At 72.3% G+C, this 57,671-nt stretch carries 44 protein-coding genes (2 of these 44 cut by a window edge); 18 read left to right on the forward strand and 26 right to left on the reverse strand.

Annotation, left to right across the window (positions count from 1 at the left end):
* Positions 1-626, reverse strand: partial view of an SGNH/GDSL hydrolase family protein gene (locus tag D458_RS0126345; protein WP_193374660.1) — the 5' portion only. It extends 316 nt beyond the left edge of the window; 626 of the gene's 942 nt are visible here — the first part of the coding sequence; it begins with the start codon at positions 624-626; the stop codon falls past the left edge of the window.
* Between the two features lie 694 nt (positions 627-1,320).
* On the opposite strand from D458_RS0126345, the gene D458_RS0126350 reads away from it, so the two are divergent.
* Together D458_RS0126350 and D458_RS0126355 are read left to right on the forward strand one after the other, a co-directional pair.
* Positions 1,321-3,627, forward strand: coding sequence for a hypothetical protein (locus D458_RS0126350; protein ID WP_017589709.1), 2,307 nt, complete (start codon positions 1,321-1,323; stop codon positions 3,625-3,627).
* Between the two features lie 156 nt (positions 3,628-3,783).
* Positions 3,784-4,542 carry a DUF2470 domain-containing protein gene (locus D458_RS0126355; protein WP_017589710.1) on the forward strand — a complete coding sequence of 253 codons (759 nt, stop codon included), beginning with the start codon at positions 3,784-3,786 and terminating at the stop codon, positions 4,540-4,542.
* Positions 4,543-4,683: 141 nt separating this feature from the next.
* Here the strand turns inward: D458_RS0126355 and D458_RS0126360 are convergent, their stop codons facing one another.
* The 8 genes from D458_RS0126360 to D458_RS0126395 are packed head-to-tail and all read right to left on the reverse strand — an operon-like array spanning position 4,684 to position 11,316.
* The gene (locus D458_RS0126360) at positions 4,684-5,061 is read right to left on the reverse strand and encodes a metal-sulfur cluster assembly factor (protein WP_017589711.1); all 378 of its coding nucleotides are present in this window, start codon (positions 5,059-5,061) and stop codon (positions 4,684-4,686) included.
* Complete coding sequence (sufU, locus tag D458_RS0126365; protein WP_017589712.1) at positions 5,062-5,535, reverse strand: Fe-S cluster assembly sulfur transfer protein SufU; 474 nt, start codon at positions 5,533-5,535, stop codon at positions 5,062-5,064.
* Between the two features lie 20 nt (positions 5,536-5,555).
* Positions 5,556-6,854 carry a cysteine desulfurase gene (locus D458_RS0126370; protein ID WP_017589713.1) on the reverse strand — a complete coding sequence of 433 codons (1,299 nt, stop codon included), beginning with the start codon at positions 6,852-6,854 and terminating at the stop codon, positions 5,556-5,558.
* A 2-nt stretch (positions 6,855-6,856) separates the two neighbouring features.
* Positions 6,857-7,618 carry a Fe-S cluster assembly ATPase SufC gene (gene sufC / locus D458_RS0126375; RefSeq protein ID WP_017589714.1) on the reverse strand — a complete coding sequence of 254 codons (762 nt, stop codon included), beginning with the start codon at positions 7,616-7,618 and terminating at the stop codon, positions 6,857-6,859.
* 8 nt (positions 7,619-7,626) lie between these two features.
* Positions 7,627-7,962, reverse strand: a complete 336-nt coding sequence (locus D458_RS0126380; protein WP_017589715.1) for a non-heme iron oxygenase ferredoxin subunit — start codon at positions 7,960-7,962, stop codon at positions 7,627-7,629.
* A complete protein-coding gene (gene sufD, locus D458_RS0126385) occupies positions 7,955-9,115 on the reverse strand; it encodes a Fe-S cluster assembly protein SufD (RefSeq protein ID WP_017589716.1) in 1,161 nt (386 codons plus the stop codon). The genes D458_RS0126380 and sufD overlap by 8 nt, the downstream gene beginning before the upstream one ends.
* A gap of 1 nt (position 9,116) precedes the next feature.
* Complete coding sequence (gene sufB, locus D458_RS0126390; RefSeq protein ID WP_017589717.1) at positions 9,117-10,529, reverse strand: Fe-S cluster assembly protein SufB; 1,413 nt, start codon at positions 10,527-10,529, stop codon at positions 9,117-9,119.
* Positions 10,530-10,548: 19 nt separating this feature from the next.
* Positions 10,549-11,316, reverse strand: coding sequence for a helix-turn-helix transcriptional regulator (locus D458_RS0126395; RefSeq protein ID WP_017589718.1), 768 nt, complete (start codon positions 11,314-11,316; stop codon positions 10,549-10,551).
* A gap of 457 nt (positions 11,317-11,773) precedes the next feature.
* Here D458_RS0126395 and D458_RS0126400 point away from each other — a divergent pair, with 457 nt between their 5' ends.
* The 3 genes from D458_RS0126400 to D458_RS0126410 all read left to right on the forward strand — a co-directional run bounded on the left by D458_RS0126400 (position 11,774) and on the right by D458_RS0126410 (position 14,418).
* Positions 11,774-12,715 (forward strand): ABC transporter ATP-binding protein, encoded by a 942-nt coding sequence (locus D458_RS0126400; protein WP_017589719.1) that lies wholly within the window; start codon positions 11,774-11,776, stop codon positions 12,713-12,715.
* Positions 12,712-13,548, forward strand: coding sequence for an ABC transporter permease (locus D458_RS0126405; RefSeq protein ID WP_017589720.1), 837 nt, complete (start codon positions 12,712-12,714; stop codon positions 13,546-13,548). Before D458_RS0126400 ends, D458_RS0126405 begins: the two co-directional genes overlap by 4 nt.
* A 66-nt stretch (positions 13,549-13,614) precedes the next feature.
* A complete protein-coding gene (locus tag D458_RS0126410) occupies positions 13,615-14,418 on the forward strand; it encodes an inositol monophosphatase family protein (RefSeq protein WP_017589721.1) in 804 nt (267 codons plus the stop codon).
* Here D458_RS0126410 and D458_RS0126415 read toward each other — a convergent pair.
* Together D458_RS0126415 and D458_RS0126420 are read right to left on the reverse strand one after the other, a co-directional pair.
* The gene (locus D458_RS0126415) at positions 14,360-15,709 is read right to left on the reverse strand and encodes an MFS transporter (protein ID WP_017589722.1); all 1,350 of its coding nucleotides are present in this window, start codon (positions 15,707-15,709) and stop codon (positions 14,360-14,362) included. The genes D458_RS0126410 and D458_RS0126415 overlap by 59 nt on opposite strands.
* A 207-nt stretch (positions 15,710-15,916) precedes the next feature.
* Entirely contained in the window at positions 15,917-16,621 is a 705-nt protein-coding gene (locus tag D458_RS0126420; protein ID WP_026119700.1) for an RICIN domain-containing protein, read from the reverse strand.
* 168 nt (positions 16,622-16,789) lie between these two features.
* Here D458_RS0126420 and D458_RS0126425 point away from each other — a divergent pair, with 168 nt between their 5' ends.
* From D458_RS0126425 to D458_RS0126440, 4 genes are all read left to right on the forward strand, one after another.
* On the forward strand, positions 16,790-17,167 hold the full coding sequence (locus tag D458_RS0126425) for a hypothetical protein (RefSeq protein ID WP_017589724.1): 378 nt from the start codon (positions 16,790-16,792) through the stop codon (positions 17,165-17,167).
* A 6-nt stretch (positions 17,168-17,173) separates the two neighbouring features.
* Complete coding sequence (locus D458_RS0126430; RefSeq protein ID WP_017589725.1) at positions 17,174-18,097, forward strand: EamA family transporter; 924 nt, start codon at positions 17,174-17,176, stop codon at positions 18,095-18,097.
* A gap of 287 nt (positions 18,098-18,384) precedes the next feature.
* Positions 18,385-18,570: a hypothetical protein gene (locus D458_RS0126435; protein ID WP_017589726.1), complete on the forward strand. Its 186-nt coding sequence runs from the start codon at positions 18,385-18,387 to the stop codon at positions 18,568-18,570.
* A gap of 156 nt (positions 18,571-18,726) precedes the next feature.
* Positions 18,727-19,827 carry a COX15/CtaA family protein gene (locus D458_RS0126440; protein ID WP_017589727.1) on the forward strand — a complete coding sequence of 367 codons (1,101 nt, stop codon included), beginning with the start codon at positions 18,727-18,729 and terminating at the stop codon, positions 19,825-19,827.
* Here the strand turns inward: D458_RS0126440 and D458_RS0126445 are convergent.
* Positions 19,784-21,097: a PrsW family intramembrane metalloprotease gene (locus D458_RS0126445; RefSeq protein WP_017589728.1), complete on the reverse strand. Its 1,314-nt coding sequence runs from the start codon at positions 21,095-21,097 to the stop codon at positions 19,784-19,786. The two genes, D458_RS0126440 and D458_RS0126445, sit on opposite strands and share 44 nt — an antisense overlap.
* 149 nt (positions 21,098-21,246) lie before the next feature.
* Between D458_RS0126445 and D458_RS0126450 the strand changes: the two genes are divergently transcribed.
* Positions 21,247-21,666, forward strand: a complete 420-nt coding sequence (locus tag D458_RS0126450) for a hypothetical protein (protein WP_017589729.1) — start codon at positions 21,247-21,249, stop codon at positions 21,664-21,666.
* 39 nt (positions 21,667-21,705) lie between these two features.
* On the opposite strand, the gene D458_RS38020 is transcribed toward D458_RS0126450, so the two are convergent.
* From D458_RS38020 to D458_RS0126480, 6 genes are all read right to left on the reverse strand, one after another.
* A complete protein-coding gene (locus D458_RS38020; protein ID WP_017589730.1) occupies positions 21,706-23,637 on the reverse strand; it encodes a hypothetical protein in 1,932 nt (643 codons plus the stop codon).
* Positions 23,634-27,359 (reverse strand): DUF5682 family protein, encoded by a 3,726-nt coding sequence (locus tag D458_RS0126460; protein ID WP_239648071.1) that lies wholly within the window; start codon positions 27,357-27,359, stop codon positions 23,634-23,636. The genes D458_RS38020 and D458_RS0126460 overlap by 4 nt, the downstream gene beginning before the upstream one ends.
* Before the next feature lie 5 nt (positions 27,360-27,364).
* Positions 27,365-28,507 (reverse strand): ATP-binding protein, encoded by a 1,143-nt coding sequence (locus D458_RS0126465; protein ID WP_017589732.1) that lies wholly within the window; start codon positions 28,505-28,507, stop codon positions 27,365-27,367.
* 338 nt (positions 28,508-28,845) lie between these two features.
* Positions 28,846-33,924 (reverse strand): hypothetical protein, encoded by a 5,079-nt coding sequence (locus D458_RS0126470; protein WP_017589733.1) that lies wholly within the window; start codon positions 33,922-33,924, stop codon positions 28,846-28,848.
* The gene (locus D458_RS0126475) at positions 33,921-34,817 is read right to left on the reverse strand and encodes a DUF4132 domain-containing protein (protein ID WP_017589734.1); all 897 of its coding nucleotides are present in this window, start codon (positions 34,815-34,817) and stop codon (positions 33,921-33,923) included. Before D458_RS0126475 ends, D458_RS0126470 begins: the two co-directional genes overlap by 4 nt.
* A gap of 115 nt (positions 34,818-34,932) precedes the next feature.
* Positions 34,933-35,901 carry a heme o synthase gene (locus D458_RS0126480; protein ID WP_017589735.1) on the reverse strand — a complete coding sequence of 323 codons (969 nt, stop codon included), beginning with the start codon at positions 35,899-35,901 and terminating at the stop codon, positions 34,933-34,935.
* Positions 35,902-36,630: 729 nt separating this feature from the next.
* Between D458_RS0126480 and tkt the strand changes: the two genes are divergently transcribed.
* From tkt to pgl, 5 genes are all read left to right on the forward strand, one after another.
* Complete coding sequence (tkt, locus tag D458_RS0126485; RefSeq protein ID WP_026119702.1) at positions 36,631-38,724, forward strand: transketolase; 2,094 nt, start codon at positions 36,631-36,633, stop codon at positions 38,722-38,724.
* A 99-nt stretch (positions 38,725-38,823) separates the two neighbouring features.
* Positions 38,824-39,930 carry a transaldolase gene (gene tal / locus D458_RS0126490; protein ID WP_017589737.1) on the forward strand — a complete coding sequence of 369 codons (1,107 nt, stop codon included), beginning with the start codon at positions 38,824-38,826 and terminating at the stop codon, positions 39,928-39,930.
* A gap of 159 nt (positions 39,931-40,089) precedes the next feature.
* Complete coding sequence (gene zwf / locus D458_RS0126495; protein WP_017589738.1) at positions 40,090-41,640, forward strand: glucose-6-phosphate dehydrogenase; 1,551 nt, start codon at positions 40,090-40,092, stop codon at positions 41,638-41,640.
* 28 nt (positions 41,641-41,668) lie between these two features.
* Positions 41,669-42,595 (forward strand): glucose-6-phosphate dehydrogenase assembly protein OpcA, encoded by a 927-nt coding sequence (locus tag D458_RS0126500; RefSeq protein WP_017589739.1) that lies wholly within the window; start codon positions 41,669-41,671, stop codon positions 42,593-42,595.
* Positions 42,592-43,338, forward strand: coding sequence for a 6-phosphogluconolactonase (gene pgl / locus D458_RS0126505; protein WP_017589740.1), 747 nt, complete (start codon positions 42,592-42,594; stop codon positions 43,336-43,338). The genes D458_RS0126500 and pgl overlap by 4 nt, the downstream gene beginning before the upstream one ends.
* Positions 43,339-43,587: 249 nt before the next feature.
* Here pgl and D458_RS0126510 read toward each other — a convergent pair whose 3' ends face one another.
* Together D458_RS0126510 and D458_RS0126515 are read right to left on the reverse strand one after the other, a co-directional pair.
* Complete coding sequence (locus D458_RS0126510) at positions 43,588-45,129, reverse strand: UDP-N-acetylmuramoyl-L-alanyl-D-glutamate--2,6-diaminopimelate ligase (RefSeq protein ID WP_017589741.1); 1,542 nt, start codon at positions 45,127-45,129, stop codon at positions 43,588-43,590.
* Positions 45,130-45,166: 37 nt separating this feature from the next.
* Entirely contained in the window at positions 45,167-45,595 is a 429-nt protein-coding gene (locus tag D458_RS0126515) for a DUF6069 family protein (protein ID WP_017589742.1), read from the reverse strand.
* Between the two features lie 138 nt (positions 45,596-45,733).
* On the opposite strand from D458_RS0126515, the gene D458_RS0126520 reads away from it, so the two are divergent.
* Positions 45,734-46,813, forward strand: coding sequence for an AraC family transcriptional regulator (locus D458_RS0126520; RefSeq protein WP_017589743.1), 1,080 nt, complete (start codon positions 45,734-45,736; stop codon positions 46,811-46,813).
* On the opposite strand, the gene D458_RS36820 is transcribed toward D458_RS0126520, so the two are convergent.
* The 5 genes from D458_RS36820 to D458_RS0126545 form a co-directional block, all read right to left on the reverse strand.
* On the reverse strand, positions 46,710-47,237 hold the full coding sequence (locus tag D458_RS36820) for a hypothetical protein (RefSeq protein WP_204366930.1): 528 nt from the start codon (positions 47,235-47,237) through the stop codon (positions 46,710-46,712). The two genes, D458_RS0126520 and D458_RS36820, sit on opposite strands and share 104 nt — an antisense overlap.
* A gap of 167 nt (positions 47,238-47,404) precedes the next feature.
* Positions 47,405-48,916, reverse strand: a complete 1,512-nt coding sequence (locus D458_RS0126525) for an alpha/beta hydrolase (RefSeq protein WP_051049796.1) — start codon at positions 48,914-48,916, stop codon at positions 47,405-47,407.
* Positions 48,917-49,137: 221 nt separating this feature from the next.
* Entirely contained in the window at positions 49,138-50,811 is a 1,674-nt protein-coding gene (locus tag D458_RS0126535; protein WP_152521252.1) for an alpha/beta hydrolase, read from the reverse strand.
* 127 nt (positions 50,812-50,938) lie between these two features.
* Entirely contained in the window at positions 50,939-53,101 is a 2,163-nt protein-coding gene (locus tag D458_RS0126540) for a hypothetical protein (protein WP_017589746.1), read from the reverse strand.
* A 103-nt stretch (positions 53,102-53,204) separates the two neighbouring features.
* Positions 53,205-53,573 carry a hypothetical protein gene (locus D458_RS0126545; RefSeq protein WP_017589747.1) on the reverse strand — a complete coding sequence of 123 codons (369 nt, stop codon included), beginning with the start codon at positions 53,571-53,573 and terminating at the stop codon, positions 53,205-53,207.
* A 373-nt stretch (positions 53,574-53,946) separates the two neighbouring features.
* Between D458_RS0126545 and D458_RS0126550 the strand changes: the two genes are divergently transcribed.
* Positions 53,947-55,170: a hypothetical protein gene (locus D458_RS0126550; protein ID WP_017589748.1), complete on the forward strand. Its 1,224-nt coding sequence runs from the start codon at positions 53,947-53,949 to the stop codon at positions 55,168-55,170.
* A gap of 67 nt (positions 55,171-55,237) precedes the next feature.
* Here D458_RS0126550 and D458_RS0126555 read toward each other — a convergent pair whose 3' ends face one another.
* A complete protein-coding gene (locus D458_RS0126555; protein WP_040702826.1) occupies positions 55,238-56,122 on the reverse strand; it encodes a helix-turn-helix transcriptional regulator in 885 nt (294 codons plus the stop codon).
* A gap of 104 nt (positions 56,123-56,226) precedes the next feature.
* Here D458_RS0126555 and D458_RS0126560 point away from each other — a divergent pair, with 104 nt between their 5' ends.
* Positions 56,227-57,671, forward strand: partial view of an MFS transporter gene (locus tag D458_RS0126560; protein ID WP_083936440.1) — the 5' portion only. Its footprint extends 79 nt past the window's final position; the window shows 1,445 of its 1,524 coding nt (coding positions 1-1,445); its start codon is at positions 56,227-56,229; the stop codon falls past the right edge of the window.

The following is a 57,671-nucleotide window of genomic DNA, read 5'->3' on the forward strand; positions in this document are numbered from 1 at the left end:
GGCGGGCCCATCGGGTGGCCGAGCAGGTCGGCGACGCGGGCCGCGATGATCTGGTGGCCGGCGCCGTTGGGGTGCAGCCGGTCGTCGCTCCAGGCCCGGGGGTCGTTGAGGGCGTTGAGCGCCCACAGGTCGACGATCTCGGTGCCGGTGCGCTCGGCCACGGCGCGCATGTGCATGCTGAACACCGCGATGCGGCCCCGGTACAGGCGCAGCACCGGGATCCACCCGGTGTCGTGCCCGGCGAGGATGACGACCCGGATACCGGCGTCGCGGAGCTGCCGCACGCCCCACTCGAACGTCTCGGCCAGCTCGTCCAGGTCGCCCCCCGGGCGCAGGACGTCGTTGCCGCCGCCGAGGACGGTGACCAGGTCCGGCTTCCAGTCCAGGGTCTGTTCGAGCTGTTCGCCGAAGATGTGCTTCATCCGGCGGCCACGCACACCGAGGTTGGCGTAGCGGAAGTCCGGGGAGAGGGTGCCCAGGTGTTCCGCGAGGCGGTCCGCGAACCCCCGGTACTCGCCGCCGGGGCCGCTGTCGTCCTCCATGCCCTCTGTGATGCTGTCACCGATCGCCACGTAGGACCGGATCAGCTCCGGTCTGTCAGCGGGCGCAGCAGCCGGGGGATTCATCTCAAGGTCTGTCACGTCAACCAATCATCCGGATCGACCGTCCCACGCCTGCCAAGCGCCGGGGTGCGCGGGAACGGAAGTCTTGGCGGGTCGCGGTGTGCCGCTGGCCCGAATGTCCGAGCACCGTCGGCCCCGGGGTCGGCCGCGCTGCGGCCACCCGGCCGAAGGGCGCTCGGGCGAGGACAGTGCCCGTCCAGCATACCCGCGCCCGACGTCAGCGCGCCGGGCTCGTGTGTGCCGGAGCTCTCCGGTTCGTCCTCCTCCACCGGACCCCCGGCCACGGGACCGCGTCCCCAACGGAACGACACGTCGCGCGGGAGGCACCGTGGGAACAACGCCCGAAGGACGCGGGAAGAGCCAAAAGTCCGATATGAGGTAGATCACAATCTTTCGAAGATTTTTGACGTTAATCTCCTCTATCACGGTGATCACACGCTGTGGTCACCCTCCGGTATCGGCCCACCGGGTCGGCCTGGGACTACCCATGGGGGCCCGGGGCACGTACGATCTCGGAGAAGTGCTCACGGCACCCCTGTCCCTCGGCCGGCCGTGCCCCTCACACGAAACAGCCGAGTAGGTTCAAGACCCGTCCTCCTCCGGGTCAAGGGCGCGTACTGTGGTGCATCGAACCGAAGGCCCGTGCGGTTCCTCCCCAATTCACGTGCAGACACCAGGAGGTCGAGGTCCCCAGCGGATGAACGCCGTCTCTCCGATCTGCCTCGTCGACCTCGCACCCGCCCTGCGGTGGTCGAGGTCGCCGGACGTGGCACCCCTGCTCCACCATGACCGTCTGATCGACGGCTGGTGGCACTCGCTGCCCGTCGCCCGTGTCCTGGACATCGCCGGACCTCCCTGGCTCGCGAACGGACTGGCCCGCCTCGCGGTGGAACAGTGGGGACACGTCGCCCTCTCCGAGTTCCTGCCGAGCCTGCGCACCCAGCCCGTGGACTGCTCCGACCTGGCCGAACCCGTCCGCGGCGCGGTGGTCACCGCCGCCGGGAACTGGGACCGCCTCATCTCGACCAGCCCTCAGGCGATGCACGAGTGGCACCTCCAGGGCTGCGGCGTCCTCGACATCGTCAGCACCGTCGCCTGGCGCGCCCTCCAGCCCTGCTGTGAACTGCCCAGCGGCCCCACCCCCTCCCCCGCTCTCATGACGGAGGCCGTGCGCACCATCGCGCACTGGCTCCCCGATTCAGCACCCGAACACGTGCGCAACGCGCTCGACTACCTCAACGCCGCGACGGGCACGAGCGGGGCGCCCGACCTCGCCGAGAGCACCGGAGACGGCTCCGTGCCGCCGCAGACACCGGCCACCCGTGCGATCCGGACCCTGAGGGCCCTGCGCGCCCAGCAGGACCAGCCTCCGGGCGAGCACCAGCCCTCCCCCGAGGCCGAGGCCCCCGCCGCGGTCGGCGGCATGGTCAGCTCCGCGGCGATGCTCCCCGGGGCGGCGATCGGCGCCGAGACGGTGGACGTGGACGCCCGGATCGCGGCGTCCAACGGCGTGGGCGACCTGCGTTCGCAGTTCCGGAGCTCGCTCCTGGGCCCCGGCCGCACCCTGCGCCGCCCCAGCTTCAGCCGGACCAAGGCGCCCCGCCCCGAGCAGGCGGAGGAGCGTCCCGCCCCGCACGTCCTGGGCCGGCACCCCCTGGTGGACCAGGTCGAGGAGATGTTCCGCTCCTGGCCCGACCTCGAACGCACGGTGGCCGCCGAACGGCTCTTCGCCACGGACCCGATCAGCATCCGCGTGCTCTCCGAGCAGATAGCGGTGGACGTGACCGAGATCCGCGGAGCGCAGCGCAAGGTCGAGGAACGACTGCTGCGCTGGCTCGGTTCCCCCGAGGGCAGCACCATAACCAAACACCTCCGGGAGCTGTCCGAACAGCTCGGTTCGGCGACCACCATCGACCGGCTCATCAACGCGCACCCGGACCACCCGGTGGAGGTGCCCACGCTGCACACTCCCCTGTGGCGCGTGATCATCACCCTGTTCACCGACCGCCGCATGCACAACGGCTGGCTCATCGCCGACGACCCGAACCGGTTGCGCTGGCAGACCCGTGAGCTGCTGGGCGGCACCCCCAACCTGACCGAGGCGGGGATCCGGCTGGGCCGGATCGGCATCCGCCAGCAGGAGCTGCGCGCCTGGCTGCTGAGCACCCCCGGGGTGAGCCTGCGTGACGGACACGTGCACGTGGACACCTCGGTGCCCATGGAGGCTCCCAGCGGCGGTCACTCGCCCGAGGAATCCGGCGCCACGACCGAGAACGGGCTGCCCATCCGGCGCCGGCCCGACGGCCAACCCGCTCCCGCCGAGCCCGCCCTGTCCGGAGCCGACCAGGGCTACCAGCAAAGACCCGGCCCCGACCAGGGTGGTTACCAGCCCGGTCACGCCCCCGTCCCCATGTCGGTGCCCCCTTCCCCGGTCGTGGTCCACGCACCCCAGACCCGCCCCGGAGCCAGCGACCCGGCCACCTCGGCCCGCTGCTTCCGTGCCCCGGACGGGCGCTGGTGGCACCGCATCGACATCACCGCCGACCACCTCAACGGCGCCCCGGTGGCCGTCCCCACCGGCTACGCCACCCACCTGGGCCTGCAGCCCGGCCGGTTGCTGTGCCTGACCGCCCCCGGCGCGGACCTGCTGGTGCTGGTCTGGCGTGACCAGCCGGCCTTCGACTCCCTGCGCCCGCTTCTGCGCCGCCAGGCCGCCCAGCCGGGCGACCGCATGTTCATCACGGTCTCCGGCGACCGTCTGGACGCGCGCAAGCTGCCCGCCAACGATCTCAGCGGGCACCCGCCGGCCGCCCGTGCCCTGCACCTGATCGGTTACACCGCACCGGCCTCCACCGACGAGGCGCTCAGGATCCTGTCCCGCCGGATCACCGACCACGGGGACGAGTCCCTGGCGGACCCCCAGGCGCTGCTGGACGCGCTGTCCCTGCGCGGGGACGACGACATCGCCGGTGAACTGCGCGCGGGGATGTTCGCCGCGCACTGACCCTCTGAAGACACGAGAGAACCCCCGGACGGCCGCCGTCCGGGGGTTCTCTCGTGTCCGGGGGAGGATTCCGGGCCGGCCCGGGCCCGGACGGGGCCGCGGGGGTACCACCCGGCAGCAGAAAGATATAGGTTAGCCTTACCTAATAGATTTGAGGTGGTCCTCCTGCTGCCGTACCCGAACTCCCTCACGCCCTCCCCCGCCGAGCGGGCGCGCTCCGTCCTCTCCCGACCCAACCCGGCCACGGTCACCGGCGCCGACGTCTCCCTGCACCTGACCGGAGCCGTCTGCCACACCACGTCCGAAGGCGAGGTCACGCTTCTGGTCCCCGACCAGCACCGCGTCCTGGCCGAGATCGGCGGGGACACCCTGGAGGCCACCGTCGAGTTCACCGACACCGCCCCGGTGGACCTGCGCGACCCGACCCGCTCCCTGCTGTGGGTCAGCGGCGGCCTGAGCGTCCCCTCCCTCTCCGACGCCCGCGACCGCGCGCTCTCCGTCCTGGCCGACGACCCCGACGAGCGCCTGCTCGACCTCGGGCACGGCCGCACCATGGTCGTCATCGACCCCCACCTGGTCGTCCACTCCGACCACGACGGCTGCCACCTGCTGCGCCCGGAGGAGTTCACGGACGCCGCCGCGGACCCCCTCGGCCGCTGGGAGGGTCCCTGGCTGCGCCACCTGGAGGACGACCACCCCGACGTCCTCCGGGCCCTGGTCACCCGGTGCGCCACCCCGCTCCCCCAGGGCCGGCCGCGCCCGCTCGGTGTGGACCGCCACGGGCTCCGGCTGCGCCTGGAGGGCCCCGACGGCGACCACGACGTCCGGATCCCGTTCCGCAGGCCCGCCCGCACCCCGCACGACGTCGCCCACGAGGTCCAGGAGATGGCCGGTCTCGACCAGCACCGGTGCTGAGCGGGCGCCCGGAGGCGGCGGCGACCACGCAGGGCACCACCGGACGCCCGGACACGCGAGCCCCGCCACCGGAACCGGCGGCGGACAGCACGACGGGCCGGGCCCCCTACAGGTCCCGGCCCGTGCTCCGACAGAATCGGATCAGACGTTGAAGCCCAGCATGCGCAGCTGGTCCCGACCGTCGTCGGTGATCTTGTCCGGACCCCACGGCGGCATCCAGACCCAGTTGATCTTGACCTCGCGCTCGAACTCTTCCAGGGCGCTGTTGGCCTGGTCCTCGATCACGTCGGTCAGCGGGCAGGCCGCGCTGGTCAGGGTCATGTCCAGGGTGATCGACGTGTCGTCGTGGTTCACCCCGTAGACCAGACCCAGGTCGACGATGTTCACGCCGAGCTCGGGGTCGATCACGTCCTTGAGAGCCTCACCGATCTCCTCGGCCAGCGCCTCCTGTTCAGGGGAGAGCGGAGCGGCCTCGGGCTTCTCGGCGGTCTCGGTCGTCGTGGTCTCGTTGTCACTCATTCAGGCGCCTTCCTTCTCCAAGGACTGCGACACCGCGTCCTTCCAGGCCATCCACCCCAGCAGGGCGCACTTGATCCGAGCCGGGTACTTGGACACACCGACGAACGCCACGGCGTCCTCCAGCACGTCCTCGTCCGGCTCACCCTTGCCCTTGGACTGCATCAACTCGGTGAACGCGTCCAGGGTCGTCATGCCCTCGGCCACCGTCCTGCCGATGAGCAGGTCGGTGAGCACCGAGGTGCTGGCCTGGCTGATCGAACAGCCCATCCCCTCGTAGGAGACGTCGCTGACGACGGCCTTCTCGTCCAGCTCCGAACCGGGGGCGGGGGTCAGCGCCACCCGGAGCGTCACCTCGTCCCCGCAGGTGGGGTTGATGTGGTGCGCCTCGGCGTTGTGCGGATCCCGCAGCCCCTTGTGGTGCGGGTTCCGGTAGTGGTCCAGGATGATTTCCTGGTACATCGCGTCCAACTGCATGGTCAGGCAGAATCCTCGTACTAGGCCCTGGTCCCGAAGAACCTCTGGGCGGCCCGGATGGCCTCCACGAGCGCGTCCACGTCCTCCAACGTGTTGTAGAGGTAGAAGGACGCACGCGTGGACGCGACGATACCGAGCTTGCGGTGCAGCGGCCAGGCACAGTGGTGTCCCACCCGAACCTCGACGCCCTTGTCGTCCAGGACCTGGCCCAGGTCGTGCGGGTGGATGTCGTCCACCACGAACGACACCGCGCCGCCGCGGTCCACGGCCTCGGTCGGGCCCACGATCCGCACGCCCTCGATCGCTCCCACGTGCTTGAGGGCGTACTCGGTGAGCGTGTGCTCGTGCGCGGCGACCCGGTCCATGCCCACCTTCGACAGGTAGTCACAGGCCGCGGCCAGACCGACGGCCTGCGGGGCCATCGGCACACCGGCCTCGAAGCGCTGCGGCGGGTCCGCCCAGGTGGAGTGGCTCATGTGCACCACGCCGATCATCGAACCGCCGCTGATGAACGGCGGCATGGCCGCGAGCAGCTCCCGGCGCCCCCAGAGCACGCCGATCCCGTTGGGACCGAGCATCTTGTGCCCCGAGAAGGCCAGGAAGTCCACGTCCAGCGCGCTGACGTCCACCGGCATGTGCGGAACCGACTGGCAGGCGTCCAGCAGCACCATCGCGCCGACCTCGCGGGCCCGGGCGGTAACGGTACCGACCGGGTTCACGGTGCCGAGCACGTTGGACTGGTGCGCGAAGGCCACCAGCTTGGTGCGCTCGTTGACCAGCTCGTCGAGGTCCGACAGGTCCAGGCGACCTTCCTCGGTCACCGGGAACCAGCGGAGCGTCGCGCCGGTGCGCTGGCAGAGCTGCTGCCAGGGCACCAGGTTGGCGTGGTGCTCCATCTCGGTCACGACGATCTCGTCGCCGGGGCCGACCTGGAAGCCGCGCAGGCCATCGTCGGCCGTGGCGGCGTTGCTCATCGCGTACGCGACCAGGTTCACCGCCTCGGTGGCGTTCTTGGTGAACACCACCTCGTCGGCGTCGGCACCGATGAAACGGGCGATCGTCTCCCGGGCGGACTCGTAGGCGTCGGTGGCCTCCTCCGCGAGCTGGTGCGCCCCACGGTGCACCGCAGCGTTGTGGCGCTCGTAGAACCCGCGCTCGGCGTCCAGCACCTGGCGCGGTTTCTGCGAGGTCGCCCCGGAGTCGAGGTACACCAACGGGCGCTCGTCACGGACGGTCCGGGAGAGGATCGGAAAGTCCTCCCGGATCGCCTGCGTGTCGAGCAGACCGGTGTCGGGCCGACCGGGCTCGCGGAGGGTCATGGTTACGCGCCCGCCTTCACGAACCGCTCGTAGCCGCCGGCCTCGAGGGCGTCGGCCAGCTCGGGGCCACCGGACTCGGCGATGCGACCGTCGGAGAAGACGTGCACGAAGTCCGGCTTCACGTAGTTGAGGATCCGGGTGTAGTGCGTGATGAGCATGACGCCGAGGTCGCTGTTGGCCTGGGCGCGGTTGATGCCCTCGGAGACGACCTTGAGCGCGTCGACGTCCAGGCCGGAGTCGGTCTCGTCCAGGATCGCGACCTTCGGCTTGAGCAGCTCGAGCTGGAGGATCTCGTGGCGCTTCTTCTCACCGCCGGAGAAACCCTCGTTGACGCCGCGGGCGGCGAAGGCCGAGTCGATGGACAGGTCCTTCATCGCGCCCTGGAGCTCCTTGGAGAACTGGCGGAGCTTGGGCGCCTCCCCGCGGACCGCGGTGACGGAGCTGCGGAGGAAGTTGGACATGGAGACGCCGGGAACCTCGACCGGGTACTGCATGGCGAGGAAGACGCCGGCGCGGGCGCGCTCGTCCACCTCCATGTCGAGGATGTTCTCACCGTCGAGGAGGACCTCGCCCTCGGTGATCTCGTAGCGCGGGTGGCCCGCGATCGCGTAGGCGAGGGTGGACTTGCCGGAGCCGTTGGGGCCCATGATGGCGTGGGTCTCACCGGAGTTGATGGTGATGTCAACGCCCTTGAGGATCTCCTGCCGCTCGTCCTCGTTGATGAGGACGTCGGCGCGCAGACCGCGGATTTCGAACTTCGTCATTTCAGGCCTCAGGAATTCTTCTCATCCAGCGACACGAGCACGTCGTCGCCGTCGATCTTCACGTCATAGGTGGGGACCGGCTGGGTCGCGGGCGGGTTGATCGACGCCCCCGAGCGCAGGTCGAAGCAGGAGCCGTGGAGCCAGCACTCGATGGTGCCGTCCTCGACCTCCCCTTCGGAGAGACGGACCTCAGCGTGCGAGCACACGTCACGCAGGGCGAAGATCTCGCCCTCGTTGCGCACCAGCACGATGGGGGTCTCGTCGTCGGTCTCGATCCCCAGGGCCCCCTCCTCGGGGATCTCCCCGAGTTCGGCGACCTTGGTCCAGGCACGCGTCTCACTCATGTGCGGCAAGCTTTCGCTCGACCTTCTCCATGACGTGGTCGCGCAGGTCCTGGTCGTCGATGCGGTTGACGATGTCCAGGAAGTAGCCGCGGATGATCAGGCGACGGGCCTCGTCCTCCGGGATCCCGCGCGAGCGCAGGTAGAAGAGGTGGATGTCGTCGAGCCGCCCGCTGGCGCTGGCGTGCCCCGCCCCCGCGACCTCACCGGTGAAGATCTCCAGGTTCGGGACCGAGTCCACCCGGGTGTCGTCGGAGAGCTGGAGGTTCCGGTTGTTCTCGTAGGAGTCGGTACCGGTGGTGCCCTCGCCGATGATCACGTCACCGATCCAGACAGCGTGGGCGTCCTTGCCGTTCAGCGCGCCCTTGTAGTCCACCCGGGAGCGGGTGTTGGACACGTTGTGGTCGATCAGCGAGCGGTGCTCGTGGTGCTGACCCTCACCGGCGAAGTAGAGGCCGTACAGCTCGGCGTTGCCGCCGCGGCCCTCGTAGGACACGCGCGGCGAGAGCCGGACCAGGTCCCCGCCCAGGGTGATGACGACCGAGCGGAAGCTGGCGTCCTTGCCCACCCGGGCGTTGTGCTGGCTGACCTCGACGGCGTCGTGGTCCCACTCCTGGAGGCTGACCAGGGTGAGCCGGGCGCCGTCGCCGACGTGCACGTCGAGGCTGCCCGCGCGCACACCGGTGCCGGTGTTGGTGATGATCACCGTGGCCTCGGCGAGCGGCTTGACGTCGATGACCAGCTGCTCGAAGGCGGTGCCGCCGAGCCCCTTGCGGTCGATCGTGATCGGCTTGTCGGCGGCCAGCGACTGCGGAACGGTGACGACCGTGGCCTTCTCGAAGGAGGTGTAGGCCTGGGCGATCACGCGGTTGACGGGAAGGCCCGCCTTGCCCAGGCGCTCGTCGTCGCGGCCGACGGTCTCGACGGTGACGCCCTCGGGGGCGTCCACGGCGATCTCGTCGGTGCCGTCGGCGACACCCTTCCAGTCGTGCAGCCCCTTGAGGCGACGCACCGGGGTGAAGCGCCACTCCTCCTCACGCCCGTTCGGGACGGGGAACGCGTCCACGTCCTGGGAACCGTGCGTGTCGAGCTTGGAGACGGGGATCTGCCCCAGCCCGTGGCTGTGCGCCTTGGGCTCAGTGTTCGCGGTCGTCAACTTATCCCACCGATCCTTCCATCTGGAGCTCGATCAGGCGGTTGAGCTCCAGTGCGTACTCCATGGGCAGCTCGCGCGCAATGGGCTCGACGAACCCGCGCACGACCATGGCCATGGCCTCTTCCTCCTGCATCCCCCGGCTCATCAGGTAGAAGAGCTGGTCCTCGCTGACCTTGGAGACCGTGGCCTCGTGCGCGAGTTCGGTGTCGTCCTCGCGCAGGTCGTTGTAGGGGTAGGTGTCGGACCGGCTGATCGTGTCGATCAGCAGCGCGTCACACTCGACCGAGGACTTGGCGAAGTGCGCGCCCTCCTGGACCTGGATCAGGCCCCGGTAGGAGGAACGGCCACCGCCGCGGGCCACCGACTTGGAGACGACCTTCGAGGAGGTGTTGGGTGCGCAGTGCACCATCTTCGCGCCGGTGTCCTGGTGCTGGCCCTCGCCCGCGAAGGCGATGGACAGGGTCTCGCCCTTGGCGTGCTCGCCCATCAGGTAGACGGCCGGGTACTTCATGGTGACCTGGGAGCCGATGTTGCCGTCGACCCACTCCATGGTCGCGCCCTCTTCGGCGATGGCGCGCTTGGTGACCAGGTTGAAGACGTTGTTCGACCAGTTCTGGATGGTCGTGTAACGGCAGCGGGCGTTCTTCTTGACGATGATCTCGACGACCGCGGAGTGCAGCGAGTCCGACTTGTAGATCGGCGCGGTGCAGCCCTCGACATAGTGGACGTAGGCGCCCTCGTCGACGATGATCAGCGTCCGCTCGAACTGGCCCATGTTCTCGGTGTTGATCCGGAAGTAGGCCTGGAGCGGGATCTCCACGTGCACGTTCTTGGGCACGTAGATGAACGACCCGCCGCTCCACACAGCGGTGTTCAGCGCGGAGAACTTGTTGTCACCTGCCGGGATGACGGAGCCGAAGTACTCCTGGAAGATCTCCGGGTGCTCCTTCAGGGCGGTGTCGGTGTCCATGAAGATGACGCCCTGCTCCTCCAGGTCCTCGCGGATCTGGTGGTACACGACCTCGGACTCGTACTGGGCGGCGACACCGGAGACCAGGCGCTGCTTCTCCGCCTCGGGGATGCCCAGGCGGTCGTACGTGTTCTTGATGTCCTCGGGCAGGTCCTCCCAGGAGGTGGCCTGCTTCTCCGTGGACCGCACGAAGTACTTGATGTTGTCGAAGTCGATCTTGGACAGGTCCGCGCCCCAGTTGGGCATGGGCTTCTTGTTGAAGAGCTTGAGCGACTTGAGACGGAGCTTGGTCATCCACTCCGGCTCGCTCTTCTTGTCCGAGATGTCCTGGACAACCTCTTCGTTGATACCGCGGCGGGCCGTGGCCCCAGCGGCGTCGGAATCGGCCCAGCCGTACTCGTATGTTCCGAGCCCTTCGAGCTCGGGGTGCGCGACAGAAGTCATGCGCGGACTCCTCCTGGACTCAGACGTCCTTTTGGTGAACTGAGCCGCCCGCCCGCTGGCGGATGGCCTTCTTGGACGCGGGGGTGCCGTCCTCCCCGCTCGCCCCGTCTCCCCGTGGGGTGACGTGCGTGGTGCACACACCGTCGCCGTGGGCGATGGTGGCCAACCTGCGCACCGGGGTGCCCAGCAGCCGCGAGAAGGCCTCGACCTCGGCCTCACAGAGTTGCGGGAACTCGGCGGCCACGTGCGCGACAGGGCAGTGGTGCTGGCACAACTGGTCGCCGCCTCCTGGTGCGGGTGCCTGGCCCGCGGTGGCGGCGTAGCCGTCGTTGGAGAGCGCCTCGGCCAGCAGCCGGACTCGCTGTTCCTGCGGAACCGCGTCCAGCAGGGGCTTGTAACGCCGCTCCAGGTCGGCGACCTGACTCTGGGCGAAGTCGCCGACGGCCTCGGGACCGGCGGTCTGCGCCAGGAAGCGCAGGGCGTTGGAGGCGAGGTCGTCGTAGGCGTGGACGAAGGCGTCGCGCCCGGCTTCGGTGATGGCGAAGACGCGGGCGGGGCGGCCCCTGCGGCGGCGGCCGTGCGTGGGCCGTGCGTCACGGGCTTCGACCATGCCCTCGCTGGTCAGGTTGTCGAGGTGGCGGCGGATGGCCGCCGGGGTGAGCCCGAGCCGTTCCCCCAGGGAGGAGGCGGTGATCGGACCCTTCTCCAGGATGAGCCGGGCGACGCGGGCGCGGGTCCCGTGGTCGGGGCCGCTCAGGGGGCGGGGTGCGCTCGACACGTCAGGCACGGTGCTCCCCTCCCGGTCGTGGATCGGTTCCTGGTTTAGACAACATCAGTGTGGCGTAAATAAGTCCACCTAGGCAAACCCGGATTCATGCGCTTCATCACGAAGGCCAGGCTTGCCTAACCTGGGAGTTCACCTCGGCGTCACCCGCCAGGACCGCCCCCGGACACCCCGGCCCTTTTTCGACTTCTCACCCATCGAGACCGAAGTATCACCATTCGGCCACCCTCGCAGGTGAGGGCGACACCCGGCCGGGCGCGGCGAAAAGGGGCCCGGGAGAACCCGGGCGCCCGCAGGGCACAACCAGACACCTCGCGCCATTCTTCCACCACCGGAGCAAAAAACGCCTCCGTGTTCCGGACGCCCGAATAAGGACGTTCGGCCTACACACGAACACGGCTGTCCGCCAGAAGGCGGGGTGGTGAAACACGGCGCCGCGGCGCACGTAAACTCAGGCCCCATGGACACACCCGCCGTCGAGGTCGTCGACCTGGTCAAGCGCTACGGCGCCACCACGGCCGTCACAGGCCTCACGTTCACCGCCCGCCGCGGCGCGGTGACCGCCCTGCTCGGCCCCAACGGCGCGGGCAAGACCAGCACGATCGAGATCTGCGAGGGCTTCCGCCACGCGGACGGCGGAAGGGTCCGGGTCCTCGGGCTCGACCCGGTCTCCGACGCCACCGCGCTCAAACCCCGCGTGGGTGTGATGCCGCAGTCGGGCGGGGTGCCCACCGGGGCCCGGACGGCCGAGTGGCTCCGGTTGATGGCCTCCTTCCACGCCAGCCCGATCGACCCCGGCGTGCTCCTGGAACGCCTGGGCCTGACCGCCGCCTCGCAGACCCCCTTCCGCCGCCTGTCCGGCGGCCAGCAGCAGCGACTGTCCCTGGCCTGTGCCGTGGTGGGCCGCCCAGAACTGGTCTTCCTGGACGAGCCGACCGCCGGCCTGGACCCCCAGGCGCGCATGGCCGCCTGGGACCTGGTCTCGGCCCTGCGCGAGGCGGGCGTGGCGGTGATCCTGACCACGCACTACATGGAGGAGGCCGAACGCCTCGCCGACCACGTGGTCATCATCGACCGCGGCGCGGTGGTCACCGAGGGCAGCCCCGCCGAACTCACCCAGGGGCGGCGCGAGCTCCGCTTCTCCACCGACGCCCCCGTGGACACCCGGGCGCTGGAGGCGGCCCTGCCCACGGGCAGCCGGGTCACCGCGACCACCGTGGGCGGCCGCCACGAGTGCGCCGTGGCCACCGCCGAACCCGACGCCCTCGGCCCGGAGTTCCTGGCCACGGTCACCGCCTGGTGCGCCTCCTCCGGTGTGCTGGCCGAGGACCTGCGCATGCGGCGGCGTACCCTCGAAGACGTCTTCCTCGAAACCACAGGCCGGGAACTGCGCCACTCATGACCGAGCACACCTCAGGCACGGCCGCTCCGGCCGCCACCGACGCCCCGACAGCCGCCCTCGACGCGACCCTCTTCGTCCCGGCGCCCGGCGCCGCGCCGATGTGGCGCATGATCGCCGCCCAGGCCCGGATGGAACTGCGGGTCATGCTGCGCCACGGCGAGCAGTTCCTGCTGACCATGGTGATCCCCGTACTGCTGCTGGTGGGGTTCAGCCTGGTCAACGTCCTGGACGTGGGCGAGGGCGCGCGCGTGGACGCGCTGACGCCTGGAGTGCTGGCCCTCGCGGTCATGTCCACCTCCTTCACCGGGCTGGCCATCGGCACCGGGTTCGAGCGCCGCTACGGGGTGCTCAAGCGCCTGGGCGCGACCCCGCTGTCCCGGTTCGGTCTGCTGGCCGCCAAGACCCTGGCCGTGCTGGCGGTGCAGGCCATCCAGATCACCGTGCTGTGCGCGGTGGCGCTGCTCCTGGGCTGGTCCCCGTCGCCGGGACCGGTCGGCGTGCTCGCCGTGCTCGGGCTCGTGCTGCTGGCCACCGCGGCGTTCAGTTCGCTGGCGCTGCTGATGGCGGGCACCCTGCGGGCCGAGGCGACCCTGGCCGGGGCCAACCTGGTGTACGTGCTCATGCTCGGCCTGGGCGGGGTCCTGTTCCCCACCAGCAGTTTCCCCGGCCCGATGGAGCAGGCCGTTTCGGTCCTGCCGATCACCGCGCTCAGCTCCGGCCTGCGCGACGTGCTCGCCGGGGGGACCCTCCCCGGTGCGGGCGTCTTCGTGGTGCTGGCGGTGTGGACCGCGGTCGCCGGGTTCCTGGCCTCGCGCCTGTTCCGCTGGGAGTGACAGCCGTCCCGGACCGCGCTCGGGCTGGCCTCGGCTACACAGGGTGTCCGTTCTAGGGTGTCGGACATGACGATCGACATCGACGCCGTGACCAAGGTCCTCCGCGAGGCCGCCGACACCGCGGTCATGCCCCGTTTCCGAGCGCTGTCCGAGGACGAGGTGTCGGAGAAGTCGCCCGGCGAGATCGTCACCGTGGCCGACCACGAGGCCGAGGAGTTCATCGGCCCCCGACTGCGGAAACTCCTCGACGTCCCCGTCGTGGGCGAGGAGGCCGCCTCCGCCGACCCCGACCTGCTCGGGGCGCTGCGGAACGAGCCCGCCGCCTGGCTGGTCGACCCCGTGGACGGCACCCGCAACTTCGCCCGGGGCGACCGGGAGTTCGCGGTCATGGCGGCCCTGGTCCGCGAGGGGCGCACCGTGGCCTCCTGGATCCTCCGGCCCGCCGAGGGCAGCGTCTACACCGCCGAGCTGGGTTCGGGCGCCTGGCGCAACGGGGTCCGACTCCACCGGCGACCCGCGCCCTCCGAGCCGGCCCGGCTGCGCGGGGCGGTGCTCTCCCGGTTCCTGTCCCCCGCCCAGCGAGCGCACGTGGCCGCGGTGACCCCCGAGTTCGCCGAGGTGGGACCGGGGGCCCACTGCGCGGGGGTGGACTACCCCAGGCTGGCCGAGGGCGAGACGGACTTCGCGCTGTTCAACCGCACACTGCCCTGGGACCACGCCCCCGGCAGCCTGCTGCTCAGTGAGGCGGGCGGGGTCGCCCTCCGGCCGGAAGGCGACCCCTACCGGCCCGACGACGACCGGGTGGGGCTGCTCAGCGCCGCGGACGAGGCGACATGGCGGACCGTGCGGTCGATTCTCCTGCCGTCCTGAGCTCTGCCCCCGTCGGTCCGGGTTCGGCAGAGCGCACAGCTGTCAGGAGCACGACGGCGCCCGCCAGGACCAGCACCGCGCCGACCAGCGGATACCCCGTGCCCGGTGAGACCACGGTGAGCAGCAGTCCCACGACCGCGCCACCCACCGTCGAACCCGCGTTGTAGGCGGTGTTCACCCAGTTCCCGGCCCGGGTCCGGTAGCCGGGTGCCACCGACTCGTCGGCGAGCAGGTAGGCGGTGGTGATCAGGGGCGCGCCGAACACCCCCACCACGAACAGCAGCGCTGCCAGCGCCGGGACCGCGGGGACCAGGGCGGCCGCGGCCACACCGCCGCCCAGCGCCAGCCCGAGCAGGGCCAGCCTGGTGCGGACACCGGCCCGCCAGGCGACGGCGCCGTAGGCCAGGCCGCCGAGTGCGCTGCCCCCGGTCTGGGCGGACTCCACCAGGACCACGGCCTCGACCGCACCCTGTTGTTCGGCGAAGGCGACGTTCAGCAGCACGGCCGAGCCCAGGGCCAGCCCGGCGGCGGCGGAGATCGCGACCGCGGACAGGAAGCCCCCGGGCACGCTCAGGTTCGGGCGCGGCGTCCGCCCCGCCCCCGGGTTCGGGGACCGGGTGCCGGCTGGCAGCGGAGCGGGTTCGGCACGGGTCCCGGTTCGGGTCCCGATCCGCTCGGCGTCCATGGAGCGGGCGGCGGCCGAGGTCGCCAGGCCCGCGGTCCCGGACACGACCAGGAACGCACCGAGCGCCAACCCGGCCGAGGGCGGCCACACCCACATCAGGGCGCCCAGGAACAGCGGCCCGGAGAAGAAGATGAGCTCCTCGGTGACGGTGTCCAGACTGTAGGCCCGTTGGAGGAGCCCGCGGTCGGTGATGAGGTGGCTCCACACGCTGCGGGTGACCGGGCCGACCGGGGGCGCGCAGGCCCCGGCAGCCGAGGCCAGGGCGGCCAGGGCCCCGAGGTGCGCCCCGGAGCTCCAGGATGCGGCGGCCAGCCCCAGCAGGGACGACGCGTGGAGGAGAGCCATCGGGAGCAGGGCCCTCAGTACGCCGTGGCGGTCGATGAGCGAGGCCCGCAGCGGCGACAGGACGGCGACGGTGAGGCCGAACAGGCCCATCACCAGCCCGACACGGGCGTAGGAGCCGGTGGTGTGGACGACGGCCAGGACCAGGGCGAGCGAGACCATCCCGTAGGACAGGCGGCCCAGCATCGCGGGAACGAGGAAACGGGGGACCCCCGTGACGCACAGGACGTCACGGTAGGTCGGCGCCCGATCGGGCGAAGGCATGGGTGTTCTCCGTCAAGGAGGGCGGCGCGTACGGTCAGCGCCGCCGATGTGCGTGGACGCCGAAGGACCGCGGGGCCCGGAGCCTCACGGGGCCCGGCCGCGGTCGGTGCGCCGGCTCACGCGACATGGGAGAACATGCGGGAAAGGCTAGCAAAAGGGAACCGGCCTTCCAAGGGCCTGCTCCTGATGCCGCCTCCTGTGCCTCCCTCAGCCCTGGGCGTCGACCGGGAGCAGACGCCACTGCTGGTGGGCGTGGCCGCCGTCCTCGCCCTGGGCGACCAGGGTGCCGTTGTCGGGGCTGCCTCCCTGCCCCTCCAGGGCCTGGCCGGTGGCCCGGTTGAGCAGGCGGACCACACCGTCCCCGGCCTCGACCACCCGCCAGTGCTGGTTGTGGGCGCCGGTCCGGGTGAGGAGCGCCGAACCGGGCTGGGCCGCCTCGTCGGCGGGGATCTCCAGCAGCTTCCCGCTGCCCACGCCGACGATCTCGTAGAAGTCGTCCTCCAGGTGGACGAAGCGCCACTGCTGGTGCGCCTGGTCGTGGCGGTCCCACAGGTGGACGTGGGCGCCGTTCTGGTCGGAGCCGTCCGCGACGTCGACGACCCGGTCGCCGTGCACGTTCTGGAGGGCGTAAACCGCCTCGGGTTCGAGTCCCGCGGGGTGGGTCACCTCTTCCTCCTGCTCCTCCTCCTCGGGCTCCGCCTCCTCCTCTGGGGCGCCCGGGGGCTGGACGAGGATGCCCGAGACCACGGACATCTCCCCGGGCTCCGACTCCGCCTCGGCGACGAACACCCCCGCGACGTAACCGCCGAGCCCCACCATCAGGACCAGGGCCAGCGCTCCTGCGAGGATCGGCCACCGTGGCACGAACGACTCCGATGAGGCGGCTCGCGGGGCTCTGCGTCGGGAGGACATGCGGGGGCTCTCCTGCGGGGACGGGGCGGTTCGTGTCACTACGGGCTCGAACCATTTCACACCACTTGCCACGCTTCACGCACGTTCGGGGGCCTTCGTACTTCTGGCGTGACTCCTCTCGGGGCCACGGCGGGAGCCTCCGGAGGGCTCTCGGTAGGGTGTGCGCCCATGGAAGCCATCGGAGTGCCCTGGTTCATCGTCGTCCGCCACCTGGGCCCGCCCCTGTTCCTGTTCGTGGCGGGCGGCGCGCTCCTGCTGTGGCGTCGGCCCGCCAGACCCGGGCTGGCCTGGGTGGCCCTCGCGGTGAACCTGTTCGCGGCCGCGCTGCCCTTCCTGTGGATCGGGGTCCAGATCCTCACCGGGCAGGCCGAGCTGACGGTGGTCGGCCTCGTGATGACGTTGCTGCAACCGGGTGTGGCGGCCGTGGCCTGGCTGCTGCTCCTGCTGGCGCTGGTGGCTCAGCCCCGGGTCGGGACCGGCGGTCCCGGTGCCCGGGGAGACCAGGAGACCGAGGAGGCGGAGCGGGCTCCACAAAACGTAGGATGACTGATCATGAGTTCCCGGACCGGTTCGACGACCCCACCCCCGCCCCGCTCGCCCCGGCTCTCCCCGAGCGCCGCGCTGGGGTCGCTGCCCCCGGTCTGGCTGGTGATGGTCAGCATCGTCTCCGTGCAGACCGGTGCGGGCGTGGCCAAGAACCTGTTCGACGCCCTGCCCCCCGCGGCCGTGGTGTGGCTGCGCCTGCTCACCTCCGCGGGGCTCCTGCTCCTGTTGGTCCGGCCCGCGGTGAAGGCCCGCAGCCGCACCGACTGGATGGTCGTGATCGGCTACGGCGTGGCCCTGGCCTCGATGAACTACTTCATCTACCAGGCCTTCGCGCGTATCCCGCTGGGCATCGCGGTGACCATCGAGTACCTGGGGCCGCTGGCGATCGCGATCCTCGGCTCGCGCCGCCGCGTGGACCTGCTGTGGGCGGGGCTGGCCGGGCTCGGTGTGGCCGCCCTGGGCGTCGAGTTCGGTGAGCTCGACCCCCTGGGCGTGCTGTTCGCGGTGCTGGCCGCCACCGCCTGGGCGGGGTACATCCTGCTGAGCGCCGCCACGGGACAGCGGTTCAGCGGCGCCTCCGGGCTGGCCATCGCCAGTGTGGTGGGGGTGGTGGTGATGGCCCCCGCCGGGATCGCCGAGGGAGGCGCGGCCCTGCTGGACTGGCGGCTGCTGCTGTTCGGCCTGGCCGTGGGCGTGCTCTCCTCCGTGGTGCCCTACACATTGGAGCTGAACGCGCTGCGCCGGATGCCGCCGAGGGTGTTCGGGGTGCTGATGAGCCTGCAGCCCGCGGCCGCCGCCCTGGTGGGCCTGGTGCTGCTGGGCGAACTGCTGACCGTCTGGCAGTGGCTGGCGGTGGCCTGTGTGATCGCGGCGAGCGCCGGAGCGACCAGGAGCTCGGCCAAGCGCGAGGAGCGGGAGCGGGCGGAGTAACGGCGGGCCGAGCGGGAGCGACGCACCCGTGTCCGCGCCGGGCTCGGACGGGCCGGGCGAAAGCGGGCCGGGCGACGGTCGGCCGCAGCCCCGGTCGAGCCAACACGGAGACGAGTCGGGACAACTGGAGGCCACGGCCCGGCTTCCTCGGCCATCAGCGTGGCAGCACACCGCCATGGATCGGGCAAACCTGGCCCCGGTGGCGTTTTTCCTCACCCGGGTTCGGCAATCGTTGCCTCTGGGACGGCCGACCCGTTCCTGAGCACTCACACTCGAAGGGAACATCCATGCGTATCGCTGCCAAGCTCGCCCTGACCCTGTTCTTCTCCGCCAGCCTGCTCGGGTTGGGCGCCGGGGCGGCTTCCGCGGGCCCGGACGTCTACCACCAGTGTGTCCAGGAGCAGCAGTCGCTCGGCCTGCTGAACCTCAACCTGAACCTGCTCAACCAGTGCATCGCGCAGAACAGCGGCTGATAGGACGGGCGACCCGGCCGGACGATCCGGCCGAGGGGGTTCCGGAGCGAGCTCCGGGACCCCCTCGCGCGTTCCGGGGTGGAACCGTCATCGCAGGTCGCGGCCTGTGGCGGGGGCACGTCGGGGCACGGCGAAGCGTGTACTACGCTTTGTCGTATGTTTGCATCCCCGGCCTCCGCGACGACGGCCATCAACACGATCACCCCGCTCGCGGCGGACGAATTCGAGGAGATCGTCCTCCTCGGCGTCCCCCTCTGGGGCTGGCAGATCGCCCTGGCCGCCCTGGGCGTCCTGGCACTGGTCCTGCTGGCCCGTAGCATCTGGAACCCCACCCAGAAGTCGCTGCGCGCCTGGGCGCTGGGCAACATCGCCGTCAACGCCGGGATCGCCGTCACCGGGGCGACCGTCCGGGTCACCTCCTCGGGCCTGGGATGCTCCGAGTGGCCCAAGTGCACCCCGGACAGCTTCGTGCCCATCGACACCGGGCACGCCGCGCTCAACGCCGCCATCGAGTTCGGCAACCGCACCCTGACCTTCCTGGTCCTGGCGGTCGCCGTGATCACCCTCGTCGCCGTGCTGCGCTCGACCCCGCGCCGCCGTGACCTGTTCCGGCTGGCCGTGATCATCCCGTTCGGCGTCCTGGGGCAGGGCGTGGTCGGCGGTATCACCGTCTGGACCGACCTGCACCCCGCCTCGGTCGCCACCCACTTCCTGCTGTCCATGGTGATGGTCTTCATCACCGTGGCGCTGTACGTGCGCCTCCAGGAGCCCGAGGGCAAACCCCAGGTCTGCGTGGGACCCATGCTGCACGCGGTGAGCGTCGGCCTGGTCGTGGTCGGCTTCCTGCTGCTGATCGCCGGGACCGTGGTCACCGGCACCGGCCCGCACGGCGGTGACGCCGCGGCCCCGCGCTGGGACCTGGACCTGCCGGCGATCACCCGGGTGCACTCGGCGCTGGGCTGGCTCGTCCTGCTGGGCAGTGTGGCCGCCACCGCGATCGCCTTCCGCGGCGGCGCCTCCCGCATCGCGCGCACGAGCAGTGCGGCCCTGCTGGTGATCGTGGCCCTCCAGGGCGTGCTGGGCTACACGCAGTACGCGCTGGAGCTGCCCGAGGCCCTCGTCGTGCTGCACGTGCTCGGCTCCGCGCTCACCTGGATCGCGATCTCCCGCCTGTACTTCGCCACCACACGGCTGGTGCCGCCGGAGGCGGAGCTCAGTGCGGCGGCTGACCGTGCCGGGGAACGTAGTTCCGTGTAGCCCGCGGCGGCTGGGCCTGCGTCTGCTGGGCCTGTGCCTGGGCGATGACGTGGGCGAAGTCGGCTCGGCGCATGAAACCCGAGTCGGTGGGCTTCTCCGCCCAGCCGGGCGTGACCGGCTGGGGCAGGCGCCCGAGGAAGGTGTCGCGGGCCACGTGCATCAGCGCCAGGAACGAGTCCCGGCGGACCTTCCAGTCCTCGCGGTACAGGCCCGAGGCGAGCTTCTGGTGCAGGAGCGCGAGCTCGGTGGCGGCCAGCTGGTAGTCCTTCATCGCCGCGCGGCCCTTCGTGCCCGCGTTGCGTGAGGCCCACTCACGGGCCTGGCGCCTGGCCGTCATCGAGCTGAGCATGGTGATGTCGGTCGGGGTGACCAGGCCCGTGGACACGTAGGGCGGCAGGTAGCAGTCGATGGCGGCGACCTGGCTGCGGCGGTCGCGGGCGGCGATCACGAGGATGCCGAGCAGTACCACGAACAGCACCAGGTAGGCGATCCCCAGGCCGGTCCAGCCGAAGTAGGTCGACCCGTTCCACATGCCGTGCAGGAGGACCGCCGTCACCCACCCGGCGAACGGCGCCAGGAAACGGAACGCTCCGGCGCGCATGGCGGCGTAGGCCACGCCGATACCGATCATCGCGGTGTAGATCGGGTGCCCGAACGGGGCGATGAGGCCGCGGATGGCGAAGGTCGCGACGAGGGTGCCGTCGAAGAAGGCGCTGAGGAAGTAGAGGACGTTCTCGGTGAAGGCGAACCCCGTCGCCACCATCCCCGCGTAGACCACGCCGTCCGTGAAGGTGTCGATCTCGTTGCGGCGCCGCCACAGCAGGATGAGCAGGACCACGCCCTTGGCGCTCTCCTCCACGACGGGTGCCACCAGCGACGTGCTGAGGAACTCGGCCACGCCCTCACCGAACACCGGTGTGGTCAGGTAGGTCAGACCCCAGCTGTTGAGCAGGAACGACGCGACGACGGCCACACCGGCTCCCCACATGAAGGCGAAGAACAGCACCCAGCCCGGTTCCGGTTCGAGCCGGTCGAGCATGAGGATGAGCGGTACGAGGATGGTGACCGGGATGATCGCGGTGACCACGCTGACGAAGAACCCCGTCGCTCCGTCGATCCCCGCCGCGGCTCCCCCGGCCATCGCCAACAACCACAGGTACCCGAGCATCCCGACCATGCACACCACACTGACGGTGGTGCCCAGGATGAGGGTCATGGAGTAACGGGAGCGGCGTCCCTGGAGGATCGCCTTGCTGTCGAGTCGGGGCATGAGCACAGATCGTAGCGGGTCAGCCGGTGTCCGGGGAGACGGGGCGGGGTCGCCCGGACGACGCGCGGGGCCGCCGCTGTCTCCGCGCCCCGAACGGCCCGGGTACGACAGAATCGGACCCGCAGCACGACACGGAGGAAGGCCACATCATGGACCCGAACACGACCGCCGAGAGCACCGGAGACTCACCCTGGATCCTGGCGCTGCGCGTCGCGGTGGGGCTGAGCCTGGCCGCGCTCCTGTGGGAGTTCGTCACGGCGGGGCAGCTGATCACGTTCAACACGGACGCTCTGCCGCTGCACTACGGCGGAGCCTTCGCCGTGCACGTGACCACCGGACTGCAGCTGGTCGCCGCACTCCTCGTCCGGTTCCTGCCGAGGGCCGGTTCGCGTGGCGGCCCCCGGCACGACCGGCTGGTGGCGGTGGTGAGCCTGCTGGCTTTCGCGGTCGGCTTCCCCCAGGCCGCCCTGGGCACCTACGGCCCGCTCCAGGCGCACGTGCCCCTGGCGATGCTGCTGGTGGCGCTGGTCGTGTGGTCGGCGGCCCTGGTCTGGCGCCGCCGGCCCTAGCCGGGGCCGCTTGCCGGGGCCGGCCCGGGCGGGCCCCGGTCAGAAGGGATCCTCCCAGGCCAGGGCGTTGAGGTGGGCCCGGACGGAGGCCGCGTAGGTGACGGCGGCCAGCCAGGCGGCGGCCAGGGCGTCGGGCGGGGGCGGCACCGACTCACCGGTCGCGGTGCGCACGCGCTCCCGTCCCGCCGCGCCCACCCCGGCCAGGAGTTCCGCGCCGGTGGGCAGGTGGTGGCTGCGCAGCCGGCCGGCCAGGGTCCCGGCCGAGGGGACCGCCTCCCGGCCGGCTTCGGCCACCCGTGCCAGGGCCCGCTCGAGACCGTTCAGCCCGGTGTCGGGACCGGGCCGCTTCCCGCTCCGTGCCACGGCGTCGCCCGCCTGGTGGCGGCCGGTCTCCTGGGAACGGACCGCCCCCGGTGAGGGCAGGGTGTCCAGGGACAGGTTCGCCCGGCCCTTCAGGGGTTCGGGCAGCGCCGGACCGCCGCGGAGCTCGACAGTGAGCGGTACGAGGGTTCCCGGACGTTCGGGGAGCAGACGGGCGACCGTGCGCACGCGGGTCCCCTCGCTGCGGGCCAGCAGGGCGAGGTTGTGGGCGCGGTGTGTGTCCTGGGCGCCTCCCGCGGCCAGGCGCAGGACCCGGCCGGTGCTCGTCTCGGCGACCGCGACCCCTTCGGTGCCGACAGCGGGGCCGATGACCGTGAGCTCGACGAAGACCAGGTCGGAGCCGGTGCGCCGGGCAGGGGCGGTCTGCGCGGCCAGTGCCGAGGAGATCTGCTCCCCGACCGGTCGGTTCCAGAGGGAGGCCACAGGGCCGGCGTCCCAGGGTGTGCTGTCGGTACCGGCGGCCGTGGTGGCCGCGCCGCTGCCGAGCCTGCCGTCCGCGCTGGCCCGGACCCGCTGGGCGATCAGACCGGATCGGCCCAGCTCGTGGTGGGACCGGGAGGTTCCGCCGAAGTTCACCCGGGCGGCATAGGCCTGGTCCGCACGGGCGCCCTCACCCGGAACGACGTCGCCGACGCTCCAGAACGACGGACCGCCGTCCCCGTCGAAGGACACCAGGTGGGTGACGACCCCTGCGTGCCCGGAGGCGGTGACGACCCGTTCGGTGCCCAGGCCGTACAGGCGCAGGGAGCCGATCTCGGTGTAGGAGCGGCGGCCGACCCCGACGTCGGCGAGGGTCGGGGCGGGCCGGGCCCCGTCGGGTCCGCCGCCCAACCGCCGGGAGACGTCCAGCAGAGCGGTCAGTGCCGCGGTGTACTCGCCGAGGGCGAAGTGGTGGGTGTCGTGGTCGCGGGGACCGGCTGCCACGGTGGCGCAGGCCGCTGCGAGGCGGGGCAGACGGGCGGTACGGGCCAGGGCCGAGGCCCGGAGGAGGTCGGAGCGGTGGGCGGCCCCCGCCCGGACCCCGGAGGCGAGCACGCGGGCCCCCGCCGACCAGGCGGCACGGGCGGCGGTGCGGGCGGCGTCGTCGATCTCCACGGGTGCGCTGAGGGGGTCGGGGCGCACGGCGGAGGGTTTCGGCGAGGTCCCGGGGTTCGCTGAGGCGGGCGGGGGCGTTGTGGCGCCTGGGTTCGCAGGGACGCCTGGAGTGGTCGGGCCTGGGTCCTGCGGGGTCGCGGGTGAGTCGGATGGAGGGTCGGTGGGGGCCGGGGCACCGGAGGTGCCCGGTTCCGTGAGCGCGGGACCGGGATCGGCGCCGAGGGGGTCCAGCAGACTCACCGCCGCCAGCAGGTGCAGGCAGCGGGGGCCGAGCAGGCAGGTGCACGCCACCTGTCCGGGTTCGGTGAGCTCGGGCGCGGCCAGGGTGACGGTCTCGGTGCCCGCGAGCACGGTCCAGCCCTCGGCGGTGGCGGTCCATTCCCAGTCGTCGGCGGTGCGGGGCGCGGCGTCGAGCTTGCGGCGGACCCGTGAGGGCGCGGCGTCCAGGAGCTCGGCGAGCAGGTCGGGGGCGACGCGGGGGCGCTGGTCGGTCATCCTCGCACCTTCTCCCCGATCCACGAGGCCAGTTCCTCCGGGCTCAGCGAGGCGACCGGCATGCCCGCGTCGACGAACCTGGCGGCGATGGCCTGGTTGCACACCGCGGCTCCGGTGCTGTCCAGGGCGGCCAGACCGAGCAGGTGGGCGCCGCTGGCGGCGAGGGCGCGGACCTCCCCGAGTGTCCGGGAGAGACTGCCGCCCTCCTCGAAGTCGGTGATGAGGGCGACGATGGTACGGCTGGGCACCCGGACGCGGTCGCGGGTGTGGGCCAGCCCGGCACCGATGTCGGTTCCTCCGCCCACGGAGACCTCCAGAAGCAGGGAAAGGGGGTCGTGGACCCGGTCGGTGAGGTCGACGACCTCGGTGGAGAAGGCGGTCAGGGACACGCTCAGCGCGGGCAGGCCGTGCAGGACGGCCGCGACGAGCGCGGCGTGGATGGTGGAGCGCTCCATCGAACCCGACACGTCCACCACGATGTGCACGTGCCAGTCGGCGCTGCGTCGGGCCCGTGTCCTGAACACGGGGGTCTCCGGGACGAGGAGGGGGCCCTCCGGCCCGGGGCGCACGGTGCGCAGGTTGGCGCGGACGGTCCGCCCGAGGTCCAGCCGTCCGCCACGCCTGCGGGTGGGACGGGGAACGGACAGGCCGTTCAGCGCCGGGCGCAGACGCCGGGCCAGCTGGGCCACGAGCTGCTCGGTGAGCCGCGCGACGATCGGGCGGAGCTTGGCCAGGCGGGCCTCGGGGAGTGCGCCGGCCAGGGAGAGCACGTGTTCGAGCAGGTCGACGGAGGCCGTCACCCGTTCGGGGTCGAGGTGGTCCAGTACGTCGGTGCGGCCGCGTTCGGCGGCCCGGCCCAGGACCTCCTCCCGAACGGTGGCGCCGAACAGGGCCTGGAGTTCCTCAGGCCAGTCGCGAACGGCGGGTTCGGGGCGTTCGCTGCCGCCTCGCGCGGCCCCGCCGGGCCGGTGGGAGCCCTCGCCGTGCCCGTGTCCGTAGAGCTGGTCCAGGGCGGTGGCCGCCCGGCGTGCGGTGCGGTCGTCCTCTCGGGGCGGGCTGCCCAGAACCAGCCGCCAGCGGTCCGCCGCTCCGATGCCCGAAGCGGTGGCGGGGAGCTCCGCTCCGGAGGCGGGCACGGCTGACTTCGGAGTGCTGGAGGAGGCTGCTGTGGTGCTGGAGGCTGAGGGGGCGGGAGAGGTGGGTTCCGCTGCGGATTCTTCTGGAATCGGGCCTGTGGACAACCGCTCGGCCGGGGGTCGGTCCGGGGAGACTGGAGAAGGCGGGAGCCCTGGGAGGGTGGGGGTTCCGGTGCCGGTGTCGGTCGAGGCGGGCAGGTCCGCGGAGGTGTCGGTGAACGTGGTGGTGGGGATCTTGGTCTGTTGGAGGGCGTGGGGCAGGAGGCTCTCCACGGCGGCACGGGCGCGGGTGTCGGCCGCCGCCAGAGCGGCGGCCAGGGCGGGGCTGACCGCCAGCTCGGTGTCCAGGTCGCCGAACCGGTCGACGACCGATTCGAGGAAGCGGGCGCGGGCGGCGGTGGACAGCGAGTCGAAGCCCTCGCGCAGAGCGGGCAGGCGGTGCAGGAACCCGGTGTCGGTCCAGGACTCCACGCGTTCGGTGAGGGTGTCCAGGACCTCGGGGTCGGCCTCCAGCACCGGTCCCGCCACGACCAGGGCACCGGTCAGGCGGCGGGCGAGCGCGGTTCCGTCGGAGGCGTCGTCGGCCCAGCCGGCCAGGCGGGCGGCCAGGCGGGCGGGCGGCAGGTGCCCGAGCAGGGTGAGCGCGGCGGCCGCGGCGCCCTGGGCGAGCGGGCCGCCCCGGTCCGCGAGTCCGCCCAGGTGCCACAGGAGCCGGGAGGAGCCCACCGCGCCGGGGAGTGCGGCCTGGTCCTGCACGAGACGCACCACACGCAGCAGGGCGGCGGCGTCGGCCGGGTCCGTACTGCCCGCCGTGCCGGGCACGGAGGCGACGGCGGCCTCGGCCAGACGCACGCGCAGCCGGGCCAGGGACTCGGGGGCGTGGGGCATCCCCGGGACGCGTCCGGCGACGATCCGTTGGAGCCGGTCGTGCAGGGCGACGGCCTCGGCCAGACCGGTCCGGGGCAGGACCTCCTCGGCCACGCGGCGGCCCAGTTCCGCCACCAGGTCGGGCAGAGCGCACTCCGCGGCCAGGGTGAGCAGCTGCCCGGCCGGGCCGGGGGCGAGGTCGCCGCCGTCGGAGTCGGCCTCGCGGACCCGGGCGGCGAGCCTGCCCCGGGCGGCCTGCTCCAGGGTGGCGCCGTAGCAGGAGGCCAGCTCCAGAGTGGCGTCGGTGCCGGAGGACCAGTGCGCCTCCCACCGGCGGCCCAGGGTCTCTCCGTCGGTGGTGGGGCCGCCCTCGACCGGTTCGGCGTAGACGATGCCCGCCGCGCCCATGCGGTGCAGGGCGACGTGGCGGTCGCGATCGGTCCGGGTCCGGTGCGGATCCAGGCGCAGGTCCGTGCGGCCCGAGCCGGGGCCGGGGAGGGAGAGCTGTTCGCGGAGGTCGGCGACGTGCGCGGTCAGACCGCTGACCGGGGCCTGCGGGGCCGGTCGGCCGCGCCGGGACCCGACCAGGACGTGCTGGGCGGCGCGGGCCAGGGCCCTGCCCCGGCCCAACGGCTCTCCCTGGGCCATGGCGCTGGAGAGCCCCTCGACCAGCTCCCGCCGGCCGGGCGCGGGCAGGTCCCGCAGGGCGGCCAGGTCGCGGGCCATCCGGTGGGCGGCCGCGGTGTCGGGCAGGCCGCTGACGTGTCCGTGGGAGCGCAGGTGCGCACCCACGGCGGCCAGGCGGCGGACGCAGGCGCGTTCCACCCGTTCCGGGTCGGCCCCGGCCTCGTAGACGTCCTGCTGCCACTCGGGGTCGCGGATCCCCGCCGGGTAGCCGGAGCGGGAGTCGAGCAGGGCGAAGGTGTACGGGATCAGCGCGGTGACCGGGTCCGGGCCGGTGGCGTCGGTCGGGAGGGAGGTGGGAACGGGGGTGTCGGCAGGGGGTGTGTGGCCGGGCAGGAGCGCCGCGGCGTGGAAGGAGCCGATGACGGCGACGGGGCGGCGTGCGCCGGTCCGCTCGAGCTGAGCGCGCATCCAGGCCTCCCGGGCGAGGTCGCTCGGACTCGGTGGTCCGGCGGCGCGGTGCGCCCAGCCCAGGGCGAGGGCCGCGCGGCGGACCTGTTCGGGTTCGGCGCCGTAGGAGCGGGCCTCGACGAGGCGGTCCCACAGCTCCTCGCCGTCGGGGACGTCGGCGGCGCGCAGCAGGGCGCCGTGCAGGCCCGGGGCGCTCGCTGAGGCGTCGGACGGCGAGGGATCCGGGTGCGGGGCGGTCGGCCGGGCCCGCTGGGCGACGGGGAGGTCGATGGCCTGGACGGGAACGCCGTGGGTGCGCGCCCAGCGCAGGGCGGCCAGCTCGGGGGAGAAGTCGGCGAAGGGGTAGAAGGAGTGTTCGCTGTCGGTGCCCAGGACCAGGGCGACGGGAGCGACCGTGTCCGCGTGGCCGAGCCACTCCAGCCACGGAGCGGCCTCGGCGGGGAGTTCCACCAGCACGGCGTCCGGGTCCGCCGCCGCCAGGAGGGAGGGCATCGCGGCGGCCAGCACCGGTGAGTGGTGGCGGACCCCGATCAGGTGGGGACGGGCGCAGGCGGCCAGTTCCTCGACCGCGGAGGCGGGGGCGAGCCCCTCCCCGGGAGGGAGCGCTGCGGTTTCGGCTGTCACCGGGCTCACTCCCCCACCGTGTGGCGGAGCTCGTAGAGGCGCTTCCACAGGCGGGCGCCGTTCTCGGCGCGGTGGCGGATGGTGGAGTCCCAGTAGGCGAGCAGGCGGCCCTGGTCGTCGGGGTCGTCCTTGCGCACCGCGCCCAGCAGGTAGCCGGGCAGGAGGGAGAGGGGGTCGGACACACCGAGGTAGGCGGACTGCAGACCCAGGGAGGTGGTGACCCCGACCGCTTCGGCGGTGCTCATGACGGTGGTGGGCCGTTCCACCGGCCAGCCCTCGACGGAGGCTCCGGAGCGCAGGTCGCGGAAGGCGGTGACGAGGGCTTCGAGCACGGCGTCGTCGACGGGCAGGGCGTGGCCGTGGCGGGCCAGTTCCCGTCCGGCCTGGCGGCGCACGAGGTCGACCTCGGCGTCCAGGTCCGCGATGGGCGGCACCACCTCGAAGTTGAACCGGCGTTTGAGTGCGGCGCTCATCTCCGACACACCGCGGTCGCGCAGGTTGGCGGTGGCGATGACGTTGAAGCCGGGGCGGGCGAAGAAGACACCGTCGTCGTCGGTGAGTTCGGGCACCGACATGCGGCGGTCGGACAGGAGGGAGACCAGGGAGTCCTGGACCTCGGGCAGGCAGCGGGTGACCTCCTCCACCCGGGCGATCCGGCCGGTGCGCAGGGCGGTGAGCACCGGGGAGGGCGCCAGGGCCTCGGCGCTGGGGCCCTTGGCGAGCAGGAGGGCGTAGTTCCAGCCGTAGCGCAGGTGTTCCTCGGTGGTCCCCGCGGTGCCCTGGACGGTGAGCGCGCCGGTACCGCTGACGGCGGCGGAGAGGAGTTCGGAGAGCATCGACTTCGCGGTGCCGGGTTCGCCGACCAGGAGGAGCCCGCGTTCGCCCGCGAGGGTGACCACGCAGCGTTCCACCAGTGCGCGCTCACCGACGAACTTGGCGGTGATCTCCAGGCTCGACGGGAGCCCCTCCACCGGGGCGGGCAGCCGGAGTTTCCCGGCGCTGCCGACCACGAAGGTCACGACCGCGCGCGGGGTGAGCTTCCAGCCGGGGGGACGGGGCCCGGTGTCGTGGGCCGCGAGGAACGCCAGTTCCTCCGCGTACCGCTGTTCGGCGGGGGCGACCTGTACGTCGGGGGTGGTGTCGGACACCGGTACTCCTCGGGATCGTTCGGGGTGGTCCAGGGCTGGCAGAGGGCTGAGGACAGAGCAGGGGTTCGGATGGAGCGGGGGTCCAGGAACAGCAGGGGGTCAAGGGACAACAGGGGTGATGACAGTCGGCGGAGACAGGGTGACGGGGGCGGAGGGCCCGCCCCGTGGCCGGTCCCCGGACCGGTGACGGCACCGTGGAGGGGCCGCCCGGCACGGCCCCGGGGCTCGGAGCCGTGCCGGGTCCGTCGGCCCCGGCCCCACGGCCGGACCCGGGGGTCGGGACGTGGGGCCGCACCGGAACCGCCGGACCGAGAGGACCGGCGGCGCCGGCGTCCGGGTCAGCGGCCGGGTGCGTCGCCTGCCCGGACCCGCTGCCAGGCCTCGGCGAAGATCTCCGGCAGGGGGCGAACAGGCAGATGGCGGCCGTACAGGGACCCGTGCAGCCCCGAGCCGCTGCCCTGCAGCCCGTACAGGGTGCGCTTCCAGTTCTCGAAGGGCAGGTTCGGCGCTTGTTTGACCTCCACCCACTCCCCCGGGAGGAAGAGCGTGCGGCCCGCGCGGGAGCGCTTGGCCGCCAGCACCAGGCCCCTCTCCTGGAGCTCGGCTCCGGCCTTGCGGTGCCGGGCCGGAGTCCAGCCGTTGACGGCGCGCACGAGCTTGTCCGTGGGCTCCAGAAGGGCGAGGAACTGCAGGTACAGGCGGGCCGCGTCCTCGGACAGGCCGAGCGTGCCGCTCACCTCGGAGAGGAGTCCGGGGACGGAGGCAGCGGGGTCGGTCTCCCGCGCGCCCTCGGCCAGCACGCCCGGGGCGAGGCGCTCGGCGATGGCGGTGTAGCCGGGGCTGCGCAGCAGGTCGACGATCCGCACCGTGTTCCAGCCGTGGGAGTTGTGGCTTTCGTCGTCGAGGATGCCGCGCAGGACCTTGGACTCCACACCGTCGTCCAGGCGGGCTGGCCGGAACCACAGTCCCAGACGGCCGCGTTCGTTGCACTCCGCGACCACGGTGCCGTTGTCCGCGCTCCGGACGAACGGGGTCCGGCCGGAGGCGTCTCGGTAGGGTTCGCCGCCGACCAGGTCGAGCACGGCGTCCGCCCGGTCGCTCCACAGCTGGACCGCCCGCAGCAGGAGCCCGGGTGAGTCCAGCCGGGCGCGCACGGCTTGCAGCGCGGCGGGCACGCTCTCCCGGAAGGGGTCCCCGGCGGGGAGCTCGGCGTGGGCCCAGGGAACGAGGTTCGCGAGCGGGGCCAGGAGGCCGGGCAGCTCATTGGCCTCCGCGGGTGTGAAGCGCAGGATCGTCTCGGTGTAGTAGCGGAGCTCCACCACTTCCGGGCGGCTGGTGGCGTCCTGGGACAGGACGGGGTGCCCGGAGGGGTCGCGGAACGCACGCAGGTGCGGGACGGACGCCGGTCGCCAGGCGGTGGCCAGGGCGGTCAGCGTGGTCTCGGGCAACGGCTCCCGACGGCCGTGGAGACGGTTCCACGCCTCGGCGAGGCGTTCGGCGACCTGGCCGAGGCCGCCCGGCTCCCAGAGGGCGGCGATGCCCTCGGCGGTGTCCGGAAGGGCCTCGCGGTACAGCTCCAGGAGGTCGCCCTGACTGAGGGAACCGAGTTCCTCGACCCCGACCCGGACCTCGTGGTCGTTGATCCCCAGGGTCCGGCGCGAGCCCGCTTCGGGAACCCTGTGGTTGACCTGCAGGGACAGGAGCAGGGCTGCCGCGGCAGGGGCCAGCCCGGTGCGGTCGGCCAGAAGCCTCGCCGCGGCGGGGTCCCAGGTGAGGGGCCCGTGCTCGGCCAGGGCGGTCAGGAGGGCGGTGATCCGCTCGGCGGTCCCCCAGCCCGGGCCGATCCGCTCGCGTCCGCACTCCGCGACCGAGGTGTCCGCCGTGCCGGCTTCGGTTCCGGTTTCGGTGCCGGGCCCGGGTTCGGCTTCGGAGAAGGGCAGCGGATCACCGGAGCGGAGTTCGACGAAGTGGTGGCCCCTGCGCTTCTTGCCGTAGCGGCGCTCGTGTTCGGCGAGGAGGGCGGCGGTTTCCGGATCGGAGACCGTCGACGCCTCGGCGAAGGAGATCTGCAGGTCCAGACCCGCACGCCGGGCCCGCCCCTGTCCTTCTCCCTCCAACCGCGGAACGTGGGTCGGAGCGCACACCACGAGTCCCGAGTCGAGTTCGGCCCCGGGGTCGGCGAAGACCGTGTCCGCCCAGCGGGCGAGGAAGTCGACGAGGGCGTCGCGCTCCTGGTCGTCGGTGGTGGACAGGGTTGCCGACCAGGCCAGGGCGCCGACCGCGCCGATCAGGTTGGTCCAGTCCACGTCGGAGGGAGGCCGGGTCGCCAGCTCGGCGACACCGGCCTCGCCGCGCAGGAACCGCGAGGTGAGCTCGATGTGGCAGCGCACATCGCCGCCTCCACCGACCAGTACCTGTGGCACGAAGAGGTCGAGGGCGGGCATGAGGCCCTCCGGCTCCGGGCCGGAGCCGGCGAGCTCCACCTGTTCGGCGGCCTTCTGGCTACGGGCGAGGTACTCGTCCAGGTCGTGGCGGAGCCGGACCGCTGAGCAGGCCAGGCCGGCGACGCCCCAGACCAGCTCCGGGTGGACGGTGGAGCCCCCGCCCCGCCCGTGCCCCAGAAGGGCGGCCGCGGCCTCCCTGGTGCGGGCCAGGGGCTCAGGAAGGCTCTCGGACGCGGCGGGACGCAGGAGCGCTCCCTCTTGTTGCCGCCGCCTGCCACGGACGAGACCGGTCGACGTAACCCGGTCGACGTGCTTGCGCTCATCGGTGGCGGCGGCCGTCAGGGCGCTCATGTCACTGCCGCGCACCGTGCGCAGCCGGGAGGAGGCGGCGGTGTCGCGGGGCCGCATGAAATACCAGAACACGACCGGGGGCAGGTAGGGGGTGCCCCACTTGGCGGTGCAGTCACAGGCCGTGCCGGTGTGGCAGCTCCACATCAAGCCGTGCTCGGGGTGGTGCAGGGCCGCACCGTCCTTCTTCGTGAGCAGGAGGTCGCGCTCGTCCCCGGGAGCCCTGAACAGGGCGATGGGAGCGTAACGGTTGCCGAAGCCGGCCGCCGTCTCCACGGAACGGCCGTCGGTGGCGGTGACCCGGAAGACCGCGCCCCCATCGGTGTTCCGACGGGTGGTGGCGAACCCCGCGAGCCCGGAGACCGGACCCAGCGGACTCCCGTGCACGGGGCCGGGCAACGGAGCCAGGGTCGAGACCAGGGGCCGCAGGTTCTCCCCTTCCTCCAACGACAGGTCCTCCAGGAAGGCGGGCAGGCTGTCGCGGCCCCGGGCCCCGGTGGCGGGGTCGATCTCGTACAGGCTGTCGGTGCGGTGGTCCGAAACCCAGAAGGTGTGGCCGTCGTGGAGGGTGTGCTGGTCGCGGAGGGCGCTCTGGTCACCGGCCCGCAGGGCCCGGTGCCCCGCCACCCGGGCTCCGTCCGGGGCGAGAGGGGCCGACACGTCGCCGAAGTGGTTCCACTGGCCGGAGGCGATCGAGTCGTACCTGAGCGTGAACCGTGTGTCGGGGGCGCCGGACCAGTAGCCGTTGAAGGCCTCCGGCCCGTCTACGGCGTAGGTGACGAGGAACTGGCCGTCGGCGTACACGGCACGGGGGTCCCTGGCCCCCTTGGGCAGGACCAGCGCGTGTTCGGCCACACGGCCCTCGGGGCCCACCGCGATCGCCTTGACCTGGGAGGTGAGGGTGTAGTTCGGCCAGCTGGCGACCCCGGCGAGGGGGGTCTCCCGGACCGAGTCGGCGCCCAGTTCACGGGCGGCCTCCTCCAGGGCGGGCCAGGAGTACTCGTCGACGATCCCGGCGCGCAGGGTGCGGGCCAGTGCCCCGTCGACGTCGGTGGCACGGAGCTGCTCCAGGCGGTGGGGGAAGTACCGGAAGGCCTCCCCGTCGCTCTCTCCGCGCAGGGTCTCCAACCGTTCGCGCAGACCGGCGAGCCCGCCCTCGGCGATGCCCTCGACCAGCGTCCCCAGCCTGCGGTCGACGTAGGGGTGGAGGTAGGGGAAGGGGAGCAGGTCCTCCAGGGTCTGCTGGAAATCCCTCCCGTAGGAGGCGACCGCACGTTCCAGGCAGGGCTCCCAGGCGGGGTCGGCGCGCAGGAACGCCAGCTCGCGTCGGGGCTCGCCGTTCCTGTTCTCCAGCCAGCCGGGCAGGTCCAGGGAGGGGGTCCGGCCGCCGGCTGTGATGGGGATCCCCAGTTCCAGGCACAAATCGAGCAGGGCGGCGGGGATGACGACGACGTAGGAGCCCCGTCCGCCCGCCGGGTCCACGGGGACGCCGTCGGCGCGCAGCCGGTCCGCGACCCGGGTGACCAGGTCCAGGAAGCCGAGCGGCAGGGGCCTGCGGTATCCACGGGTGTGGGTCACCATGCGGGACACCCACTCGGCCGCACCGCCCGGTACCGGCTGGTCGGGGTCGGCCAGCAGGTCGATCGCGCCGGCATCGTCGAGCAGGCCCAGCCACCAGGCGTGGAAGTCGGTGCCGGTGTAGTAGGGGACGGCCACGAAGGTACCGAGCAGGAGTCGGGCGATGTCGGCGTCGGCCCGGCCCAGGGCGACCAGTCCGGAGCGGGCGGCCTTCCAGAACCCCTCCGGGGCGGACGCGGTGGCGGGCGCGGCCAGGAGTTCGCGCAGCAGCGACCGCTCCTCCTCGGCCGGGTCGAGCCCGGCGGCCCTGGCCAGGGTACGGATCTGTTTGGGCAGTCCGGTCCAGGGCGGAAGGCCGCCCAGGGTGCGGCGCACGGCCAGTTCACGGAACTCCGCCAGGGCCCGGTCGGGGGCGTAGCGCTGGGAGAGTTCGTTGGCGTGGGCGGACAGGGACTTGACGGTGAGCGCCCCGGAGAAGGCGAACTCCAGGAAGGACTCGCGGCGGGTGGCCTCGTCCACCGGCAGGCTGTAGACCTGCTCGGACTCGCGGGCGCGGCCGAACATCACGGCGGCGAGGCGGGCGTTGTCGGCGGCCAGGAAGGCGCGTCCGGCCTGTTCCCAGTAGGCCGGCAGGTGGTGGAGGGGCACGTCGGCGGCGATGCGGGCGAACTCGTCGGAGGCCGGTCCGGGGCGGTTGGCCGCCATCCGGCTGGCGCGCTCGATGGGGCGGACCAGGGACAGGGCGGTGTCGCGGCTGTCGGGGTCGTGGACCAGGGCCCACTCGGGGTAGCCGAGGCCGCGGGGGCGCGCCAGGGCGAGGGGGTCGGAGGCCGCCTCGGCGGTGAAGCCCAGGAAGTCCAGGGCCGCGTCCTCGGCGGGGGCGAGCGCTTCGGGGACCAGGCGGACGACCCTGCGGTCGCCGAGCGCCGGGTGGGTGTGGGTGTGTGCGCGGACGCGGTCCACGGGGCCGTCGGTGACGGCGTCCAGGGGCGCGAGCCCGGCGGCGAGGAGGACGGAGTGGGGGCCGTCGCTGTGGGGGGCGGTCACGAGTTCTCCTCGGTGCTGGTCTTGCGCTCGGCGTGGACGAGTTCGGCCATGCGGACGCCCTCGGACCAGGCGACGGGGCCGATCTCGGTGAGTCTGATGGGGCGTTCGTCGGTGTCGACCCAGAGCAGGGAGCCGGTCACGGTTTCGTAGTCGGGGGCGTCGGAGCCGATCCAGTAGCGGGCCTGGACGGCGCGTCCCGCCTCGACGACACGGCACACCGCGTTGCCGCCGCGCACGGAGAAGCCGTGGCGTTGGGCGGCACCCGCGGCGAAGCGCAGCTGGTCGAAGTGGGCGCCCTCGTAGGTGTCGACGTGGGTGGCGTCGGCCTTGAGGGTGTCGGGGCGGCGGTGGGTCTCCCGGGTGAGCTGGGGCAGCCGCTGGGTGAGGCCGAGTTCGAGGGAGAACTCGCGCACGTCGTCCAGGTCCTCGAGGAGGACGGGGTGGGGCAGGACGACCCGCTCGGTCTCCAGCCAGGTGCTCTCGGCGTCCAGGTCGACGACCCCGACCCTGCCGCGGTCGTCGACACCGCGGAGGAATCCGCCCTCGCCGCCGTGCTCGGGGACGACGAACAGGTCGGTGAGCACGTCCCGCCAGGCGGGGTCCGGCCAGAGGCCGCCGATGACGGTGGCGGGCACCGGGAGGGAGCCCAGCAGCCAGCTCTCGACCCGTTCGAGGCACTCGCGTTCGTGCCGGGTCAGCCACAGCAGGACGTCGTTCAGGCGGCGGGCGTGGTCGGACTCGCGCACCTTCTTGGGCACCGACTTGAGGCGGCGGCCCTTGGGGTTGCGGCACACCAGGGCGGCGTTCTCGATGGCCAGGGAATAGCCGTCGGGCCCTTCGGTCCAGACCGGCTCCGCGGCGGAGGGCGAGGTGGGAGGGGTGGTTGTTGCCATGAAGAGGTTATAGCGCCCCTCGGTGACAGGAAGGGAACCACTCACGCGAAACGGTGCCCCTCCCGGTTCGGGAGGGGCACCGCCGCGGTCGGTTCGCCGGGTCCGGTCGCGGCCCCTAGGCGAGGAAGCGCGCGATGAGCGGGTCGATGGTGACCGCCACGAACAGCAGCGCCAGGTAGGCGTTGGTGAGGTGGAAGAAGTTCATCGTCTTGAGCTGGGCCCCGGTCACGCCCGCCTTGGAGCGGCTGAGCAGGCGGTGGGCCTGGACGACCAGCAGGGCGCCCAGGACCGTGGCGACCACGCCGTAGAACCACGTGGTCCCGGCCACGGGCCAGAAGATCAGGGAGACGATCACGGTCGCCCAGGTGTAGAGCACCGACTCCAGCAGCACCCGGCGGTCGCTGGCGACCACGGGCAGCATCGGGACCTTGGCGGCCGCGTAGTCCTCGCGGTAGCGCATGGCCAGTGTCCAGGTGTGCGGCGGCGTCCAGAAGAACACGACCAGGAAGAGCACGAACGGCGCCCAGTCGAGGCTGTTGGTGACGGCGGCCCAGCCGATGAGGACCGGCATGCACCCGGCGATGCCGCCCCACACGACGTTCTGCGCGGTGCGCCGCTTGAGCAGCATCGTGTAGACGAAGATGTAGAAGGCGATCGCGAAGACCGACAGGACGGCCGAGAGCACGTTGACGAGCACGAGGAAGCCGACGGTGGAGCCGATCGCCAGGATCAGCCCGTAGGTCAGGGCTCCGCGCGGAGTGACCAGGTCCATCGCACCGGGGCGCTGGCGGGTGCGACGCATCTCACGGTCGATGTCGCGGTCGATGTAGCAGTTCATCGCGTTGGCGCTGGCGGCCGACATGGTGCCGAACACCAGGGTCGCGACCGCGGTCCAGAGCGGCGGCACTCCCCCGGCGGCGACGAACATCACCGGGATGGTGGTGATGAGCAGGAGTTCGATGACGCGGGGCTTGGAGAGGGCGACGTAGGCGCGCACGTGGGCGCCGAAGGAGGCCTTGCGGGGGGCCTCGGGCGCGGACGCGTCGTTCCCGTCGGTGTGGGGTGCGCGGTTGGTGAGGGCCATCAGTTCCGCGTCCTCACGTCCGGAAGCACTCGTGTCCCCTGGGGGGCCGGCTCGGTTTCAGACACGCGGATACCTCGACAACTGTAGGGAATTCGAAACTGCTCGCCACGCGGGGTCGATCGGACCGACAAAGCGGCAGGATCAGCGAAAACCCCGTCAACGACATACTGTAGTACTTCCTCGCGTGAACCGGTGACCAGCCCCCGGCGTACGGGTGGCCTCCAGCCCTGACCGCCTCCGACCCCCGGGGCGCCCCGGGGCCCGAGGGCCGGCCCCCGCGCGGGCGCAGGAGAAGGTTCGCACAGGCCCAGCCGTGCTTCCAATGTGCCACGCGTCCCGGAGAGGACCCGGGAGATGGGCACGAACCCGCGCACCTGGCGAGTTACCCGCCAGTAGTGAGAGGTGTCGGGCAAAGACATCCCCGGCTGTGGACGATAGGCTCGTAGTCGGCCCTGTTCCCGGTCCCTTCACCGTGGGGGCCGCGCTCCGGACGCCGTGGACCGGACGCTGTCCCACCGGCGCTGTGGCGCAGGTGCCGAGGCCGGAGCTCCGCGCCACGGAGCCACGTCCACAGCCCGAACCGAAGGCGACCCCGCCCTCCAGCGTTCCCCCGCGACCCACCCACCCGGTGGGCCGCCCGCGGGGTGCCCGGTGACCAACACGCACACACAATCCACACCCGTCCCGGAACCGGGTATCCGGGTGCCGGAGAAGGAGAAACGAAAGTCCGTGAACGCCCACACCCCGAAAAACCTGGAGTGGTCGGACCTCGACCTCCGCGCCGTCAACACGGTCCGAGCGCTGGCGATGGACGCGGTAGAGAAGTCGGGTAACGGACACCCCGGCACCGCGATGAGCCTCGCGCCCGCCGCCTACCTCCTCTTCCAGAAGGTCATGCGGCACGACCCCGCCGAGCCCGAGTGGGTGGGCCGGGACCGCTTCGTGCTGTCGATCGGCCACTCCAGCCTCACCCTGTACATCCAGCTCTACCTCGCCGGATACGGACTGGAGCTGGACGACCTCAAGAGCCTGCGCCAGTGGGACAGCCGCACACCCGGCCACCCCGAGTTCAGCCACACACCGGGGGTGGAGACCACCACCGGGCCGCTCGGCCAGGGCGTGGGCAACGCGGTCGGCATGGCCATGGCCGCCCGCCGTGAGCGCGGCCTGTTCAATCCCGAGGCCGGTCCGGGCGCCAGCCCCTTCGACCACCACGTCTACGCCTTCTGCTCCGACGGCGACGTCCAGGAGGGGGTGAGCCACGAGGCCAGCGCCCTGGCCGGGACCCAGAACCTGGGCAACCTCATCATGATCTGGGACGACAACCGGATCTCCATCGAGGACGACACCCGCATCGCGCACTCCGAGGACGTGGCCGAGCGCTACCGCGCCTACGGCTGGCACGTGGAAGAGGTCGACTGGACCGCCACCGGCGAGTACGTCGAGGACGTCGAGGCCCTCTACCAGGCGATCCAGCGCGGCAAGGCCGAGACGGAGCGGCCGACCTTCATCCGCCTGCGGACCATCATCGGCTGGCCCGCGCCCAACAAGCAGAACACCGGCGCCATCCACGGTGCGGCCATCGGCGCCGACGAGGTCTCCGCCACCAAGGCGATCCTCGGCCTGCCCGACGAGCCCTTCGGCGTCGAGGACGCGGTCATCGAGCACACCCGCCGCGCCCTGGACCGCGGCCGTGAGGCCCGCGCCGCCTGGGACGTCACTTTCGAGGCCTGGCACAAGAGCGCCGGTGAGCACGCCGCGCTGTTCGACCGCCTGATCGAGAAGCGGCTGCCCGAGGGCTGGGAGAAGGCGCTGCCCTCCTTCGACCCCAGCGAGAAGGGCATGGCCACCCGCAAGGCCAGCGGCGAGGTGCTCTCCGCCCTCGCCCCGCTGCTGCCCGAACTCTGGGGCGGCTCCGCCGACCTGGCCGGTTCCAACAACACCACGCCCAAGGGCGAGCAGTCCTTCCTGCCCTTCGACCGCGCCAGCGAGTCGTTCCCGGGCAACCCCTACGGGCGCGTGCTGCACTTCGGCGTGCGCGAGCACGGCATGGGCTCGATCCTCAACGGCATGGCCCTGCACGGCCCGACCCGCCCCTACGGCGGCACGTTCCTGGTCTTCAGCGACTACATGCGCCCCGCGGTCCGGTTGGCCGCGATCATGCAGCTGCCGGTCACCTACGTGTGGACGCACGACTCCATCGGTCTGGGCGAGGACGGCCCCACCCACCAGCCGGTCGAGCACCTGTGGTCGCTGCGCGCCATCCACGGCCTCGACGTGATCCGGCCGGCCGACGCCAACGAGACCGCCGTGGTGTGGCGCTCCGTGATCGAGAACGGCGACCGCCCGTCCGCGCTGGCGCTGACCCGCCAGAACCTGCCCGTGCTGGACCGCAGCGAGTACGCGTCCGCCGAAGGCGCCGTCAAGGGCGGGTACGTGCTGGCCGAGGCCGACGGGGACGCTCCGGAAGTGATCATCATGGCCACCGGCAGCGAGGTCCAGATCGCCCTGGACGCCCGCAAGGTCCTCCAGGAGGCCGGCACGCCCACCCGTGTGGTGTCCATGACCTGCGTGGAGTGGTTCGAGCGCCAGAGCGAGGAGTACCGCGAGCAGGTCCTGCCCTCCTCCGTGCGCGCCCGCGTGTCGGTGGAGGCGGGGATCGCCATGGGCTGGCGCCAGTACGTCGGTGACGCCGGTGAGTCCGTGAGCCTGGAGCACTACGGCGCCTCGGCCCCGTACCAGGTCCTGTACGAGAAGTTCGGTTTCACCACCGACGCCGTCGTCGAGGCGGCTCGCAAGAGCCTCACCCGGGTCGGCGGCTGACCCCGACGGGCCCCGGCGACCGCGCCGGGGCCCGTCCTTCCGTTCCAACGTGTGCAGACAGGGGCGGCGTTCCGCCCCCGAGGGAAGGCGCGAGAAGCCATGAACAAAGCACTCCAGGACCTCTCCGAAGCGGGCGTTTCCGTCTGGCTGGACGACATCAGCCGCGAACGCCTGCGCTCGGGCAACCTGACCGAGCTGATGTCGGACCGCCACGTGGTCGGTGTGACGTCCAACCCGACCATCTTCGACAAGGCGCTCGCCGAGGGTGACGCCTACGACGAGCAGGTCCGCGAACTGGCCGTGCGAGGCGTGTCGGTGGAGGAGGCGGTACGCATGATCACCGCCTACGACATCCGCTGGGCCGCTGACACCCTGCGCCCGGTGTACGAGTCCACCGGCCGTGTGGACGGCCGGGTCTCGCTGGAGGTGGACCCGCGCCTGGCCAACGAGACCGAGCGCACGGTCGCCGAGGCCAAGGCGCTGTGGTGGCTGGTGGACCGGCCCAACCTGATGGTCAAGATCCCGGCCACCGCGGCGGGCCTGCCCGCCATCACCCAGACTCTGGGGCAGGGCATCAGCGTCAACGTCACGCTGATCTTCTCCCTGGAGCGCTACCGGCAGGTGATGGACGCGTTCCTGGAGGGCATGGAGCTGGCCCGGGCCAACGGCCACGACCTGTCCCGCATCCAGTCGGTCGCCTCCTTCTTCGTCAGCCGGGTGGACGCCGAGGTGGACAAGCGCCTGCGCGAGATCGGTACCGAGGAGGCGCTCTCCCTGCTGGGCCGGGCCGCTCTGGCCAACGCCCGACTCGCCTACGAGGCGCACTCCGAGGTGTTCTCCTCCTCCGAGTGGAAGGCGCTGGAGAAGCTGGGCGCCCAGCCGCAGCGCCCCCTGTGGGCCTCCACCGGGGTGAAGGACCCCGCCTACGCGGACACCCTCTACGTCACCGAGCTGGTGGCCCGCGACACGGTGAACACCATGCCGCAGGCCACCCTCGACGCCACCGCCGACCACGGCCGGATCACCGGCGACACCGTTCTGGGCACCTACGAGCGCGCCCGGTCCGACTTCGCCGCCCTGGAGGACGCCGGGGTGAGCCTGACCGACGTGTTCGCGGTACTGGAGAAGGAGGGCGTGGACAAGTTCGTCACGTCCTGGCAGAGCCTGCTGGACGCGCTCTCGGCCAAGCTCGACGAACTCTCCTGAGCCGGCGGCCGCCGCGGGGTCCGGCCCCGCGGCGGCCCTCCGCCCCCGGCTCCGGGCGTCCCCCGGGTGAGAGTCGGGGATGTGGGCGCCCGGCCATCGAACCACCGTCCCACCAGCCACTCTCAACAGGAAGCGCGGAGATCCGTGAAAGAACCGGTGATGCCGGGAGCGGTACCCAATCCGCTCCGCAACGCCCTGGACCGAAGGCTCCCCCGTATCGCCGGGCCCAGCGTGCTGGTGCTGTTCGGCGTCACGGGCGACCTGGCCCGCAAGAAGCTCCTGCCCGCCATCTACGACCTCGCCAACCGCGGCATGCTGCCGCCGGGCTTCGGCCTGGTCGGCTTCGCGCGCCGTGACTGGGAGAACCAGGACTTCGCCGCCGAGGCCCACGCGGCGGTGCGCGAACACGCCCGCACCCCCTTCCGCGAGGACGTGTGGCGCCAGCTGAGCGAGGGAATGCGTTTCGTCCAGGGGGACCTGGACGACGACAGCGCCTTCGACGAACTCGCCAGGACCGTCCGCGAGCTGGACGCCGACCGCGGCACCGGCGGCAACTACGCGTTCTACCTGTCCCTACCGCCCAAGCTGTTCCCGACCGTGGTCACCCAGCTCAAGCGCAGCGGTCTGGCCTCGCCGGAGCCGAGTCAGGGGCCGGGCGGGGCCACACCGTGGCGCCGGGTGGTGATCGAGAAGCCGTTCGGCCACGACCTGGAGAGCGCCAAGGAGCTCAACGCGGTGGTGGACGACGTCTTCCCGCCGTCGTCGGTGTTCCGCATCGACCACTACCTCGGCAAGGAGACGGTTCAGAACATCCTGGCGCTGCGCTTCGCCAACACGCTGTTCGAACCGCTGTGGAACCGCAGCTACGTGGACCACGTGCAGATCACCATGGCCGAGGACATCGGTGTGGGCGGTCGCGCGGGGTACTACGACGGCATCGGCGCGGCGCGCGACGTCATCCAGAACCACCTGCTCCAACTGCTCGCGCTCATCGCGATGGAGGAACCGGTCTCCTACAGCGCGGACGCGATCCGCGCCGAGAAGGAGAAGGTCCTCTCCGCGGTGACGCTCCCCGACGACCTGGCCAAGGGCACCGCCCGCGGCCAGTACGCGGCCGGATGGCAGGGCGGCGCGGCGGTCTCCGGCTACCTCGAGGAGGACGGCATCCCGTCCGACTCGGTGACCGAGACCTACGCGGCGCTCAAGCTGGACGTGGGCACCCGGCGCTGGTCCGGTGTGCCGTTCTACCTGCGCACCGGCAAGCGGCTGGGCCGCCGGGTGACCGAGGTGGCGCTGGTGTTCCAGGCCGCCCCCCAGCAGATGTTCGCCCGCAGCGACGTCAGCGAGCTCGGCCAGAACGCCCTCGTGCTGCGCATCCAGCCCGACGAGGGCGTGACCCTGCGGTTCGGTTCCAAGGTGCCGGGCGCCTCCATGGAGGTGCGCGACGTGAGCATGGACTTCACCTACGGGCAGTCCTTCACCGAGGCCAGCCCCGAGGCCTACGAGCGCCTCATCCTGGACGTGCTCATCGGCGACCCGCCGCTGTTCCCGCGCCAGGAGGAGGTCGAGCTGTCCTGGCAGATCCTCGACCCGGTCGAGGAGTACTGGGCCGAGGCGGGTCAGCCCGAACAGTACGGTTCGGGTACCTGGGGCCCCGAGTCCGCGCACGAACTGCTCACCAGGGACGGCCGCCAGTGGCGCCGCCCGTGACCGCCAGCGCCCGTTTCCGGAGGGACCGATGACGCTCTATCTTCCGCGCACCACGACCTCGCAGATCACCGAGGCGCTCATGGCCGAGCGGCTCAGTGTCGGCGGGGGTGCGATGAACATGGTGCTCACCCTGGTCATCGTCACCGACGAGGCCGACCACTACGACGCCGTCCGCGCGGCCACCGAGGCGGGCCGGGAACACCCCTCGCGGGTGGTGGCGCTGATCCGCCGCGACCCGAAGGCCGAACCGGCCATCGACGCGGAGATCCGCCGGCCCGGCACCTCCGGTCCCGGTGAGGCGGTGCTGCTGCGCCTGTACGGGCCGCTGGGCGAACACCCCGACTCGGTGCTGACCCCGCTGCTGGTCCCGGACGCGCCCGTGGTCGTGTGGTGGCCCGGGCAGGGGCCCGCCGACCCGTCCGCCGACCCGGTGGGCCGCCTGGCCCAGCGCAGGATCACCGACGCTCTGCGCGCCCAGGATCCGGTAGGCGACCTGCTGGAGCGGGTAGCCCACTACCGTCCGGGTGACACGGACCTGACCTGGACGCGGCTGACCCCGTGGCGTTCGCTGCTGGCCAGCGCCATGGACCAGCCGTGCGGCTGGGTGAACGCGGCCAAGGTGACGGCCGAGCCGCACTACCCGAGCGCCGAGCTCCTGGCCGCGTGGCTGTCCGAGCGGCTGGAGGTCGAGGTGGAACGCGGCGTCTCGGACGGCCCCGGCCTGACCGAGGTCAAGCTGACCACCGACCAGGGGGACATCACGATCTCCCGGGTCGACGGCAGGGTGGCCACCCTGTCCAGGACCGGGCAGCCGGACCAGACGGTGGCGCTCGCCCGGCGCGGCGCCGCCCTGGCGCTGGCCGAGGAGCTGCGTCGCCTGGACCCCGACGAGACCTACGCGAACGCGGCCCGACACCTGGGGCCGCTGCTCGCTGGAAGCGGAGTTGAAGGATGAGCGAACCGGAGATCGTCCGGACCACCGACGCCGAGCAGCTCGCACAGAGCGCGGCGGCGCGGCTGGCGAAGCTGATCGTGAGCGCCGAGGCGGCCGAACGCCCGTTCCACCTGGTGCTGACCGGCGGCGGCGTGGGCATCAAGACCCTCGCCGCCCTACGGGACGAGGCCAAGGCCAGCGGGATGAAGTGGTCGCACGTGCACCTGTGGTGGGGCGACGAGCGCTTCCTGCCCGAGGGAGACCCCGAGCGCAACGAGACGCAGGCCTGCGAGGCGCTGATCGACGACATCGACATCCCCTCGCACCAGGTGCACCCGATGCCGTCCTGGGACGGCACCGACAACCACGAGGCGGAGCGGGGGGCCACGAACTACTCGGCGGCCCTGTCCGTGGCGGCGCGCGGGCGCGGCCCGGTGCCGGAGTTCGACGTGTGCCTGCTGGGCCTGGGCCCGGACGCCCACGTGGCCTCGCTGTTCCCGGGCCTGCCGGGCGTGCACGAGGACGAGGCGGCCGCGATCGCGGTGCACGACTCCCCCAAGCCGCCGCCGACCAGGATCAGTCTGAGCCTGTCCTCGATCCGCAGCGCCCGCCAGGTGTGGGTGCTCGCCTCGGGTGAGGGCAAGGCCGAGGCCGTCCGCCTGGGCGTGGCCGGAGGCAGCGTGGACGAGGCCCCGGTCGCCGGTGCCCGCGGCGCCGAGAAGACGGTGTTCTGGGTGGACGAGGCAGCCGCCTCCGAGCTGTAGCCACCCGGAGCGGTACACACGAGCGCCCCGGCCGTGAGTTCTCCCACGAGGAGATCCGCGCCCGGGGCGCCCTCGTGCCCGGGTGCGGTCGAGGGCGCGGTCCTCGAGAGAACCGTCATCCTCCGCACGTCCTTGCGCTGCGCCTCGGCATCCGGCGCGGGAGGGGGCCGGACCCGAATCGCGCGGCGGTCACCCCTCGGGCTCCTTTGACCAGGACGGCGTCGCCCGGCCAAAGGAGCGGGTCGTTCCTCAGTGCGCGGCGACGACCTCGTGCACGGTGGTCATGTCGTCGAAGGGCAGCATCTCGTCGCCGACGATCTGGTACGGCTCGCAGCCCTTGCCCGCGATGAGCACGACGTCACCGGAGCGGGCCACGGAGACGGCCCGGTCGATGGCGGCGCGGCGGTCGGGGATACGGGTGAACGGCGTCCCGGTCCGCTCGATGCCCTCGGCGACCTGGTCCATGATCGCCTCCGGGTCCTCGTGGCGCGGATTGTCCGAGGTCAGCACGCACCGGTCCGAGTAGGTGCCGGCGATCTCGCCCATGCGGGCGCGTTTGGTGGTGTCGCGGTCGCCGCCGCAGCCGAAGACGGTGAAGACCCGGCCCGGGGCGAACCCGCGGATCGTGGCCAGGACCTTGTCGAGGGAGTCGGGCGAGTGGGCGTAGTCCACGATCACCGAGACCCCGCGCGGGGCCGCGTAGTGCTCGAAGCGCCCCGGGATCTGGGGCATGCGCTCCAGCGCCGCCACCAGTCCGGCGAGATCGTGGCCCTGCAGGTGGCAGGCGGCCAGCGCGGCGAGCGCGTTGGACACCGAGAAGCGCCCCGGCATGGGGATCGCCGCCGGGTACTTGCGGCCGTCGTGGTGCAGGACGAACCGGGTGCCCGAGGCGTCCACGACCAGGTCGGTCGCCCGGTAGTCCGCCTCGGCCTCGACGGAGTACGTGACCGTCGCACCCGGCATCATCTGCGGGATCGTGGCGCCCACGGGGTCGTCCAGGTTGACCACGGCCTGACGGCACAGCCCCTGGAACAGCCGGAGCTTGGCGTCCCGGTAGAACTCCATCGTCCCGTGGTCGTCCAGGTGGTCCTGGGTCAGGTTGGTGAAGACCCCGACGTCGATGTGCGAGCCGTCCACACGGTGCTCGAGCAGCCCCATGGAGGTCGCCTCCAGCACGACGCTGAGGGTACCCCGGCTGCGCATCCGGGCGAGGAGGTACTGCAGGTCCGGAGCCTCGGGTGTGCTGAGCAGGGTGCGGGGCATGGGGATCGGGTCGCCGCCGGTCCGGGCACCGGAGGTGCCGATGACCCCGACCCGGGCGTCGTTGGCGATCCGCAGCAGGGACTCGTACATGGACGAGACCGAGGTCTTGCCGTTGGTTCCGGTGACCGCGACGACGTCCATGGCCGCGCCGGGGTCACCGTGGTGCCGGGCGGAGACCAGCGCCGCCGCGACCCGGGCGTCGGCGACCTGGACGACGCAGGTACCAGGTGGAGCGGCCAGGTCGGCCTCGGAGAAGGCTTCGTTCGGTGAGAGCGGTTCCTCGACCAGGACCGCGACGGCGCCCCGGGAGAACGCGGTGGCGATCCCCTCCGGGCCGCCCTCGCGGTGCCCGGGGAGCGCGAGGTAGAGGGAGCCCGGCGCCACCCGGTCGAGGTCGACGCAGGGCGCCGCGGCGATGGGGATCTCGGTGTCCCCGTAGATGACCTGGTGGGCATGGCCGTTGAGCAGTGCGCTCAGTTGCAGGGGGTGTCCCTTCGAAGGCGGTGCGGCCGCGGGCGCGGCCGACACCGGTATACCCGGAGTATACGCGCCCGCCCCCGAGCCTTCAGGAGGCCCGGGAGGTGCTCCAGAACACCGGGACGACGATCGCGGCGACCACCACGTGGGTGAGCTCCAGGACCACGACGGTGGCGGTCGAGGCCCCCGCGGTGAGCGGCGGCGCGAACATCAGCAGGGTGACGGCCACCGCGGCGACGGTCCACACCAGGCGGCCGCGGCGGGCGCCCAGGAGGCGCTCGGCCAGGGCGAGGGCTCCCCAGCCGATCAGGCCGAACCCGGCGCTGAAGACCAGGAACATGGGCCAGACGACGGTGGTGGCCTCCTGACCGGGCGGCGCGACCACCATGTCCGCGCCGACCAGGGGCGCTATCAGCGCGATGACGGAGTTGACGGCGGCCACGGCGACCACCGCGGCCAGGCGCGGCTGCCAGGAGGGGCGGGTGGCGGTACGGGGTCCGGCGCTGGTCTCGGTCATGGTCTTCTTCCTCCGGAGGATGTTTCGACTGGGTACCTTCACGACCGTACGGACCTCGGGCGAGACTTGCTATGCGTGATCAGCTTCGGTGTATACGCGATCATCCATCCACTGGATGATCACGGATACGCTGACGGCATGGATGTGCTGAGCGACGTCATCTCGACCGTGCGCACCGGGCAGCCGCACTCAGCCAGGATCGAGTGGTACGCCCCCTACGGCATGCGTTTCCCCGAGGTGCCCGGGGCGAAGTTCCTGGTGGTCCTGCAGGGTTCGTGCTGGCTGCTGGTGGAGGGCGGCGAACCGGTCCAGCTGGGGCCGGGCGACGTGCTGTTCCTGCCGCGCGGGCGGGAGCACTCGCTGACCAGCTCTCCGGAGGTACCCGCCGACCGGATCGACTGCGTGAGCCTCCTGCGGAGCCGGGGGGAGATCGTGAACACCCTGGCCGAGGCGGCCGTGCCCACCCTGGTGTGCACGAAGGGGCACGCCCGGCCCAAGGACACGCCCGCCGTCCCGCCGTTCGGAGCCACCTCGGTCGGGGAGGCTCAGGACGGTGAGCCCTCCTGTGTCACGGTGGGCGGCTCCTACTTCGCCAGTACCGCGCGGCCGCATCCCCTGCTCGCCGAACTCCCCTCCGTGGTGCACCTGCCCGCGAGGGTGGGCGAGCGCTCGGAGCTGCCGCTCGCGGTGGGGCTGCTGGGCCGGGAACTGGGATCGAACCGGCCGGGCGGGGACACCCTCATCCCCCACCTGCTGGACATGCTGGTCGTGTACATCCTGCGCACCTACCTGGAGGAGGCCCGCACCGCCGGCCAGGGAGCGGGGTGCGGTTTCGCCGGTGCCATGCGCGACCCGGGGGTGCACGCGGCGATCCAGGCCGTGCACCGCGACCCGGCCCACCCGTGGACCGTGGCGGAGCTGGGTGAGCGGGCCGGGCTGTCCCGGGCCGCCTTCTCCCGGCGCTTCACCTCGATGGTCGGGCAGTCACCGCTGGCCTACGTGACGTGGTGGCGGCTGACCATCGCCGCGCACCTGCTGCGCGAGGAGGACTCGACGATCGGCTCGATCGCCGTCCGGGTGGGCTACTCGTCGCAGTTCGCCTTCGCCAACGCGTTCAAGCGGGAGTTCGGCCGGTCCCCCGGGCGGTACCGGGAGTCGTCGCGGACCGCCCTTCCGGAGGAACCGCTGTCCCCCGCCGCGCCCGAGCGCTCAGGGTGAGAGCGGTGAAGAGCACCGCGCAGGGCAGGGCGTAGGGGCCGGGCCCCAGGAAGAGGGAGGCCGGGCTCGCGCCGAAGGCGAGCGGCGCGAGCCCGACGAGGGCGAGCAGGGTGGTGAGTACCGCCGTCGTGCCGGCGGCCCAGACCGGCCCACGCTTCGGGGCCCCTTCCGCCCCGGGCCGCATCAGGGAGACCGCCGCGGCGGCCGGTCCCAGTGCGACGAGGAGCGGGGCGAAGACCCAGACCAGGAAACCCGGGGTGGGCTCCTGCTGTCCGGAGAGCACGAACCCGCCGGTGACCAGGAGGTGCGCGACGCCGAGGCCCAGGATCGCGACGACGGCCGCGCGGCCGAGCCACACGGGTGGCCTCCGTCCCGGACCGTCCCCCGTGGCGCCCCGTTCCGTCCGCTGTTTCCCTGTGCCCATGTCCGCCTTCTCTCCGGTTTCCCTGCTTGCCTCCGACTCTGGCCGGGACGGTGCCGGAGCGCCTCCCCCGCGCGGGGGAGCCGGGTCACCCCGGAGAGGGAACCGCACCCCGCCGGAGAGCCGGGGCTGACGGAGGGGCAGGGCGCGGGCGGAGGCGCCGGATCGGGTCAGAGCTCGCCGGGGCAGGAGGAGCCCTCCGAGGGGACCTCGCCGTCCAGCAGGTAGGCGTCGACCACACCGTCCACGCAGGCGCGCCGGTTCCCGTAGGCGGTGTGGCCGCCGCCCTCGTAGGTGAACAGGGTGGCCGAGGCCAGTTGGCCGGCCAGCTCCCGCGCCCACACGTACGGGGTGGCGGGGTCGCCCAGGGTGCCGATGACCAGGATCGGCGGTGCCATGGGGGCGCTCACCCCGGTGGGGGCGAGCTCGGTGTCGGGCCAGTAGGCGCAGGGCAGGTACGACCAGACCTCGTCGCCCCCGAAGAACGGGGAGAGTTCGGCGGCGCGCCGGGCGCCCTCCTGGTAGTCGCGGGGGTCCGTGGGTCGGACGTGGTCGGCGCACTGCACCGCGGTGAAGGCGGACTCCGTCGCTCCCGGGGCCTCGTCCGGGCCGTCGGCGAAGCGGCTCAGGTACGCCTGGACGAACTCGTCCCCCGTGTCGCCCGCCGCGATCCGGGCGAGGAGGCGGGCATCGCTCTCCCACTGCCGCTCGGAGCGGAGCGAGTCCCGGAGCAGTCCGAGCATCTGGTGACGGCCGACGGCCTCCCCGTCGAAGACGATCGGGTCGGCGTCCAGCCCGGCCAGGATCGCCTCCGCCTCGGCCGGGGCCTCCTCCGCTCCGGTGAACGGGCACTCGGGGGCCTCCTCCAGGCAGTAGGCGACAAAGGCCTCCCACGCGGTCTGGGCGCCCTCGCTCTGCTCCACCGCGTCCGCGATGACGTCCCGCTCGATCTGCATCGCCCCGTCCAGGGCCAGGGCGCGGGTGTTCTCGGCGAACATCTCGGCGTACAGGGCGCCGACACGGGTGCCGTAGGAGTAGCCCACATAGCTCAGCCGGTCCTCGCCCAGCGCGTCCCTGAGGAGGTCGAGGTCGCGGACGACGCTGACGGTGCCCATGTTGGCGAGGAACCCCTCGCCGACCTCGTCCACGCAGCTCCGGGCGTACCTCATGGCGGCCCGCTCCAGGTCCCGGATCCGGCCCTCGGTGACGTCCTCGGGCGCGGTCCCCCGGACGGCCTCCAGCGGCCGCTTCACGACCTCCCACGCCGGGCAGGTGAACCCGGCGCTCTCCCCCACGCCGCGCGGGTCGAAGGAGACGAGGTCGAAGGCGTCCCGGGTCTGCCTGCTCAGGGCCAGGGGACCGGCCCTGAACTGTTCGACCCCGGCACTGCCGGGACCGCCGAAGTTGAACACGAGGGAGCCCCGGTACTGTTCGGCGGTCCCCTGGGCCGGGTGCCTGACGACCGCCATCTCGATGGTCTCTCCCCAGGTGTCGCCGTGGTCGACGGGGACGGTGACCGTGCCGCACTCCAGCCGCGAGGTCCAGTCGGGGTCGCCCTCGGAGGGCTCGGCCTCCGCCAGTTCCTCCGGGGTGAGGCAGGGCGCCCACTCGATCTCCTGGCCGTAGAAGGAGCGCTGTCCGTCCCTCTCGTCCGCCGGGGCGAAACCCGTTGTCGCGACCATCACCGCGGTCAGTCCCACGGCCCCGAGAACCCGTCCGCCCGTGCAGCGCACCCGTACACCAACCCTCACTCCGAGTAACTGACAGCAAGGGTTCAATACTCTGGGCATTCATGGGTCGGGGTGCGGAGAACATCCCGGTGGGCGGGTAAACAGTCCGTTCCGACGCTCTTTAACCGGCGGTGCCACCTCGGCAGGGGGCACCGCCGTGCCCGGGCGCGGGGTCAGCCGGTGGGGGCGCAGAAGTGGCCGCTACCGGGGGTGACGCCCTCCAGGATGTAGGTGTCGATCACCTCGTCCACGCAGTCGTTCAGACCGAACCCGTAGACGCCGTGTCCCGAGCCCTCGTAGGTGACCAGGGTGGCGCTGGCCAGCCGCTCGGCCAGGCTCTGGGACCAGCCGTAGGGGGTGGCCGGGTCGCCGACCGTGCCGATCACGACGATCGGAGGGGCGTCGGGCGCGGTGAACCCGGTGGGAGCCGCCTCGGCCTCGACCCAGTGCGAGCACACCATCAGGGGCCACACCGCCAGCCCGCCGAACAGCGCGGAGGCGTCGTGGGCGCGTTCCATGAGGTCGCGGTGGTCGGAGGTGTCGACGGCGGTGGCGTCCACCGGGTGGTCGGCGCACTCGACCGCCGTCCGCGCGGTCTCGGCGTTGACGAGGTCCGCCTCGTCGAACTCCTCGTCGGGGTGGCCGTAGGCGACCATGTAGAGGTAGGAGACGAAGTAGGCGGCCCGCTGGTGGTCACCGGCGTCCAGGTCGGCCAGGGCGTCGCTGAGGTCGGGCCACATGTCCTCGCTGTAGAGGGCCTGCATGGTGATGTCCAGCATGATGTCGCCGTCGACCACGACCTTCTCCTCGGCCCACACGGGGTCGTGCATGACCAGGGGGTCCTCGTCGAGGTCTCCGAGGATTTGTTGCATCTCCCCGGTCGCCCGGTCGGGGCCGCTGAAGGCGCAGTTGTTGCGGGTGGCCGCGCAGTCCTCGACGAACAGCTCCCAGGTCGCCTGGAAGCCCGCGAGCTGCTCGACCAGCGTGTCCGCCGGGGAGATGGCCAGGTCGACGCCGCCGTCCAGCACCATCGCCCCGACCCGGTCGGGATACGCGTCGGCGTAGACCGCGCCGAGGTGGGTGCCGTAGGAGTAGCCCACGTAGTTGAGCTCGTCCTCACCGAGCGCCTCGCGGAGCAGGTCCATGTCGTGGGCGACGTCGAGGGAGCCGAGGTGCGCGAGGAAGTCCTCGCCCTCCTCCTCCGCGCACACCTCGGCGTACTCCCTGGCCGCCTCGTCCAGCTCCTGGAGGTCGGTGTCGCTGAGGTCGTCCGGTTCGAGGTCCCAGGCCAGGAGGTCCTCCCACCGGTCGGTGCCCTCCTCCGCCCAGACCCCGTCCTCGGCCTCGTGGCAGGCGACCGGGTTGCTGGCGCCCACCCCGCGCGGGTCGAAGGAGACCAGGTCGTAGGCCTCCCGGATCTCGGGGCTGAGGATCTCGTCGAAGAGCATGTCCTGGCCGGTTCCGCCGGGGCCGCCCGGGTTGAGCACCAGCGAACCCCGCCGCTGCTCGTCGGTTCCGGTGGCGGGCTGGCGGATCAGGGCGATCCGGAGCCGGTACTGCTCGGGGTCCCGGTAGTCGAGGGGCGCCACCATGACACCGCACTCCAGGTTCCGCTGCCAGTCCTCGTCCACGTCCCAGAACTCGAGGATCTCGTCGACGTCCGAGCTGCTGTAGCAGGGCCCCCAGTTCAGGTTCTGTGTGCGCAGGCGCTGGAGTGCGCCGGCGGACTCGACCTGACCGGTGATGTTCTCCTGTGTCTCCTGGATCGCCGGGATCAGGGAACAGCCGGTGGCCAGGGCCGTGACCAGTGCACCCGCGGCCAACGCCCGGGTGGATCGATACCGCACGCTGCGGCTCCGTTCAGGAAGGGGGATGTTCTGCAGCGAAGACGATTTCCGTGGTGGCCCGGTTGGCACCTCATGTGTAACAAATGCGACAAAACACCTAGATCACTGGCAGTGACGCGGACCGGCCTCAGAGCCGGCTGACGTCCGTGGTGAGCAGGGCGCGACCTGCCTCCCCCCGCGCCGGGTCGACCTCGACGACCAGCGGGCGCAGCGGTTCACCGAAGCGGATGCCGGCGGCGGGATCGTCGGGGCCGGACTGGGCGATCCAGTCCACCAGCTCGGCCGCCCGGCTCACGTCCCGCCCGGGACGGGTCAGGGCCAGGACCGTGCCGGCCACGTCGCAACGCGCGTTCAGGTGGGTGGTCGCCGCGAACACGCTCTGGGCCCACGCCCCCGGGCTGACACCGCGCAGAGGCCCCTCGGGGGTGCGCCGACGCAGGCGCGCCGGCGCGGCCAGCCCCACCGCCCGATCGTCGAAGGTCAGCACCAGCCCCGGCCGCTCCTGCGCGGTGAGGAAGCCCTGGGAGTCGGCGAGGGAGACGTCCCACCAGACCCCGCACTCCCCCGTGGCGGCCGCGCCGAGAGCGGACCCGGCCAGTTCCAGCAGTTCCAGGTCCACCTGGTCGCGGGCCGGTCCGGTGACCAGGTCCCCCAGGGGCTCGGTCAGCGGCTCGTACCCGGGCAGCACCAGCGACCAGTCGATCCTGGCCCGCCCCTCCAGTTCCCTGCGGCCGTGCGTCAGGCACACCACCGCCCGGTCCCTGGGCAGCTGGTAGGTGGCGCAGGCCCCGCCGTGCCGGGCGGCCCTGGCCAGGCCCAGGCTCATCGCCTTGGTTCCGGTGGTGATGTCCACGACCACCGGTCGGGCGCCGTCGCGTTCGCGTTCGATCCATTCCCGGACGGCCCGGTGGACCGCCCCGGAGTCGTAGCCGTCCACCGGGTCCGCGGCCAGCCGCACCCGGTCCCGGTAGCCCTCGGCGCGCAGGGTCTCGGAGTCGGCCGGGGGCGCCTCCGGGTCCTCGGCGGCGCGCAGGGCGCGGGCGGCCGCCTCCCGGACCCTGGCGCGCAGGCTCTGTTTCGAGGGCAGGACCAGCGCGCGGGACGGGCGGTGGGCGTGCATGGCGGCCAGGGCCCCCAACCGGCTCCCGCCCAGGGGTGTGACCAGGAGGGGCGCGTCCTCGGGCCCGGGGTGGCGGGAGGGCGGTTCGAGTGCGCGCGGTGCGGGCTCGGCCGACGGGGCGGCCTCGGGCGGGAGCACGGAGGGGACGGCCGCTTTCGGGGGTGTGTCGGCCAGGCTCGGGAAGAAGGCGTCGCGCACCGCGTGGAAGGAGGTGACGCGCTCGGTCAGGGCGTCCAGGTTCCACACGTGGACCTGGCGGGCGGACAGCGCCGGGTTGTACGCGGTGACCTGGTCGCGCAGGTCGGCGACGACCGGCCCCGAGTAGACGAACAGCACGTGGGTGGCCCCGCCGAAGACCCTGCGGGCCTTGGCCACGGTCCAGCCGGCGCGGGCGACCACGTCCTCGGCCCGGGTCTTGGCCTCCACGCACAGCACCCGGTGCCGGTGGCGGACCAGGATGTCGAAGTCGGCGATCGACCCGCCGGGGCGGAAGGGGTCGGCGACCCGCCGGGAGCCGAGGACCTCGCTGTCGGACCGCTTGCCCAGCAGGCGGCGCAGGTGGGAGAGCACGCGCCCCTCGGCCGCGATCCCGTTGCGCTCGCTCTCGGGCAGGTTGGGGAACGCTTCGGCCAGGGCCTCCTCCCCGCCGTCCAGGAACCGGCGCACGGGTTCGGGGTCCCGGTCGGCCAGCCAGTGGGCGCCGTGGATCCCGGCCAGGGTGCGCAGGTCCACGCCCTCGCAGGAGACCGCGCGGTCGGGGCGCTCGGTGTCGGCGGCGCGGAGCAGGTCGCTGTGGGAGTCCAGGTAGAAGCGCCAGGCGCGGGCCCGGGGCGGCAGGGCGGTTTCGTGGTGCAGGGCAGCGGCCACGCTCATGACCTTGGTGCCGCCGGTGTAGTCGAGGTACCAGGGCCGTCCGTTCAGCGCCCCGCGCACGGACTCCAGGAGATCGGTCACCCGGCGGGGGTCGTGGGGATCCTGTCCCACGCTGAGGACGCGCACGGACCGGTCCGTGGAGAGGCGTCCGACGGCCTCCGCGACCCGGCGGGCGACGGGGAGGGTCCCGTCGCTGGAGACCAGGAGCAGTTGGTTGACCGGGAGGGTCAGCGCGGTGAGCAGAGCTGGGGTGGGGTTCTGTCCCACGAGGACGACTGCGACACGGGGTGCGTCCACGGTTTCCTTTCCCGGACGCACCGTTTTCGGCCGTCTCCAGACAACAGGAACGGAACCACAGTACTCACCCGTGACCACTGTGCTCACATTTAACCGAAGTGGGTCACTGGAGCACTTTCTCCCCTTTGTACTCCTGATCGCGCACCGGAGCGGAGGTGAGGACAAAGGAACGACATCCGGTGACCACTCCTTTGTCGTCACGGACGAGGTCGGACGGGACCAGCAGGTCACGCCGCTCCGGATGGGCCGAGCTCACCACGGAGGAGACGATGAACCAGACCCCCTCGACGGGCTCGGGGAGGCGGGCGCGGGTACGCTCCTCCGCGAGGAGCGGCACACCCTCGACCTCCCGCAGGGGAACCCGGACGGCCTCGACCCGCACGGGGTCGCTCGCCCTCCCCCAGGTCCGGATCACCCTCGCGTGTTCGTCCACGACCGTCACCTCGTGCGGCGTCAGATTGACCACGGACATCCAGCGACCTCCCGTACCTCTCGATCCATGCCGGCCGTCCGCTTCGCCTGGACGGCCGCGGCGCACCCCGCTCCGAGGCCCTCACCGCACTCTCTCGGACACCCTCCCGGGCGCCGGAGGGCTCCGGCAAAGGGAAACACCGATGTTCCCCCTGAGGCCAATGTTGACAATGACCGATTCGTGAATAACTTTGACACTTAGTCGCATTCAGTCCCATGGTCGATAATTGACATTCCAGCCTCAGTGGTCATATTTTGTTGTACGACCTCCCGTTGACGCAGGAGTGTCACCACGAGCCTCACGTCTCGTTCACGCGTTTCCCCGGAAGGGCTGGGGAAGCGTCCAGCCCCGGAACATCCGGGGAGAAGAGTTCGTGAGCAAGCACCACTGCTCCGCCCGGGAGCTGTTCGGTTCGGCCACCTTCCTGCGCGTTTTCACGCGCGTCATGGGGTGCGGACCGTGCTCCGCGGACGGAACCGCACAGGGCTGCGCCGGCCACTCCGAGCAGTTCTGTGACTACGTCGACCTGTGCTTCGAACACTGCCCGTGTGAGAAGCACCGGGGTGATCCGCGCAGTGTCATCGCCGTGCGGATGGCCGGTGTCGTGACCGCCGCCGCGCCTGCGGCCGAGAGTGCGTCCACCGTGCCCGAAACAGGCACGGCGAACGCTGTGGACCGCATCGGCGCGGAACACGTCGTCGTGGACCGGACCGCCGCGCACCGGCTCCGCGACGCCCTGGACGACGTCCGCCGGGACCGCTCCTACAAGAACCTGCGCCACGTCTACCCGCAGCCCGCCCCCAACGGCAAGGTCCGCTGCGCCTTCTCCGAACGGCCCCGGCGCTGGGCCCAGCGCCGCGACGTGGCCCGGGTCGCCACCGACGTGGTCGAACAGGAGGCGCTGGCCCTGCTCGTGCTCACCGCGGGCTGGGGCAACCCCGCCGCCGACCTGCCCGAGGACATCCACCCCGGGGAGTCCGTGTCGTTCACCGAGGACGGCAGCGCGGTCCCCGTCGCCGACCTGCACGGGCGTCCCCTCACCGCCGTCAGGGAACCCCCGATGGTGTCCACCGCCACCGGTGACTACCTGCTCCGCAAACTCGTCGAACTGGCCGCGGGCCGCGACGCCGACCAGGGACGCACCCCCGACCAGCGCCGCCGCCTGCTCCTGCGCCGCCTGCTGCCGAACCTGAGCGGCGAGGACGTGGCCCGGCGCCTCACCGGGGTCCTGGGGCGGATGGCCGTGAACATGCCCGGCCACTTCGAGCTGGTGCAGCACGCCCGGGGACGGGCCCGCAGCGCCCCCTACACCCCCGTGCCCGACCTGCCCGACCCCGATGACGGGGCCGCCGACAGGCGCGAGGTCCTGGACCGGGCCGAACGCGCGTGGCTGGGCTGGCTCGCCGGGGAACTGGCCGCCGAGGCCCAGGCCCACCGGGCGGCCTTCGACGCCGACCCCCGGGGCGCGCTCGACGCCCTGCTGCGCCGCCTCCTGGAGGAGGCCCCCCGGTCACCGCGGCTCTGGCACGGGGCCCAGGACGACCCCGACCGCCGGGCCGACCTGCTGGAGGCGCTGGCCGAGGCCATCAACGGCTGAGCGGGCGGGACCCGTGCGGCGACGGGACCCGAGCCGAGGGCCCGGGAGCGGCATCCCCCTCCCGGGCTCAGGCGGGGTGCGGAGCACGCGGGCGATTCCGCGCTCCCCCGTCCGCCCGGTGGCCGGTCAGCAGCCTGAGCGCGTCGCGGTCGGACTCGCCGCGGGCGGTGTAGACCTCCAGGTGGTGGTCGGGGCTGTCGGGCTGGAGCCAGACCTGGTAGTCGACGTCCAGCGCGCCGACCGTGGGGTGCTGGAGGAGCATGGTCCCGACCGTGCAGTCACGGACGTCGCCCTGGGCCCACATGAGGGCGAACTCGGGGCTGCGCATGACCAGTTCTCCGATGAGCTCGGCCAGGCGCGCGTCCGTGGGATAGCGCCCCGCGGTCAGGCGGAGGTAGGCCACGTGCACCTCGGCGAGTTCGCGCCAGTTGCGGTGCAGGTCCCGGTGGAGCGGGTCGAGGAAGAACATCCTCGGGACCGACGGCCGGTTCTCGGGGTCCTCCGGGGAGCGGAAGTCGAGGTGCTCGGCGACCAGGGCGTGCCCGGACCGGTTCCACGCCAGGACGTCCCCGCGCCGCCCCAGGAGGACCGCCGGGGCACCTTCCCCGAAGGACTCCAGCAGCGCCAGCACCCGGGGGTGGGGGTGCTCGGGCTCGGGCCGGACCAGGCGGGGCACCGAGGGGCGGCGCGCCAGGTTGTGCAGGTGGACCGTCTCGGCCTCGTCGAGCCGCAGCACGCGGGCCAGGGCGTCGAGCACCTGCTGGGAGGCTGTGCCCGCCTGGTCCTGCTCCAGGCGCGTGTAGTACCCGGGGCTGACACCCGCGAGCTGGGCCAGCTCCTCCCTGCGCAGTCCCGGGACGCGCCGCGGACCGTAGGCGCGCAGACCCACCAGTTCGGGGGTGACGCGGTCACGTCGGGTCCTGAGGTAGGTGCCGAGGCTCTCGAGTTCCATGCCCCGCATCGTACGTCCGGCGGATCCGGCCCTGCCTGCACCTGCGGGGGATACCCACGGCGGTGGTCTGGCCGGCTCCGGGTGCGGCGGCCAGTGTCGGACCCATGACAGATCCACAGACGAAACCACTCGTTCCGCGTTCCCCGAGCTCCCCCGGCGCCCCTGGTCCCGTGGGCTCCGAGGGGGCGCCACCCGACCGCCGCGCCTGGCTGGGCCTGCTGGTCGTCCTGGGTCCGGTCCTGCTCGTGGCGATGGACAACTCCATCCTCCACCTGGCGATGCCCCGCATCACCGGGGCCCTCTCTCCGAGCGCGGGCCAGTCCCTGTGGATCCTCGACGTCTACGGCTTCGTCGTGGGTTCGCTGCTCATCACCTTCGGCAGCGTCGGGGACCGCTACGGCCGCCTCCGGCTGATGATGGTCGGCGCCGTCGTCTTCGGCGCCGGATCGGCCGGGGCGGCGTTCGCCACCTCACCGGAGGCCCTCATCGCCTTCCGGGCGCTCATGGGCATCGGCGGGGCGACCCTGCTGCCCTCCGGACTCGCGGTGCTCAGCGAACTGTTCCGCGACCCCCGCCGGCGCGCCCAGGCGATCGGGGTCTTCGCCGCGACCTTCGCCGCCGGATTCGCGATCGGACCCGTCACCGGAGGGCTGCTCCTGAGCGTGTTCCCCTGGGGGTCGGTCTTCCTGGTCAACCTCCCGGTCGTGGCGGTCTTCCTGGTGTCCGCCCCCGTCGTCCTGCGAGAGGTCCGCGGCACCCGGCCCGGACGGGTGGACGCGCTGAGCGTACTGCTCTCCTCGGCCGGGCTGCTGCTGGCCGTGTACACGCTCAAGGACGCCGCGAGCCACGGCCTGTCCTGGTCGCAGGCGGCCACGGCGCTGGTCGGAGCCGCTCTCGTGTGGTGGTTCCTGCGCAGGCAGACCCGGCTGGAGCACCCGCTCGTGGACCTGGGCCTGTTCCGGGAGCGCGTCTTCGCCCTCGCGATCGTCACCGGGCTGCTGTCCCTGCTGGTGTGGGCGGCAGCGAGCTACCTCACCGGGATGTACCTGCAGTCGGTGCTCGGCCTCAGCGTCCTGACCGCCGCACTGCTCGCGGTCCCGGGGGCGGTGGTGCTCACCGTGACCAGCGTGGTGACACCCCGGTTCTTCGACCGCGCGGGCAAGCGGACCGCGCTGGCCGCCGCGCACCTGTTCGCCGGTTCGGGGCTGGCGCTCCTGCTCCTGGCGGACGCCGATTCCGGGGTCGCCTGGTTCCTCGCCTCCACCATGGTGGCCGGCGTCGGATACGGCATCTCGTTCAGCACGGTCGCCGAGACCGCCGTGGCGGCGGTGCCCCCGGAGCGGGCCGGGGCGGCGGGCGCCATCGCGGAGACCAGCAACGAACTCGGCAACGCGCTGGGCATCTCCCTCCTGGGCGCCGTCGCAGCGCTGGTCTTCCGGCTCGCGGGGCCCGACGTCGCCGGAACCCTGAACGAGACCCTGGCGGTCCCGGGGCTGCCCTCGGCCGTGGCCGACTCGGCCCGTGAGGCGTTCCTGGGCGGGATGCGTGT

Source organism: Nocardiopsis ganjiahuensis DSM 45031, assembly GCF_000341085.1.
Lineage (GTDB): Bacteria > Actinomycetota > Actinomycetes > Streptosporangiales > Streptosporangiaceae > Nocardiopsis > Nocardiopsis ganjiahuensis.

Coding starts and splice junctions, on each gene's coding strand:
- D458_RS0126405 (WP_017589720.1), top strand. CDS start 12,712: ATGACCGAGCACACCTCAGGCACGGCCGCTCCGGCCGCCACCGACGCC.
- D458_RS0126425 (WP_017589724.1), top strand. CDS start 16,790: ATGGAAGCCATCGGAGTGCCCTGGTTCATCGTCGTCCGCCACCTGGGC.
- D458_RS0126520 (WP_017589743.1), top strand. CDS start 45,734: ATGGATGTGCTGAGCGACGTCATCTCGACCGTGCGCACCGGGCAGCCG.
- D458_RS0126370 (WP_017589713.1), bottom strand. CDS start 6,854: ATGACCCTCCGCGAGCCCGGTCGGCCCGACACCGGTCTGCTCGACACG.
- D458_RS0126500 (WP_017589739.1), top strand. CDS start 41,669: ATGACGCTCTATCTTCCGCGCACCACGACCTCGCAGATCACCGAGGCG.
- D458_RS0126360 (WP_017589711.1), bottom strand. CDS start 5,061: ATGAGTGACAACGAGACCACGACGACCGAGACCGCCGAGAAGCCCGAG.
- D458_RS0126480 (WP_017589735.1), bottom strand. CDS start 35,901: ATGGCCCTCACCAACCGCGCACCCCACACCGACGGGAACGACGCGTCC.
- zwf (WP_017589738.1), top strand. CDS start 40,090: ATGCCGGGAGCGGTACCCAATCCGCTCCGCAACGCCCTGGACCGAAGG.
- sufC (WP_017589714.1), bottom strand. CDS start 7,618: ATGACGAAGTTCGAAATCCGCGGTCTGCGCGCCGACGTCCTCATCAAC.
- D458_RS0126380 (WP_017589715.1), bottom strand. CDS start 7,962: ATGAGTGAGACGCGTGCCTGGACCAAGGTCGCCGAACTCGGGGAGATC.
- pgl (WP_017589740.1), top strand. CDS start 42,592: ATGAGCGAACCGGAGATCGTCCGGACCACCGACGCCGAGCAGCTCGCA.
- D458_RS0126475 (WP_017589734.1), bottom strand. CDS start 34,817: ATGGCAACAACCACCCCTCCCACCTCGCCCTCCGCCGCGGAGCCGGTC.
- D458_RS0126400 (WP_017589719.1), top strand. CDS start 11,774: ATGGACACACCCGCCGTCGAGGTCGTCGACCTGGTCAAGCGCTACGGC.
- D458_RS0126415 (WP_017589722.1), bottom strand. CDS start 15,709: ATGCCTTCGCCCGATCGGGCGCCGACCTACCGTGACGTCCTGTGCGTC.
- sufB (WP_017589717.1), bottom strand. CDS start 10,529: ATGACTTCTGTCGCGCACCCCGAGCTCGAAGGGCTCGGAACATACGAG.
- tal (WP_017589737.1), top strand. CDS start 38,824: ATGAACAAAGCACTCCAGGACCTCTCCGAAGCGGGCGTTTCCGTCTGG.
- sufU (WP_017589712.1), bottom strand. CDS start 5,535: ATGCAGTTGGACGCGATGTACCAGGAAATCATCCTGGACCACTACCGG.
- D458_RS0126445 (WP_017589728.1), bottom strand. CDS start 21,097: ATGCCCCGACTCGACAGCAAGGCGATCCTCCAGGGACGCCGCTCCCGT.
- D458_RS36820 (WP_204366930.1), bottom strand. CDS start 47,237: ATGGGCACAGGGAAACAGCGGACGGAACGGGGCGCCACGGGGGACGGT.
- D458_RS0126515 (WP_017589742.1), bottom strand. CDS start 45,595: ATGACCGAGACCAGCGCCGGACCCCGTACCGCCACCCGCCCCTCCTGG.
- D458_RS0126440 (WP_017589727.1), top strand. CDS start 18,727: ATGTTTGCATCCCCGGCCTCCGCGACGACGGCCATCAACACGATCACC.
- D458_RS0126450 (WP_017589729.1), top strand. CDS start 21,247: ATGGACCCGAACACGACCGCCGAGAGCACCGGAGACTCACCCTGGATC.
- D458_RS0126525 (WP_051049796.1), bottom strand. CDS start 48,916: ATGGTCGCGACAACGGGTTTCGCCCCGGCGGACGAGAGGGACGGACAG.
- D458_RS0126420 (WP_026119700.1), bottom strand. CDS start 16,621: ATGTCCTCCCGACGCAGAGCCCCGCGAGCCGCCTCATCGGAGTCGTTC.
- D458_RS38020 (WP_017589730.1), bottom strand. CDS start 23,637: ATGACCGACCAGCGCCCCCGCGTCGCCCCCGACCTGCTCGCCGAGCTC.
- D458_RS0126555 (WP_040702826.1), bottom strand. CDS start 56,122: ATGGAACTCGAGAGCCTCGGCACCTACCTCAGGACCCGACGTGACCGC.
- D458_RS0126410 (WP_017589721.1), top strand. CDS start 13,615: ATGACGATCGACATCGACGCCGTGACCAAGGTCCTCCGCGAGGCCGCC.
- D458_RS0126435 (WP_017589726.1), top strand. CDS start 18,385: ATGCGTATCGCTGCCAAGCTCGCCCTGACCCTGTTCTTCTCCGCCAGC.
- D458_RS0126430 (WP_017589725.1), top strand. CDS start 17,174: ATGAGTTCCCGGACCGGTTCGACGACCCCACCCCCGCCCCGCTCGCCC.
- D458_RS0126350 (WP_017589709.1), top strand. CDS start 1,321: ATGAACGCCGTCTCTCCGATCTGCCTCGTCGACCTCGCACCCGCCCTG.
- D458_RS0126545 (WP_017589747.1), bottom strand. CDS start 53,573: ATGTCCGTGGTCAATCTGACGCCGCACGAGGTGACGGTCGTGGACGAA.